Source organism: Nocardia sp. NPDC057227 (genome assembly GCF_042669725.1).
In the GTDB taxonomy this organism is placed as follows: domain Bacteria; phylum Actinomycetota; class Actinomycetes; order Mycobacteriales; family Mycobacteriaceae; genus Nocardia; species Nocardia asteroides_A.
Genome location: NZ_JBHUXA010000031.1, coordinates 1 through 55,604, shown reverse-complemented (window position 1 = coordinate 55,604; position 55,604 = coordinate 1). Strand labels below are relative to the sequence as shown.

At 71.5% G+C, this 55,604-nt stretch carries 55 protein-coding genes and 2 tRNA genes (1 of these 57 running past the window's edge); 42 read left to right on the top strand and 15 right to left on the bottom strand.

Annotation, left to right across the window (positions count from 1 at the left end):
• Positions 1-555: the 3' portion of an AraC family transcriptional regulator gene (locus ACFUJ1_RS30300; RefSeq protein WP_378650729.1), read on the top strand. Its footprint begins 399 nt before the window's first position; only the last 555 of its 954 coding nucleotides appear in the window; its start codon lies off the left edge, out of view; its stop codon occupies positions 553-555.
• 26 nt (positions 556-581) lie between these two features.
• Entirely contained in the window at positions 582-986 is a 405-nt protein-coding gene (locus ACFUJ1_RS30295; protein ID WP_378650757.1) for an acyl-CoA thioesterase, read from the top strand.
• Here the strand turns inward: ACFUJ1_RS30295 and ACFUJ1_RS30290 are convergent.
• Both ACFUJ1_RS30290 and ACFUJ1_RS30285 read right to left on the bottom strand, forming a co-directional pair.
• The gene (locus ACFUJ1_RS30290) at positions 975-1,775 is read right to left on the bottom strand and encodes an SDR family oxidoreductase (RefSeq protein ID WP_378650728.1); all 801 of its coding nucleotides are present in this window, start codon (positions 1,773-1,775) and stop codon (positions 975-977) included. The two genes, ACFUJ1_RS30295 and ACFUJ1_RS30290, sit on opposite strands and share 12 nt — an antisense overlap.
• A 10-nt stretch (positions 1,776-1,785) precedes the next feature.
• Positions 1,786-2,274 (bottom strand): Lrp/AsnC family transcriptional regulator, encoded by a 489-nt coding sequence (locus ACFUJ1_RS30285; protein ID WP_378650727.1) that lies wholly within the window; start codon positions 2,272-2,274, stop codon positions 1,786-1,788.
• 136 nt (positions 2,275-2,410) lie between these two features.
• On the opposite strand from ACFUJ1_RS30285, the gene pdhA reads away from it, so the two are divergent.
• From pdhA to ACFUJ1_RS30270, 3 genes are read left to right on the top strand one after another with little or no spacing between them, the layout of a single operon-like run.
• Complete coding sequence (gene pdhA, locus ACFUJ1_RS30280) at positions 2,411-3,496, top strand: pyruvate dehydrogenase (acetyl-transferring) E1 component subunit alpha (RefSeq protein WP_378650726.1); 1,086 nt, start codon at positions 2,411-2,413, stop codon at positions 3,494-3,496.
• A complete protein-coding gene (locus ACFUJ1_RS30275; RefSeq protein WP_378650725.1) occupies positions 3,493-4,467 on the top strand; it encodes an alpha-ketoacid dehydrogenase subunit beta in 975 nt (324 codons plus the stop codon). Before pdhA ends, ACFUJ1_RS30275 begins: the two co-directional genes overlap by 4 nt.
• A gap of 24 nt (positions 4,468-4,491) precedes the next feature.
• Entirely contained in the window at positions 4,492-5,937 is a 1,446-nt protein-coding gene (locus tag ACFUJ1_RS30270; protein ID WP_378650724.1) for a dihydrolipoamide acetyltransferase family protein, read from the top strand.
• On the opposite strand, the gene ACFUJ1_RS30265 is transcribed toward ACFUJ1_RS30270, so the two are convergent.
• On the bottom strand, positions 5,924-7,126 hold the full coding sequence (locus ACFUJ1_RS30265) for a benzoate/H(+) symporter BenE family transporter (RefSeq protein ID WP_378650723.1): 1,203 nt from the start codon (positions 7,124-7,126) through the stop codon (positions 5,924-5,926). The two genes, ACFUJ1_RS30270 and ACFUJ1_RS30265, sit on opposite strands and share 14 nt — an antisense overlap.
• 141 nt (positions 7,127-7,267) lie before the next feature.
• Here ACFUJ1_RS30265 and ACFUJ1_RS30260 point away from each other — a divergent pair, with 141 nt between their 5' ends.
• Positions 7,268-8,071, top strand: a complete 804-nt coding sequence (locus ACFUJ1_RS30260; RefSeq protein WP_378650756.1) for a sulfurtransferase — start codon at positions 7,268-7,270, stop codon at positions 8,069-8,071.
• Position 8,072: 1 nt separating this feature from the next.
• Here ACFUJ1_RS30260 and ACFUJ1_RS30255 read toward each other — a convergent pair whose 3' ends face one another.
• On the bottom strand, positions 8,073-8,771 hold the full coding sequence (locus ACFUJ1_RS30255; protein WP_378650722.1) for a DUF1524 domain-containing protein: 699 nt from the start codon (positions 8,769-8,771) through the stop codon (positions 8,073-8,075).
• Between the two features lie 228 nt (positions 8,772-8,999).
• Here ACFUJ1_RS30255 and ACFUJ1_RS30250 point away from each other — a divergent pair, with 228 nt between their 5' ends.
• Entirely contained in the window at positions 9,000-11,762 is a 2,763-nt protein-coding gene (locus tag ACFUJ1_RS30250) for a DEAD/DEAH box helicase (RefSeq protein WP_378650721.1), read from the top strand.
• 58 nt (positions 11,763-11,820) lie between these two features.
• A complete protein-coding gene (locus ACFUJ1_RS30245; protein ID WP_378650720.1) occupies positions 11,821-12,531 on the top strand; it encodes an SWIM zinc finger family protein in 711 nt (236 codons plus the stop codon).
• 168 nt (positions 12,532-12,699) lie between these two features.
• On the opposite strand, the gene ACFUJ1_RS30240 is transcribed toward ACFUJ1_RS30245, so the two are convergent.
• A complete protein-coding gene (locus ACFUJ1_RS30240) occupies positions 12,700-14,187 on the bottom strand; it encodes a flavin-containing monooxygenase (protein ID WP_378650719.1) in 1,488 nt (495 codons plus the stop codon).
• Positions 14,184-15,020 carry an SDR family NAD(P)-dependent oxidoreductase gene (locus ACFUJ1_RS30235; RefSeq protein WP_378650718.1) on the bottom strand — a complete coding sequence of 279 codons (837 nt, stop codon included), beginning with the start codon at positions 15,018-15,020 and terminating at the stop codon, positions 14,184-14,186. Before ACFUJ1_RS30235 ends, ACFUJ1_RS30240 begins: the two co-directional genes overlap by 4 nt.
• Before the next feature lie 103 nt (positions 15,021-15,123).
• Here ACFUJ1_RS30235 and ACFUJ1_RS30230 point away from each other — a divergent pair, with 103 nt between their 5' ends.
• Entirely contained in the window at positions 15,124-15,756 is a 633-nt protein-coding gene (locus ACFUJ1_RS30230) for a TetR/AcrR family transcriptional regulator (RefSeq protein ID WP_378650717.1), read from the top strand.
• Positions 15,757-15,759: 3 nt separating this feature from the next.
• On the opposite strand, the gene ACFUJ1_RS30225 is transcribed toward ACFUJ1_RS30230, so the two are convergent.
• Entirely contained in the window at positions 15,760-16,848 is a 1,089-nt protein-coding gene (locus ACFUJ1_RS30225; protein ID WP_378650716.1) for an amidohydrolase family protein, read from the bottom strand.
• Positions 16,849-16,882: 34 nt separating this feature from the next.
• Entirely contained in the window at positions 16,883-17,533 is a 651-nt protein-coding gene (locus tag ACFUJ1_RS30220; RefSeq protein WP_378650715.1) for a TetR/AcrR family transcriptional regulator, read from the bottom strand.
• Positions 17,534-17,620: 87 nt separating this feature from the next.
• On the opposite strand from ACFUJ1_RS30220, the gene ACFUJ1_RS30215 reads away from it, so the two are divergent.
• From ACFUJ1_RS30215 to ACFUJ1_RS30180, 8 genes are all read left to right on the top strand, one after another.
• Positions 17,621-18,019, top strand: a complete 399-nt coding sequence (locus ACFUJ1_RS30215; protein ID WP_378650714.1) for a Dabb family protein — start codon at positions 17,621-17,623, stop codon at positions 18,017-18,019.
• A 114-nt stretch (positions 18,020-18,133) separates the two neighbouring features.
• Positions 18,134-18,313: a hypothetical protein gene (locus ACFUJ1_RS30210; protein WP_233016256.1), complete on the top strand. Its 180-nt coding sequence runs from the start codon at positions 18,134-18,136 to the stop codon at positions 18,311-18,313.
• 94 nt (positions 18,314-18,407) lie between these two features.
• Positions 18,408-19,262 (top strand): alpha/beta hydrolase fold domain-containing protein, encoded by an 855-nt coding sequence (locus tag ACFUJ1_RS30205; protein ID WP_378650713.1) that lies wholly within the window; start codon positions 18,408-18,410, stop codon positions 19,260-19,262.
• A 94-nt stretch (positions 19,263-19,356) separates the two neighbouring features.
• Entirely contained in the window at positions 19,357-20,856 is a 1,500-nt protein-coding gene (locus tag ACFUJ1_RS30200) for a CoA-acylating methylmalonate-semialdehyde dehydrogenase (protein WP_378650712.1), read from the top strand.
• Positions 20,857-20,858: 2 nt separating this feature from the next.
• Positions 20,859-21,998 carry an acyl-CoA dehydrogenase family protein gene (locus ACFUJ1_RS30195; RefSeq protein ID WP_378614583.1) on the top strand — a complete coding sequence of 380 codons (1,140 nt, stop codon included), beginning with the start codon at positions 20,859-20,861 and terminating at the stop codon, positions 21,996-21,998.
• A 37-nt stretch (positions 21,999-22,035) separates the two neighbouring features.
• Entirely contained in the window at positions 22,036-23,127 is a 1,092-nt protein-coding gene (locus tag ACFUJ1_RS30190; RefSeq protein WP_378650711.1) for an enoyl-CoA hydratase/isomerase family protein, read from the top strand.
• Positions 23,124-24,017, top strand: a complete 894-nt coding sequence (gene mmsB, locus ACFUJ1_RS30185; RefSeq protein ID WP_378650710.1) for a 3-hydroxyisobutyrate dehydrogenase — start codon at positions 23,124-23,126, stop codon at positions 24,015-24,017. Before ACFUJ1_RS30190 ends, mmsB begins: the two co-directional genes overlap by 4 nt.
• Positions 24,014-24,805 (top strand): enoyl-CoA hydratase, encoded by a 792-nt coding sequence (locus ACFUJ1_RS30180; protein WP_378650709.1) that lies wholly within the window; start codon positions 24,014-24,016, stop codon positions 24,803-24,805. The genes mmsB and ACFUJ1_RS30180 overlap by 4 nt, the downstream gene beginning before the upstream one ends.
• 212 nt (positions 24,806-25,017) lie before the next feature.
• Here ACFUJ1_RS30180 and ACFUJ1_RS30175 read toward each other — a convergent pair whose 3' ends face one another.
• Positions 25,018-26,109, bottom strand: coding sequence for an Hsp70 family protein (locus ACFUJ1_RS30175; RefSeq protein WP_378650708.1), 1,092 nt, complete (start codon positions 26,107-26,109; stop codon positions 25,018-25,020).
• 70 nt (positions 26,110-26,179) lie between these two features.
• On the bottom strand, positions 26,180-26,746 hold the full coding sequence (locus ACFUJ1_RS30170; RefSeq protein WP_378650707.1) for a MarR family winged helix-turn-helix transcriptional regulator: 567 nt from the start codon (positions 26,744-26,746) through the stop codon (positions 26,180-26,182).
• A 90-nt stretch (positions 26,747-26,836) separates the two neighbouring features.
• Here ACFUJ1_RS30170 and ACFUJ1_RS30165 point away from each other — a divergent pair.
• Together ACFUJ1_RS30165 and ACFUJ1_RS30160 are read left to right on the top strand one after the other, a co-directional pair.
• A tRNA-Cys gene (locus ACFUJ1_RS30165) sits at positions 26,837-26,911 on the top strand.
• 22 nt (positions 26,912-26,933) lie between these two features.
• Positions 26,934-27,332 carry an Imm7 family immunity protein gene (locus ACFUJ1_RS30160; protein ID WP_378650706.1) on the top strand — a complete coding sequence of 133 codons (399 nt, stop codon included), beginning with the start codon at positions 26,934-26,936 and terminating at the stop codon, positions 27,330-27,332.
• Between the two features lie 9 nt (positions 27,333-27,341).
• On the opposite strand, the gene ACFUJ1_RS30155 is transcribed toward ACFUJ1_RS30160, so the two are convergent.
• The 5 genes from ACFUJ1_RS30155 to ACFUJ1_RS30135 all read right to left on the bottom strand — a co-directional run bounded on the left by ACFUJ1_RS30155 (position 27,342) and on the right by ACFUJ1_RS30135 (position 30,907).
• The gene (locus tag ACFUJ1_RS30155) at positions 27,342-28,085 is read right to left on the bottom strand and encodes a hypothetical protein (RefSeq protein WP_378650705.1); all 744 of its coding nucleotides are present in this window, start codon (positions 28,083-28,085) and stop codon (positions 27,342-27,344) included.
• A gap of 74 nt (positions 28,086-28,159) precedes the next feature.
• Positions 28,160-28,672: a hypothetical protein gene (locus ACFUJ1_RS30150; RefSeq protein ID WP_378650704.1), complete on the bottom strand. Its 513-nt coding sequence runs from the start codon at positions 28,670-28,672 to the stop codon at positions 28,160-28,162.
• Positions 28,673-29,175: 503 nt separating this feature from the next.
• Positions 29,176-29,248 (bottom strand) — tRNA-Arg (locus ACFUJ1_RS30145).
• A gap of 49 nt (positions 29,249-29,297) precedes the next feature.
• Positions 29,298-29,993 carry a DUF305 domain-containing protein gene (locus tag ACFUJ1_RS30140; RefSeq protein WP_378650755.1) on the bottom strand — a complete coding sequence of 232 codons (696 nt, stop codon included), beginning with the start codon at positions 29,991-29,993 and terminating at the stop codon, positions 29,298-29,300.
• A 2-nt stretch (positions 29,994-29,995) separates the two neighbouring features.
• Positions 29,996-30,907 carry a DUF3105 domain-containing protein gene (locus tag ACFUJ1_RS30135; protein WP_378650703.1) on the bottom strand — a complete coding sequence of 304 codons (912 nt, stop codon included), beginning with the start codon at positions 30,905-30,907 and terminating at the stop codon, positions 29,996-29,998.
• Positions 30,908-31,001: 94 nt separating this feature from the next.
• Between ACFUJ1_RS30135 and argS the strand changes: the two genes are divergently transcribed.
• From argS to murA, 23 genes are all read left to right on the top strand, one after another.
• Positions 31,002-32,660 carry an arginine--tRNA ligase gene (argS, locus tag ACFUJ1_RS30130; RefSeq protein ID WP_378650702.1) on the top strand — a complete coding sequence of 553 codons (1,659 nt, stop codon included), beginning with the start codon at positions 31,002-31,004 and terminating at the stop codon, positions 32,658-32,660.
• 46 nt (positions 32,661-32,706) lie between these two features.
• Positions 32,707-34,125, top strand: a complete 1,419-nt coding sequence (gene lysA, locus ACFUJ1_RS30125) for a diaminopimelate decarboxylase (protein ID WP_378650701.1) — start codon at positions 32,707-32,709, stop codon at positions 34,123-34,125.
• Between the two features lie 73 nt (positions 34,126-34,198).
• The gene (locus ACFUJ1_RS30120; protein ID WP_378650700.1) at positions 34,199-35,548 is read left to right on the top strand and encodes a homoserine dehydrogenase; all 1,350 of its coding nucleotides are present in this window, start codon (positions 34,199-34,201) and stop codon (positions 35,546-35,548) included.
• Positions 35,545-36,639 (top strand): threonine synthase, encoded by a 1,095-nt coding sequence (gene thrC, locus ACFUJ1_RS30115; protein ID WP_378650699.1) that lies wholly within the window; start codon positions 35,545-35,547, stop codon positions 36,637-36,639. Before ACFUJ1_RS30120 ends, thrC begins: the two co-directional genes overlap by 4 nt.
• Before the next feature lie 26 nt (positions 36,640-36,665).
• Entirely contained in the window at positions 36,666-37,595 is a 930-nt protein-coding gene (thrB, locus tag ACFUJ1_RS30110; RefSeq protein ID WP_378650754.1) for a homoserine kinase, read from the top strand.
• 321 nt (positions 37,596-37,916) lie between these two features.
• Positions 37,917-40,241 (top strand): transcription termination factor Rho, encoded by a 2,325-nt coding sequence (gene rho / locus ACFUJ1_RS30105; protein ID WP_378650698.1) that lies wholly within the window; start codon positions 37,917-37,919, stop codon positions 40,239-40,241.
• Between the two features lie 532 nt (positions 40,242-40,773).
• Positions 40,774-41,016 (top strand): 50S ribosomal protein L31, encoded by a 243-nt coding sequence (gene rpmE / locus ACFUJ1_RS30100; RefSeq protein WP_233016276.1) that lies wholly within the window; start codon positions 40,774-40,776, stop codon positions 41,014-41,016.
• Positions 41,017-41,097: 81 nt separating this feature from the next.
• Positions 41,098-42,168 carry a peptide chain release factor 1 gene (gene prfA, locus ACFUJ1_RS30095; RefSeq protein ID WP_378650697.1) on the top strand — a complete coding sequence of 357 codons (1,071 nt, stop codon included), beginning with the start codon at positions 41,098-41,100 and terminating at the stop codon, positions 42,166-42,168.
• A 4-nt stretch (positions 42,169-42,172) separates the two neighbouring features.
• Complete coding sequence (gene prmC / locus ACFUJ1_RS30090) at positions 42,173-43,033, top strand: peptide chain release factor N(5)-glutamine methyltransferase (protein WP_378650696.1); 861 nt, start codon at positions 42,173-42,175, stop codon at positions 43,031-43,033.
• A 33-nt stretch (positions 43,034-43,066) separates the two neighbouring features.
• Positions 43,067-43,732, top strand: coding sequence for an L-threonylcarbamoyladenylate synthase (locus ACFUJ1_RS30085; protein ID WP_233016279.1), 666 nt, complete (start codon positions 43,067-43,069; stop codon positions 43,730-43,732).
• Between the two features lie 20 nt (positions 43,733-43,752).
• The gene (locus ACFUJ1_RS30080; protein ID WP_233016280.1) at positions 43,753-44,892 is read left to right on the top strand and encodes an MraY family glycosyltransferase; all 1,140 of its coding nucleotides are present in this window, start codon (positions 43,753-43,755) and stop codon (positions 44,890-44,892) included.
• A 66-nt stretch (positions 44,893-44,958) separates the two neighbouring features.
• Entirely contained in the window at positions 44,959-45,375 is a 417-nt protein-coding gene (locus ACFUJ1_RS30075) for a hypothetical protein (protein ID WP_233021167.1), read from the top strand.
• Positions 45,376-45,612: 237 nt separating this feature from the next.
• Positions 45,613-46,461 carry a F0F1 ATP synthase subunit A gene (gene atpB, locus ACFUJ1_RS30070; RefSeq protein WP_378650695.1) on the top strand — a complete coding sequence of 283 codons (849 nt, stop codon included), beginning with the start codon at positions 45,613-45,615 and terminating at the stop codon, positions 46,459-46,461.
• Positions 46,462-46,536: 75 nt separating this feature from the next.
• On the top strand, positions 46,537-46,785 hold the full coding sequence (locus tag ACFUJ1_RS30065; protein ID WP_233016282.1) for an ATP synthase F0 subunit C: 249 nt from the start codon (positions 46,537-46,539) through the stop codon (positions 46,783-46,785).
• A gap of 5 nt (positions 46,786-46,790) precedes the next feature.
• Positions 46,791-47,351, top strand: a complete 561-nt coding sequence (locus ACFUJ1_RS30060; protein WP_233016283.1) for a F0F1 ATP synthase subunit B — start codon at positions 46,791-46,793, stop codon at positions 47,349-47,351.
• Between the two features lie 19 nt (positions 47,352-47,370).
• Positions 47,371-48,180 carry a F0F1 ATP synthase subunit delta gene (locus ACFUJ1_RS30055; RefSeq protein WP_233016284.1) on the top strand — a complete coding sequence of 270 codons (810 nt, stop codon included), beginning with the start codon at positions 47,371-47,373 and terminating at the stop codon, positions 48,178-48,180.
• Between the two features lie 50 nt (positions 48,181-48,230).
• Positions 48,231-49,868 carry a F0F1 ATP synthase subunit alpha gene (gene atpA, locus ACFUJ1_RS30050; RefSeq protein WP_378650694.1) on the top strand — a complete coding sequence of 546 codons (1,638 nt, stop codon included), beginning with the start codon at positions 48,231-48,233 and terminating at the stop codon, positions 49,866-49,868.
• Between the two features lie 41 nt (positions 49,869-49,909).
• Positions 49,910-50,884 carry a F0F1 ATP synthase subunit gamma gene (locus ACFUJ1_RS30045; RefSeq protein ID WP_378650693.1) on the top strand — a complete coding sequence of 325 codons (975 nt, stop codon included), beginning with the start codon at positions 49,910-49,912 and terminating at the stop codon, positions 50,882-50,884.
• Positions 50,885-50,914: 30 nt separating this feature from the next.
• Positions 50,915-52,363: a F0F1 ATP synthase subunit beta gene (gene atpD / locus ACFUJ1_RS30040; protein WP_233016287.1), complete on the top strand. Its 1,449-nt coding sequence runs from the start codon at positions 50,915-50,917 to the stop codon at positions 52,361-52,363.
• Between the two features lie 6 nt (positions 52,364-52,369).
• Entirely contained in the window at positions 52,370-52,747 is a 378-nt protein-coding gene (locus ACFUJ1_RS30035) for a F0F1 ATP synthase subunit epsilon (protein ID WP_378650692.1), read from the top strand.
• A gap of 197 nt (positions 52,748-52,944) precedes the next feature.
• Positions 52,945-53,367, top strand: coding sequence for a DUF2550 domain-containing protein (locus ACFUJ1_RS30030; RefSeq protein WP_233016289.1), 423 nt, complete (start codon positions 52,945-52,947; stop codon positions 53,365-53,367).
• A 1-nt stretch (position 53,368) separates the two neighbouring features.
• Complete coding sequence (locus tag ACFUJ1_RS30025; protein ID WP_378650691.1) at positions 53,369-53,965, top strand: cob(I)yrinic acid a,c-diamide adenosyltransferase; 597 nt, start codon at positions 53,369-53,371, stop codon at positions 53,963-53,965.
• Positions 53,966-54,078: 113 nt separating this feature from the next.
• Complete coding sequence (gene murA / locus ACFUJ1_RS30020; protein WP_378650690.1) at positions 54,079-55,344, top strand: UDP-N-acetylglucosamine 1-carboxyvinyltransferase; 1,266 nt, start codon at positions 54,079-54,081, stop codon at positions 55,342-55,344.
• Positions 55,345-55,604: the final 260 nt, after the last annotated feature.

The window sequence follows — 55,604 nt, the reverse complement described above, 5'->3', positions numbered from 1 at the left end:
AGCCGCAGGCTGCTGCGCGCGCTGCCGCCGACCGTCGTGCTCGGCGCCGGCGAGGTGGACGGCAGACTGCTCGCGCTGCTGGTGGACGAGGTCACCGAGGACCGCCCGGCCCAGGGCGCGGTGCTCGATCGCGTGCTCGACCTGGTCCTCATCGCCGCGCTGCGCGCCTGGTTCGCCAGGGCCGAGGCCCCCGCCTGGTACCACGCCTACAGCGACCCGCTGGTCGGCAAGGCGCTGCGGCTGCTGCAGCACAACCCCGCGCACGGCTGGACGGTGGCCGGCCTGGCCGAGGCGGTCGGCGCTTCGCGAGCGGCACTCGCTCGCCGCTTCACCGAGCTGGTCGGCGAGCCGCCGATGGCCTTCCTCACCGAGTGGCGGCTGGCCCTCGCCGCCGACCTGCTGCAGGAGAGCGACGCCACCATCGAGGCGATCGCCAGGCAGGTCGGGTACGGCAGCGCCTTCGCGCTGAGCACCGCGTTCAAGCGCCACTTCGGGGTCAGCCCGCGCGACCACCGGCAGGGCGCGGCGCCCGCTGAGCTATCGTCGGCCGGGTGACGCAGCAGTATCCCGTGCTCTGGCCGATGCCGACCCGGTGGGCGGACAACGACCACTACGGCCACGTGAACAACGTGACGTACTACTCGTACTTCGACACCGCGGTGAACGCCTGGCTGATGGCGGCCACCGGCACCGACATCAGGGAGCTGCCCGAGCTCGGCGTCGTCGCGCAGACCTCCTGCCGCTTCCACGGCTCGGTGAGCTTCCCGGACATGCTGCGGGTCGGCATCCGGGTCGCCCGGCTCGGCAACTCCAGCATCACCTACGACCTCGCCATCTTCCGGGAGACCGACACCGAACCGGAGCTCGCCGCCACCGGCAGCTTCACGCACGTCTACGTGAACGAGGAGACGCGAAGGCCGGTGCCGATCCCGGAGGTCGTCCGGGCCGCGGCAGCGACCATCGTGGCGGCGGAGCTACCCGCGTAGCGCCGCCTGGTAGCGGCGCATGCCGCCGATCCAGCGGTCGTAGTCGGCGCCCTTGTGCCGGTACATCTCCAGCACCTCGGGGTGCGGCAGGATCAGGAACCGCTCGGCCGCGACACCGGCGATGATGTCGTCGGCGACCTGCTCGGGGGAGAGCACCGCGCCCGCCGTCGTCACCGCCTTGATCGCGAGCTGCCCGTCGGCCTCGGAGCCATCGGGGACCATGCCGGTGTGCAGCAGCTGGGTGTCGACGCCCATCGGGCAGACGCAGCTCACCCTGATGCCCTGGTCGCCGTAGGTCACCGAGAGCCACTCCGCGAAGCCGACCGCGGCGTGCTTGGTGACGGCGTACGGCGCCGAGCCGAGCTGGGTGAGCAGCCCGGCCGCCGAGGCGGTGGTCACGAAGTAGCCGGTGCCGCGCTCGACCCAGCCGGGGACCAGCAGCTTCGCCGCGCGGACGTGCGCGAGCACATTGACGTCGAGCGCGGCCGCCCACTGCGCCTCGGTGGCGTCCAGCCCGCCGCCGCCTCCGATCCCGGCATTGGCGAAGTACAGCTCGACCGGGCCGAACTCGCGCTCGGCGGTCTCGATCGCGGCGCGGATGACGGCCTCGTCGGCGACGTCGCCCGCCACCGCGGCGGCACCGGCCCGCTCGGCCACCGCGCGCACCGCGGCCCCGTCCAGGTCGACGGCGACCACCCGCGCACCGCCCGCGACCAGCCGCTGCGTGAGCGCCGCGCCGATGCCAGCGCCGGCTCCGGTGACGACCGCGACCCTGCCCGAAATCTCCATGCCCCGCACCCTAGCCCGGCGGGCGGCCGCTCCGGGCCAGCCGCCGCAGCAGCGGGGTGCTGCGCGGGCCGACCAGCTCGCGCATGACCAGCGCCATATTGGTCCGCTCGACGCCGGGGATCTTCAGGATCTGCCCGGCGATGCGGTAGAGGTCGTCGGCGTCGGTGGCGACCACCCGGACGGTCAGGTCGGTCTCGCCGGTCATCCCGCACACCTCGGTGACCTCGGGCACCTCGGCCAGCTCGGCCACGACGGGGTCGAGCCGGTGCTGATCCACCACCACCGCGACGAAGGCGGCGAGCGGGTAGCCGAGGGCGCGCGGCTCGACCCGGCGCTCCACGCTGCCGAGCACGCCGCTCGCCTCCCAGCGGTTCAGCCTGGCCTGCACGGTGTTGCGGGAGAGGCCGAGCCGGGTGGCGAGCTCGACCCCGGTGGCGCGCGGGTTGTGCACGAGTTCGAGCAGCAGCCTGGCGTCGGTGGCATCGAGCGAACTGGACATGCGACGCAGTATGACACCGCTCGACCCCGCTGGATTGCGCATTGTGCGCAGTCGTGTCGCCATCGGTTGCGCGGATGGCGTGATCGTGGATGCTGAGTGATATGGCTCACAAGGCCGGCACGACAGGAGGCGGTACATGTCCGAGAAACCGCGCGAGCGCGCGTACCCCGTGCAACTGGTCCAACCTGACGGCAGGCGCGTGCTCGACCCCGAGTACGCCGCGCTCGTCGCCGACATCGGTACCGCCGAACTCCGCGAGCTCTACGCCGACCTGGTGATCGCGCGCCGGATCGACACCGAGGGCACCGCGCTGCAGCGGCAGGGGCAGCTCGGGCTGTGGGCGCCGCTGTACGGCCAGGAGGCCGCGCAGATCGGCTCGGCCCGCGCGCTGCGCCGGGACGACTACGTGTTCTGCAGCTACCGCGAGGCCGGGGTGGCCTGGTGCCGCGGCGTCGACCCGGCGGAGATGACCCGGCTGTGGCGCGGCGTCGCGCACCACTGCTGGGATCCGGACGCCGTCGGCATGACCAACCCGGCCATCGTGGTCGGGGCGCAGGGGCTGCACGCCACCGGCTACGCCTACGCCGCGCACCTGGACGGCGCCGAACTCGCCACCGTCGCCTACTTCGGCGACGGCGCGACCAGCCAGGGCGACATCGCCGAGGCGCTCGGCTTCGCCGCGAGCTGGGCCGCGCCGGTCGTCTTCTTCTGCCAGAACAACCACTGGGCGATCAGCGCGCCGGTCCGGGTGCAGAGCGCGGTGCCGCTGGTCCGCCGGGCCTACGGCTACGGCATGCCCGGCATCCGGGTGGACGGCAACGACGTGCTCGCCGTGCTCGCGGTGACCAGGCAGGCGCTCGCGCGGGCGCGTTCGGGCGGCGGCCCCTCCTTCATCGAGGCGCTCACCTACCGGATGGGGCCGCACACCACCGCCGACGACCCCACCCGCTACCGCGCGGCCGCCGAGGCCGACGAATGGCGCGGCCGCGACCCGATCGACCGGGTGCGCAGGCTCCTGGAGCGGGAGTCCGGCTGGGACGGGGAGTTCGAGCGCGAGGTCGGCGCGCGGGCCGACGCGGTGGCGCACCGCCTGCGGAGCGCGACGCTCGAGATGCCGGACCCGGCGCCAGAGACGCTGTTCGACCACGTCTACGCGACCCCGCACGCCGAGCTGGAGCGCCAGCGGGCGGAGTTCGCCGCCGCGGAAGGAGCACTCGCGTGATCACCACCTTCGCCGCCGCGCTGAACGCCGGACTGCGCGCCGCGCTCGACGACGACCCGAAGGTCGTGCTCATGGGCGAGGACGTCGGCAGGCTCGGCGGCGTCTTCCGGGTCACCGACACGCTGCAGAAGGACTTCGGCGAGCACCGGGTGATCGACACCCCGCTGGCCGAATCCGGCATCATCGGAACGGCTTTCGGCATGGCGCTGCGCGGCTACCGGCCGGTCTGCGAGATCCAGTTCGACGGCTTCGTCTACCCGGCCTTCGACCAGATCGTCTCGCAGGTCGCCAAGATCCACTACCGCACGCAGGGCAAGGTGCGCGCCCCGCTCACCATCCGGATCCCGTTCGGCGGCGGCATCGGCTCGGTGGAGCACCACTCGGAGTCGCCGGAGGCGTACTTCGCGCACACCGCCGGGCTGCGGGTGGTCGCGCCGAGCACACCCGATGACGCGTTCCACATGATCAGGCAGGCTGTCGCGCTGGACGACCCGGTGATCTTCTTCGAGCCCAAGCGGCGGTACTGGGACCGCGGCGAGGTCGATGTGGACGCCCCGCCCACGCTCCCGCTGGACCGCGCGCGGGTCTGCGTTCAGGGCGACGACATCACGATCGCCGGGTACGGCGGCACCGTCGCCACGGCCCTGAAAGCGGCTGAAATCGCAGCGGCCGAGGGACATTCGGTGGAGGTGATCGATCTGCGCAGCCTGAGCCCGCTCGACCTGGACACGGTGGCGGAGTCGGTGACGAAGACCGGGCGGCTGGTGGTGGTGCACGAGGCCCAGGTCTCCGGCGGAATCGGCGCCGAACTCGCCGCGCGGATCTCCGAGCGCTGCTTCTACCAGCTGGAGTCCCCGGTGCTGAGAGTCGGCGGCTTCGACATCCCCTACCCCCCGGCTAAGCTCGAGAAACACCACCTGCCCGACGCCGACCGCATTCTGGCCGCGGTCGACCGCTCCCTCGCCGCTTGAATCGCTCCGTGAGAGGTGTCCCCCGTGCACGATGCCGCCGTTCGAGACCCCGCCACCCCCGGTCCGGTGCTGGAATTCCGGCTACCCGACCTGGGCGAGGGGCTCGCCGACGCCGAGCTCGTCTCCTGGGCCGTCGCGGTGGGCGACGAGGTGGAGCTGAACCAGGTGATCGCCGAGGTGGAGACGGCGAAGGCGGTGGTGGCGCTGCCATCCCCGTTCGCCGGGGTGGTCGCGGAGCTGCTCGCGCAGCCGGGCGAGACGGTGCCCGTCGGGTCGCCGCTGATCCGGGTGCGCGGGCGGGGTGACACCGCCGCCCCGGTGAGATACTCGGCGCCGGAGCCGATTTCGGTCGCGCCGGAGGGCGGGGTGCTGGTCGGCTACGGGCCGTCCGGGGACGCGGAGTCGCGGCGCGGGCCGCGTGGTGCCGCCGATCCGGTCGGCGGCCGTCCGTCGGCGGTTGCCGGTGATATCGCGAATTCCACTGCGGCGCAGCGGAATCAGGCTGCGAACGGGCGGTCGCGCTCGCCGCTCGGCGGTGACCCGAAGGTGCGAAGGGCCGCGGCGACGCCAGCGGCCCGCAAGCTCGCCAAGGAGCTCGGGATCGACCTGTGGTTCCTGGCCGGCTCCGGCCCGGAGGGCGCGGTCACCGTCGACGACGTGCGCGCCGCCGTCCCCATCTCGCAACCCCGCCGTGCGTCCGGCGCCGAACCCGCCGCGGCCGAACCGCACGTCGCCTCGGACGCGCGCACCGGCGTCATCCGCCCGGTCTCCAGGGAGACCCGCACCCCGATCGCCGGGGTGCGCAAGCGCACCGCCGCCGCCATGGTGGTGAGCGCGCGGACGATCCCGCAGGCGGGCGCCTCGACCACGGTCGATTTCACCGCCGCCATGGAGCTGCTCGACCACCTCCGCAACACCGCCTCGTTCGAGGGGCTCCCGCTCACCCCGCTCACCCTGGTGGCCAAGGCGACGCTGGTCGCGCTCGGCGACTTCCCTGACCTGAACGCCTTCTGGGACGACGCGAACCAGCACATCGTCACCAAGCACTACGTGCACCTCGGCATCGCGGTGGCGACCGAGCGCGGCCTGCTCGTCCCGAATCTCAAGGAGGCGCACACCCTGTCGCTGCGCGAGCTCTGCCGCGAGCTCGGCTGGCTGGTCGAGACCGCGCGGGCGGGCAACGCCGCCCCCGCCGACCTGCGCGGCGGCACCTTCACCATCACCAATATCGGGGTGTTCGGGGTGGACAGCGGGGTGCCGCTGGTGAACCCGGGCGAGGGCGGCATCCTCTGCCTCGGCGCGGTCCGCAAGCGGCCCTGGGTGGTGCGCGACGAACTGGCCGTGCGCTGGGTGACCACGCTCGGCGTCTCCTTCGACCACCGGATGATCGACGGCGACACCGGCGCCCGCTTCCTCGCCGACATCGCGCACCTGCTGGAGGATCCGCTCACCCTGCTCAGCCGGGGCTGACCGGGCGGGGCCGGGACAGCGCGGCGCGCACGAGCAGCCCGGCCAGCAAGGCCCAGAACGCGGCGCCTACGCCGAGGAAGGCGACCCCGGAGGCCGCGATCAGGAAGGTCACCACCCCGGCCGTCCGATGCTCCTCGTCGGCGAGCGCACCGGTCAGCGAGGTGGCCAGGGTGGCGAGCAGCGCCAGCCCGGCGACCGTCTCCAGCACCCCCGCCGGTGCGGCCGCGACCAGCGTCACCAGCGCGGCCGATGCCGGGGCGAGCACCAGGTAGCAGCCGCCCGCGGTGAATGCCGCGACCCAGCGGCGCGCGGGGTCCGGGTGCGCGGACGGCCCCGCGGCCAGCGCCGCGCTGATCGCGGCCAGGTTGATGGCGTGCCCGCCCGCCGGGGCGCCGAGCACGGTGCCGATGCCGGTGACGGTCATGGCCGCCCGCCACGGCGTCCGGTACCCGAACGAGCCGAGCACCGCCGTCCCCGGAATGTTCTGCGACGCCATGGTGACGATGTAGAGCGGCACCGCGAGCCCGATCACGGCCTGCCAGCTCCAGTGCGGCCAGGTCAGCTGCAGCGCCGGAATCATCGAGCCCGCGTCCAGCGGGGTGTCGCGCACCGCGATGGCGATCCCGGCGCCGACCGCCGCCGTGCCGAACGCCGCGAGCACCGCCCAGCGCGGCGCGAACCGGGTCAGCACCAGCCACACCGCGATCACCGGGAGCACCACCGCCGGCGAGCTGCGCACCGCCTCGACCGGCGCCAGGCACAGCGGGACGAGCACCCCGGCCAGCATGGCCTGCGCGATCGGCACCGGGATCGCGGCAACCAGCGCGCCGAGCCGCCCCCACAGCCCGGTCAGCACGATCAGCGCCCCCGTCAGCGCGAACGCCCCGACCGCGGCGGGCCAGCCGCCCGCCACCGCGCCGGTGCTCGCCAGCAGCGCCGCGCCCGGCGTCGACCAGGCCAGCGTGATCGGCATCCGGTACCAGCGGCTCAGCAGCAGCATGCCGACCGCCTGCGTCACGCAGAGCGCGGCCAGCCCGGAGGCGGCCTGCGCCTGCGTCGCGCCGACCGCGGTGATCCCGGCGAGGACCACCGCGAACGAGCTGGTGAAGCCGACCAGCGCGGTCACCACGCCCGCGCCGACGGGTTGCGCCGGGTTCGCCTGTAGTTCGGGACCGTTCACCTCCGGCATCCTGCACCCCGGCGCCCCCGATGTCCGTAGCCGGTCCCGCTGAACTGGCCCGATTCTCGTAACCTCCGCGCGCTAGGGTGGTCCGATCCGCACGCGACGACGCGTGACCGGCGACTACGAGGAGCTGTGGTGAGCGGGGTACTGATCTCGCCGTCCGATCTGCGCGCGAGGGTGGCGGAAGGCCGGCTCCGGCTATTGGATGTGCGCTGGGCCCTCGGGGATCCCGAAGGCGCGCAACATTATTCGGACGGTCACATTCCGGGTGCGGTCTTCGTCGACCTGGATATCGAGCTCGCCGCGCCGCCCTCGCCCGCCCGCGGCAGGCACCCGTTGCCCGACCTCGCCGCGCTGCAGCAGTGCGCCCGGAGCTGGGGGATCGATCAGGGCGATGCCGTCGTCGTCTACGACGCCACCGGTGGCCTCGCCGCGGCCCGCGCCTGGTGGTTGCTGCGCTGGGGCGGGATCGCCGACGTGCGGATCCTGGACGGCGGGCTGCCCGCCTGGGTCGCCGCCGGTGCGCCGGTCGCGACCGGCGCCGAGGCCGAGACGCCGCTCGGCGACGTCGTGCTGACCCCGGGCAACCTCCCGGTCATCGATGCCGACGCCGCCGCCCGCTGGCCCGGCGCGCTGCTCGACGCCCGCGCCGCCGAGCGGTTCCGCGGCGAGACCGAGCCGGTCGACCCGCGCGCCGGGCACATCCCCGGCGCGGTGAGCGCCCCCACCGCCGAGAACCTGGACGGCGACGGCCGCTTCCGGCCCCTCGACGACCTGCGCGAACGCTTCGCCGGACTGGACGGGCCGGTCGCGGTGTACTGCGGGTCGGGGGTCACGGCGACGCACCAGATCGCGGCGCTCGCCGTGGTCGGGATCGAGGCGGCGCTCTACCCGGGCTCCTGGTCGCAGTGGGCGCACGACCCCAAGCGGCCGGTGGCGACCGGGGCCTGAGCTACGGGCAGCGCGCGGCGATGTCGCGCAGCGCGGCGCTGTCGGCGGCGGTGAGCGGGAGGTCGTAGTCGGCCGCGACGGTCAGGTACTTGCCCGCGTAGAAGCAGTGGCCGGAGGTGGCGGGCGGGAGCCACTCGCCCGGTGTGCCGTCGCTCTTGGCCTGGTTGGTCGCGCCCGCGGTGGCGACCAGGTTGACGGTGACGTCGTTGGCGAAGCGAACCCGCCGGGCCTGTGGCCAGGCGGCGGCGCCCAGATCCCAGGCGGCGGCCAGCGGGAAGACGTGGTCGATCTGTACGGCCCTGGCGTCGGACTTGTCGAAGGTGATGTGGGTGCCGGTGTACGGGTCGTCCAGGCCGCCCGCCAGCACCACGCAGTTCCGCGTGCCCGGTCGGAACCGCACCGCGGTGAGCTGGGCGGCAAGCACGTTGTTCCGGGTGTCGCAGCCGTCGTGCCCGCCGGGGGCGTCGCTGGCGTCGGTCCAGGACTCGCCGAAGACGCAGCCCTTGCCGTCCTTGCACCCCCGTTCGTAGCCGCCGGGACGCGGGCGCTCCGGCACCACCCGCACCTGCCCCAGCAATTGCTCGAGCTCGGCCCGGGTCGGGCTGCCGGGGGCAGGGGCCGTAGCCGGGCCGAGCACCGAACAACCGGCTGTGAGGACGACGGTGAGAGCGACGAGCAGGCGGAGCAGCGGCGCGGTCATGGCTCACCTGTACCGCGCGGCACCGACAGGCCGCTGTCCCCGTCCCCGGGGCCTGGGGATGAAGCGGATCGTTCCGCCGGTCGAGTTTCCGCCGCGGTTGTGCGCGGCGAGCGGCGGCACCGGCGGCTTGTCCGGAAGCGGTCGCGGCGTCGCCGCCGGCCGGCCCCGGAGCCGGCGGTGCACGCGGGCAGCGGGTGTGGTGTCGGGGGCTGGTGCTTGGATGGGTGGATGCTGCACGCTCTGTGGTCGCCCGGCGCGGGCCTGCTGCTGTGGCGTGACGAGCGGCCCGGCGCCGAGCCGCCGGAGCCGCTCGGCGGGCTCCTCGCCCGCGCCCGCTTCCGGCACCGCGCCGAGGCGCTGCACCCGACCGGCGCCGTCGCCGAGGTCTCCGCGCACGCGCTGGCACCGGCGGCCGCCGCCGAGGTGCTGCGGCAGCGGCTCCCCCCCGAGACCGCCGCGGGCGACCTGCGCTTCCTGGCGCACGTGGCGCACGGCATCGAGCGCTGGGTGCGCGCGGGCCGGGTGGTGCCGCAGCTGCGCCGCGCCGACGGGCAGTGGTGGGCCCGCTGGGAACTCGTCGGCGGCGCCAGGCAGCGCGCCTGGAGCGCCGAACTCGCCGCGCTCATGCCGCCCGCCCTGCGCGTGCCGGGCAGGCCGACCGCGGTCCTGGAGGACCTCCTCGCCGAGCTCACCGACCCGATCGCCCGCTCCCTGCTCGGCGGCGCCCCGCGCTCGGCACACCCGCTGATCGCGGGGCTGCGCGACGACGAACCGGTCGAGCCCGGCGGCTACCGCCCCGCCGAGGTGCTGGAGCGCTGGCGCGCAGGCCTGGAGACCGAGGAGTACGAGCTGGTCCTCCGCCTCGGCGAACCCGACGGCGACGGCGGCGAATTCACCCTCTGGCGCCTCGAGGTCTGCATTCGCGCCGCCGACGAGGCACCGGAGCCCGTCGCCCTGCACGGCGACCCGGTGCGGCTGCGCACCGGCATGACGAAGCTGGAGCAGGCCAGAGCCGCCTACCCCCGGCTGCGCGACCTGCCCGGCGACGACACCACCCTCGACCTGCTGCTGCCCACCGAGGTCGTTGCCGACCTGGTCGAACACGGCGCCGCCGCGCTGCACGCCGCAGGCATCCGGCTGCTGCTGCCCCGCCCGTGGACCGTCACCGCCCCCACGCTGAAACTGCGGGTGAGCAGCCCGCCCGCCGCGGAGAGCGCCGTCGGACTGCCCGGCATCCTCTCCTACCGCTGGGAACTCGCGCTCGGCGACACCGAGCTCACCGAGGCCGAGATGCGCGGGCTGATCACCGCCGAATCGGATCTGGTCCGGCTGCGCGGGGAATGGGTGCAGGCGGATCGCACGGCGCTCAGCGCGGCCGCGCGGTACGTGGCCGCGCAGCGCGGCGACGAGGCGACGCTGGCCGCGCTCTTCGCCGAACTCGCCCGCGAGCGGGTCGACGGGGTGCCGATCACCGAGGTCACCGCCACCGGCTGGGCCGCCGAGCTCTTCGACCGGCACACCGAGACCGTCGAGGTGCCCGACCCGCCCGGGTTCGGCGCCACCCTGCGCCCGTACCAGCGCCGCGGCCTGGCCTGGCTGGCCACCATGAGCAGGCTCGGGCTCGGCGCGATCCTCGCCGACGACATGGGGCTCGGCAAGACCGTGCAGGTGCTGGCGCTGCTGCTGCACGAGCGCGCCGCCGCGCCGACACTGCTGGTCTGCCCCATGTCGGTGGTCGGCAACTGGCAGCGCGAGACCGCGCGGTTCGCGCCCGAGTTGCGGGTGCTGGTGCACCACGGCCCCGCGCGGCTCTCCGGCGCCGCGCTCGCGACCGCGGCGGCCGGGGCCGACCTGGTGATCACCACCTACGCCCTGCTCGCCCGCGACGTCGCCGATCTCGCCGAATGCCGCTGGGAGCGACTGGTTCTGGACGAGGCGCAGCACGTGAAGAACGCCGCGACCAGGCAGGCGCGCGCCGCCCGCGCGGTGCCGGCCCGGCACCGGCTCGCGCTCACCGGCACCCCCATGGAGAACCGGCTGGAGGAGCTGCGCGCGCTGCTCGACGTCGTCGTGCCCGGGCTGCTCGGCAGCGCCCAGGCGTTCCGGTCCCGGTTCGCGGTGCCGATCGAGCGCGAGGCCGATCAGAACGCGGTCACCCGGTTGCGTGCCATCACCGGCCCCTTCGTGCTGCGCCGGGTGAAGACCGACCCCACCGTCATCGACGACCTCCCGAAGAAGCTGGAGATGACGGTCCGCGCCAACCTCACCGCCGAGCAGGCCGCGCTCTACCAGGCGGTCCTGGACGACATGGTGGAGAAGCTGCGCTCCGCGGAGGGTATGGCACGGCGCGGCGCCGTGCTGGCCGCGCTCACCCGGCTGGCCCAGGTCTGCAACCATCCCGCGCACTTCCTCGGCGACGGCTCGCCGGTGCTGCGCCGGGGGCAGCACCGCTCCGGGAAGCTGGCGCTGCTGGAGGACATCGTGGACGGCGTGCTCGGGGACGGCGAGAAGGCGCTGCTCTTCACCCGGTTCCGCGAGTTCGGCGAGCTGGTGGTGCCGTTCCTGGCCGAGCGGTTCGGCACCCAGGTGCCGTTCCTGCACGGCGGGGTCGCGCGCGGGGCGCGGGACGCCATGGTCGAGCGGTTCCAGAGCGCGGACGGGCCGCCGCTCATGGTGCTCTCGCTGGCCGCGGGCGGCACCGGGCTCAATCTCACCGCCGCGAACCACGTGGTGCACATGGACCGCTGGTGGAATCCCGCGGTGGAGAACCAGGCCACCGACCGGGCCTACCGGATCGGCCAGCGCCGCGCGGTCCAGGTGCGCAAGCTGGTCTGCGTCGACACGCTGGAGGAGCGGATCGACGAGATGATCGCGCACAAGCGCAAACTCGCGGATCTCACCGTCGGGGTCGGCGAGAACTGGGTCACCGAACTCGGCACCGACGAACTCCGCGACCTCTTCGCCCTCGGCGCCGAGGCGGTGGGGGAGTGAGCCCCGCTCCCCGCCGCAGGGTTTGCGGGGTGCCGCCTGGAGCGCGGAGGCGTACTCGATGAGCGGGCGCCGCGGCGGCACAGTGCGAGCCGCCCCGCGCTGGGGGCGGGCGCTGCTGGCCGGCATCGACCGCGTGGGTGAGACCGGCAGACTGGCGCGGGGGCGGGCGGTTGTCCGCGGTGGACAAGTATTGAGCTGGCGGGCGGAGCCGGGGGTGGTGGTCGGGGAGGTGCAGGGCAGCCAGCCGCGGCCGTTCACCGCGGCGCTGGTGGTGCGCCGCATGCGCCCGGAGGAGCTGGAGCTGCTGGTCGAGGAGATCCGCGCGAGCCCGGGCACGCTCGCCGAGGTGGTCGCCGGCCTTCCGCCCGCGAGCCTGGAGCCCCTGCTCCTCCCGGACACCGCCGCCGACCTCGACTTCGACTGCACCTGCCCGGATTCCGCCCGCCCGTGCAAACACGTCGCCGCCATCTGCCACGTCTTCGCGGACCGCCTGGACGAGCACCCGCGCGACCTGCTCACCGTGCGCGGCGTCGACCCGGAGGCCCTGATCGGCGCGGTCGAGCGGGAAAGCGACACCGCCGACCCGGCCGACCCCTACGGCGAGGCACTGGAACTCCCCGCGCTCCCGCGCCCTGCTCCGCGCCCGGCCCTGGACGATCTGGACCCGGTCCTGCTCCGCCAGGCCCTGCGCAGCACCGCACCGGACGAGGCGATCGCCGCCATGGGCTGGAAGGATCTGGCCGCGCTGTACCGCGCGCTGGAGGAGTGATGAACACCCGGCGCCGGGGCCGAAGACACACCGGGGCTCGTGGGCGGGGCCATCGGGTGTCGAGTGGGGGCCGGAACTTCCCGGCGTCGGGTGCCGTTCTCCAGTGTGATCCGGCCGACGGTCAGCCGGAAGGTAGCGGCGCTGCCCGCCCACTGCCCTACACCCGCCTCAGGCGGCGGCGTCGAACCGGTAGTCGCCCAGATCGAAGTGCCCGGCCCGCCACGCCGCCTCCAGCGTGGTCGACGGCCGCAGCGGCACGTCGCCGTGTTTGTCGAAGTAGTAGCTGTTCGCCGTCGCGCAGCTCTCCTGCCAGAACACCTGACCGCCGCGGCGCGAGAGCATCTCCCGGAAGTACCTGTCGTTGGCCGCCTCGGTGATCTCCACCCGGCTGGCGCCGCGCTCCCGCGCGTGCTCGAGGCAGCGCAGGATGTGCTTCGTCTGGTTCTCGATCAGGGTGAAGTACGAGGCGCCGTTGTACCCGTACGGCCCGATCACGCAGAAGAAGTTGGGGAAGCCGGGGATGCTCACGCCCTCGTACGCCTGCAGCCGGTTCTCGTCCCACCACTGCTCCAGGTCGCGCCCGCCGACCCCGCGCAGGTCGAAGGTCGGCATGCTGCCCGCCTCCATCACCCGGAACCCGGTGGCCAGGATCAGCACGTCCACCTCGTGCTCGACCCCGGAGGCGGTCCGCACCCCGGTCGGCGTGACGGCGGCGATCGGGTCGGTCTCCAGCGCGACGTTCGCCCGGTTGAACGTGCTCAGGTAGTTGTTGGAGAAGCTGGGCCGCTTGCAGCCGAGCGCGTAGCGCGGGGTGAGCTTCGCACGCAGCTCGGGGTCGCGCACCGAGCGGCGCAGGTGCGCGTGGCCGATCCGCTCCGCGGCCGCCGCGGTGGGCAGCGTGGTGTAGTAGTGCGCGGCCACCGGGAAGGTGAGCTCCACGTAGGTCTGGCTGGCCAGCCGGGTGAGCAGTTTGCCGCCTGGCAGTTTCAGCGCCAGCCGCAGCGGGCCTGGCAGCGGCGCGTCCGGCCGGGGCAGGCACCAGATCGGGGTGCGCTGGAAGACGGTGAGCTGCTCCACCTCCGGCGCCACGGCCGGGATGATCTGCACCGCCGAGGCCCCGGTGCCGATGATCGCCACCCGCTTGCCGCGCAGCTCCTGCTCGTGATCCCAGCGCGCGGTGTGCATGGTGATCCCGGCGAACTCGTCGATGCCGGGGATCTCCGGCGGCTTCGGCCTGGTCAGCGCGCCGGTGGCGCCGACGAGGAAGCGGGCGGTGAGCTCCGCGCCGTCGCCGGTGTGCAGCCGCCAGCGGTGCGCGCCCTCGTCGAACTCGGCCCGCTCGATGGTGGTGCCGAAGCGGATGTGCCCGCGCAGCTCGTACTTGTCGACACAGGACTCGGCGTACGCCTTCAGCTCCCGGCCCGGCGCGTACACCCGGGACCACTCGTCCCGCTGCTCGAAGGAGAACTGGTAGCTGAAGGACGGGATGTCCACCGCGACACCGGGGTAGGTGTTCCAGTGCCAGGTGCCGCCGACGCCGTCCGCCTCGTCGACGATCAGGAAGTCGTCGAACCCGGCCCGGCGCAGCTGGATTCCGGCGCCGATTCCGGAGAAGCCGGCGCCGACCACGATGATCTCGTGGTCGGCCGCGCTCATCGGACCAGCCGGTTCATCAGCCCGGCGGCGCGGGTGTACGCGGTCGGGGCGAGCCGTTTGGTCGACCAGGCCAGCTTCGCCTCGACCTGCGGCACCACGTACAGCTCGCCGCCGTCGACCGCGTCCAGCGTGGTCGTGGCGATCGACTCCGGCGGCCGCCCGGTCCAGCGCAGCAGCGGCCCGCCGACCTTCTCGGCGAAGCCGTCCAGCGGCGCCTCCGGGGTGAGGATATTGGTCTTGACCGCGGTCGGGCAGAGCACCGTGACGCTCACGCCGCTGCCGGAGAGCTCGGCCGCCAGCGTCTCCGACAGCGCGAGCACCCCCGCCTTGCTGACGTTGTACGCCGACATCCGGGGCGCCGTGCCGAAGGCCGCCGCCGAGGCGACGTTGACGATCGCGCCGCGCCCGGCCGCGCGCAGGCGAGGGGCGAAGACGTGGCAGCCGTAGATCACGCCCCAGAGGTTCACATCCAGGGTGCGCTTCCAGTCCGCCAGGCTCACCTCGCCGATCAGCGGGCCGCCCTGGCCGATACCGGCGTTGTTGATCACCAGCGTCGGGGGGCCGCCGAAGAACTCGTCGGCGATCCCGGCCAGCAACGCCACCTCGTCGGCGGATCGCACGTCGCACCGGGTCTCCAGCGCCTTGCCGCCGGCCTGCACGACCAGGTCGACGGTCTCCGCGGCGCGCTCCTGATCGATGTCGGCGACGAGCACCCGCCCGCCGCGCCTGCCGATCTCGACGGCGAAGGCCCGGCCGATGCCGCTGCCCGCACCGGTGACCACCGCGTCGGCGTTCGCGGTCCGCCGGGGGCCGCCGAAGGGATTGAGCCGCATGCACACTCCTCGGGAGTCGTGGGAGGGGCCCAAACTGGTGTCAGGTGACCCCATTGTCCGCACCTGCCACCAATAACACGCGGCCGGTGATACTTTGTCAACCGTGGCCGTACCTGTTCCCGCGCGCACCTGGGGTGGCCGCACGGCGGCCGAGCGCAGCGCCGAGCGGCGTGGCCGGCTGATCGATGCGGCGCTCGCGCTGTGGGCGGAGAGCGGCTGGGCCGCGGTGACCATGCGTCAGGTCTGTACCCGCACCGGGCTGAACGATCGCTATTTCTACGAGCACTTCGCCGACCGCGACGAGCTGCTCGGCGCGGCCTGGGACGACGTCTGCGCCGAGGTCTTCGCGCACTTGGCGAGCGCGGTGACGGCGGAGCAGCCGCCGCTGGAGATCCTGCGCGAAGCGGTGCGGCGCGCAGTGGGCTTCCAAGTCGACGACCAGAGCAGGGCCCGCATCCTGCTCGCCGACCACGCGGGCAGCGCCGTGCTCGAGCAGCGCCGCAAGCGAATGATCGGCGACGCCACCGACCTCATGATCGAGCTCTCCCGCCCCTACCTGCGCCCCGGCGTCGACGAGACCGACTTCCGGATCAGCACGCTGATCGGCATCGGCGGCTTCGTCGAGCTGCTCACCGCCTGGCGCACCGGCACCATCGAGATCGACGCCGACCGGATCGCCGAGCACATCCACCAGGTGGGCGCGGTGCTCGGCGCCCGCTTCCTCCCGGTGCCCTGAGGCTCAGCCCTCGATCCGGTAGAACCGGCGCGCGTTCGTCCCGAACACCGCGCGCAGCTGCTCCGCGCCGTACCCGGATTCGGCAAGGACCAGCGCGACCGCCTCGGCGCTACCCGGGATCGTCGTGATCGGCTTGTCCACCGGGAAGTTGGAGCCCCAGATCAGCCGCTCCGCGCCGAAGACGCTGTGCGCGTGCGTGAGCAGCGGGCCGAACCGGTCCACCAGCGCATCCACCGGCGTCGTGGTGCCGCGCTTCGGGACCGGGTGGCCGAGCACCGGCATGCCGAGCCCGCTCACCTTGGCCACGACGCTCGGGTGCGCGGCGAGCGCGGCGGTGTCGTCGCGCCAGCGCAGCAGCAGATCGCGGCGGGCGTTGGCGTCCGCGCCGGTGCGGCTGCCGAGTCTCCCGAAGAGTCCCGCCGGGGTGCCCAGATGGTTCAGCACGATCGGCACCTCGGGGTACCGCTGCGCCAGCGCGGTGACCTGCGGGATCTGGTGCGAGTAGACCCACGCCTCGAAGCTCAGCCCGCGCTTCGCCAACTCGGCGAAGCCGTCGAGGAAGGCCGGGTTCTCCAGCGCGTCCGGGGCCGGGGTGAAGGAGCGGACGTCGGGGTCCGGGTGGTTGGCGACCATGGTGCGGATGCCGCGCAGCACCGGCGAGGCCGAGCCGTGCGCGTCGAGCAGGTCGGCGAAGGCGGGGGCGGCGGGGTCGGCCGAGGCGATCAGCGCGGCCAGGGCCGGGGTGTCGACGCCGAACGGCAGGCTCTGCACCCAGCGGGTCTCGTCCGCCTTGCCGAGCGGGGCGCTCGCGTGCCAGTCCACCTCGATGTGCACGATGCCTGCCACCGGGAGCGGGCCCGCGTCGGCGCGGTAGTCGGCGGGCAGGTACGGCTTGGTGTAGGCGGTCGGGTCGCCGACGAACTCGCGATCCCGCTTCTTCGCCACCCGCACCGCGAGATCGATCGGCACCGGCAGGTACTTGAAGAGCTTGGCCAGCGAGCTGAAGTCGCGCGGGGTGCCGAGCGGGTCCCACTGGTGGATGTGCGCGTCCAGGACGCGGAAATCGCCGAGCTCGGTACCGGCCAGCCGCATCCTGATCTCCTGTCGTCGCGGTGCGGAGCGATTGTCACACGGGCCCGGCCGCCGACCGGGCTGTTTCGCCTGGTGTGCCGAACGCGGACAGGAACGTGCGCACGGCGGCCGTCGCGATGGTGTCGAGCTCGGCCGCGGGCACCTCCCGCCTTCCCATTCGGGAGCGGGATTCCAGTGGCCCGGTGAGCAGCGCGATGAGCTGCTCGGCGGCGATGTCGGGGTCCGGGGTGCGCAGCCGTCCGGCGAGCGTGAGCCGGGCCAGCCGATCGGCCAGCGCGGCGCGCAGCCGCAGCGCGGTGGCCTCCTGGATCTCGTCGAGCAGGTCGGGGAAGGCGGTGCTCTCGGCGAGGGCCAGTTTGCGTAGCGCGCGGGAGCGCTCGTCCGAGCAGGCGGCGAGCAGCAGCGCGGCCGTCTCGGCCAGCGCGGCGGGTACGTCGGCGGCGTCGCGCAGCGGCTCCACCGCCGCGGCACACAGCGCGGTGACCTCTTCGGCGGCGGCCCGGAGCGCGCTGTGGAAGAGCGTCGCCTTGTCCGAGAGGTGGTTGTAGACCGTCGGTTTCGCGACCCCGGCGGCGCTCGCGATCTCCTGCACGCAGGCCTGGTCGTAGCCGCGGAGGGCGAAGACCGAGAAGGCCGCGTCGAGGATCGCCCGCCGCTTGTCGATTCGCCCCCTGGTCACCGTCATCCGGCCATCGTACTTTCGTGTCCACCCTTGTGGACTGACTGGGTAGTTCTCTAGATTGAACTCATCGGTTCAAAAAGGAGGACTTCCATGATCGTGCACACCCTGCGGTTCAGCTTCCGGCCGGAGACCACCGACGAGCAGCGGGAGCGGGTGCTCGAGCTCATGCGCCGCACCGCCTCGGTGGAGTCGGTCTCGTTCGGCACGGTCGGGCAAGGTCTCGGCGATGCCGACGGATATACGCACGGCTACGTCGTCGGGATCGCGGATCTGGCCGCGCTGGAGCGGTATCTGCACGATCCCGTGCACCTGGCGGGCGATCCGGAGATCGTGCCGCACTTCGCCCGGCTCGCGGTCGGCCCCGACGTCAGCGACGACCCGGATCCCGCGCTGCAGGCGAAGATCGAGGCGCTGAGCGCGGCCAAGATCGCGAAGTACCCGGAGTGGGGCGCGCTGATGGGAACCATTCCGGAGGTGCGTATCTACTGACCCGCGTCGAGCCCGGTTTCGGCTCGGCTCGAGCACAACCCGCGACTTCCGCGCCCAAAATCGCTGCAATGGCAACGACGACCGCGATCCCCGGACCCCCGCGAGGTGTGCACCGTGCCGACCCGAACCCGCACCGGCGAACTTCCCGCCCTCGGCGTGGCCGACCCGGCCGGCCTGATCGACCCGCGCGGCACCCGCTTCGCCTTCCGCCCCGAGCCCGAGCAGCCGCGCCCGCAGTTCGCCGGAGCGCCGCTGTTCGGGCTGGAGTGGCTGGCGCTCGGCGGACTCGGCTGAGCCGGCCCGCCGGCGGAAGGCTCCGCGCGGCGAGCCGTGCCTGCCCCCTGGTCGGGGCATGCCGAACCCGTGCCCCATCCCGCAGAATGCGGGCATGTCCTGGCAGATGCACCTCCTGGCCGGCGTGGTCCGGCTCACCCGGCACCGCCGCTACGCCACCGCCGCCAACGCCCGCGCCTACCTCGCCGAACCCAAGCGCCCGGCGCGACCGCCGGCCCGGCTCCGGGAGCGGCTGAGCACCCGTGAGGTCGATGGCTTCCCGGTGCACACCGTCGAGCCGGAAACCGTGAAAGGTCCGGGCAGCACCGTCTACCTGCACGGCGGCGGTTACGTCGGCGCCATCGCCACCCAGCACTGGGACCTGGTGGCCGATATCGCCACCGCCACCGGCCGCCCGGTGCACGTCCCCCGCTACGGCCTCGCCCCGCAGCACACCGCCCGCGACGCGCACGCCCTGCTCGCAACGCTGCTCGCCGAACTCGGGGGCCCGATCCACTTGGCGGGCGATTCGGCGGGCGCGGGCCTCGCCCTCGCGGCCGCCCTGAACGCCGCACCCACCGGCCTCACCCTGGTCGCCCCCTGGCTCGACATCGCGCTCACCAACCCGGAGATCCCGGCCCTCGAACGCCGCGACCCGTGGCTCTCCGCGGCCGGCCTGAAACTCTGCGGCGAGGTGTGGCGCGGCGACCTGGCCCCGGACGACCCGCTGGTCAGCCCACTCTTCGGCGACCTGACCCAGCTCCCGCCGATCGACCTGTACATCGGCGGCCGCGACATCGGGCTCGCCGACTGCCGCCTGCTGCGCGACCGCGCCCCGGCCGTCACGCTGCACGAGGAGCCGGACGCCATCCACGACTACCCGCTGCTTCCGTTCGCGCCGGAATCCCGCGCCGCCCGCCGCACCTTGCTCACCAAGATCGGCGCCAGCTTCGGCCGAATCGGAGGATAATCGTGCCGTGGGTCACATTCGGTGACCTACCGGTAATTACTTGGACGTCCAACTATAGGATGCCCGTAGAACTCCCCGAGAGAACAGGACGAACATGGTTCGCGAACTCACTCACTTCGTCGGAGGCCAGCACGTCGCCGGTACCTCCGGCAACTTCGCCGACGTCTTCGATCCGAACCTGGGGCAGGTGCAGGCCAGGGTTCCGCTGGCCAGCAAGTCCGAGGTCGAGGCGGTCATCGCCAATGCAGAGGCGGCGCAGGCGGCCTGGGCGGCCACCAACCCGCAGCGCCGCGCGCGCGTGCTGATGAAGTTCCTCACCCTGGTGCAGGACGAGATCGAGAGCCTGGCCGCGCTGCTCAGCTCCGAGCACGGCAAGACCATCCCGGACGCCAAGGGCGACATCCAGCGCGGCCTCGAGGTGATCGAGTTCGCCGTCGGCATCCCGCACCTGCTCAAGGGCGAGTACACCGACAGCGCGGGCACCGGCATCGACGTCTACTCCATGCGCCAGCCGCTCGGCGTCGTCGCCGGCATCACGCCGTTCAACTTCCCGGCCATGATCCCGCTGTGGAAGGCGGGCCCGGCGATCGCCTGCGGCAACGCCTTCGTGCTCAAGCCCTCCGAGCGCGACCCCTCGGTGCCGCTGCGCCTCGCCGAGCTGTTCCTGGAGGCCGGGCTGCCGCCGGGCATCTTCAACGTGGTCAACGGCGACAAGACGGCCGTCGACACACTGCTGCACGACCCGCGGATCAAGGCGGTCGGCTTCGTCGGCTCCACCCCGATCGCGCAGTACATCTACGAGACCGCGACCGCCAACGGCAAGCGCGCGCAGTGCTTCGGCGGCGCCAAGAACCACGCGATCATCCTGCCCGACGCCGACCTCGACGATGTCGCCGATCAGCTGATCGGCGCGGGCTACGGCTCCGCGGGCGAGCGCTGCATGGCCATCTCGGTGGCGGTGCCGGTCGGCGAGGAGACCGCGGAACGCCTGCTGGAGAAGCTCACCGAGCGGGTGCACAAGCTCAATGTCGGCAGGTCCGACGATCCGGGCGCCGACTACGGGCCGCTGGTCGGCAAGGACGGCGTCGACCGGGTGAAGAAGTACATCGACATCGGCATCGAGGAGGGCGCCGAGCTGGTGGTCGACGGCCGCGGGCTGGTCGTCGACGGCGCCGAGGACGGCTACTTCGTCGGCGCGACGCTCTTCGACAAGGTGACCTCCGAGATGCGCATCTACAAGGAGGAGATCTTCGGCCCGGTCCTCACCGTCGTCCGCGCCAAGGACTACGAGGAGGGGCTGCGCCTCGCCAACGAGCACGAGTACGGCAACGGCGTCGCCATCTTCACCCGCGACGGCGACACCGCCCGCGACTTCGCCTCCCGGGTGCAGGTCGGCATGGTCGGTATCAACGTGCCGATCCCGGTGCCGATCGCCTACTACACCTTCGGCGGCTGGAAGCGCTCCGGCTTCGGCGACCTGAACCAGCACGGCCCGGACTCGATCCGCTTCTACACCAAGACCAAGACCGTCACCCAGCGCTGGCCCTCCGGCCTCAAGGAGAGCAACGCGTTCGTGATTCCGACAATGGAATGACGATCTTCGACCTGGACGAGGACGAGCGCGCGATCCGGGACACGGCTCGCGAGTTCGCCGACGAATTCCTCGCGCCGAACGCGCTGGACTGGGACGAGCGCAAGCACTTCCCGGTCGACATCCTGCGCAAGGCCGGGCCGCTCGGGCTCGGCGGCATCTACGTGCGGGAGGAGGTGGGCGGCTCGGGGCTGCGCAGGCTGGACGCGGTGCGGATCTTCGAGCAGCTCGCCACCGGCTGTCCCGCCATCGCCGCGTACATCTCCATCCACAACATGGCGACCTGGATGGTGGACCGCTACGGCAACCCCGAGCAGCACGAACGCTGGCTGCCCGGGCTGACCTCGATGCAGCTGCTGGCCAGCTATGCCCTGACCGAGCCCGGTGTCGGCTCGGACGCGGCGGCGCTGAGCACCAAGGCCGTGCGCGACGGCGACGACTACGTCTTCAACGGCGCCAAGCAGTTCATCTCCGGCGCGGGCGCCACCGACGTCTACGTGGTGATGGCCCGCACCGGCGCCCCCGGCGCGGGCGGCATCTCGGCCTTCATCGTGCCGGGCGACACGCCAGGCATCTCCTTCGGCGCCAACGAGAAGAAGATGGGCTGGAACGCCCAGCCCACCAGGCAGGTCATCTTCGACAACGCCAGGGTGCCCGCCGCCAATCTGCTCGGCAACGAGGGCGACGGCTTCCGGATCGCGATGAACGGGCTGAACGGCGGGCGGATCAATATCGCCGCCTGCTCGGTCGGCGGGGCCCAGGCCGCGCTCGACAAGACCGTGCCCTACCTGGCCGAGCGCCAGGCATTCGGCAAGGCGCTGCTCAAGAACCAGGCGCTGCAGTTCGACCTCGCCGACATGCGCACCGACCTGGAGGCCGCCCGCACCCTGCTCTGGCGGGCCGCGGCCGCACTGGACGCGGACGCCCCCGACAAGGTGGAGTTGTGCGCGATGGCGAAGCGATTCGCCACCGATGCCGGGTTCGAGGTTGCGAACAAGGCGCTGCAGCTGCACGGTGGCTACGGCTACCTGGCCGAGTACGGAGTCGAGAAGATCGTGCGCGACCTGCGCGTGCACCAGATTCTCGAGGGCACCAACGAGATCATGCGGGTGGTCGTCGCCCGCGCGGTGGTAGGAGCGGCATGAGCGAAGGCTGGGCCGCTCGTGCCGGGAAGGGCGGAGCATGAGCGGAACGACCGATCCGGAGGTCCTGATCGAGCAGCGGGACGGCCTCGGGCTGATCACGCTGAACCGGCCCAAGGCCATCAACGCGCTGAACCATGAGATGGCGCTCGCCATCACGGACGCGCTGCGGGCCTGGGCCACCGACGACGCGGTGCGCACCGTCGTCGTCACCGGCGCGGGGGAGCGCGGGCTCTGCGCCGGCGGCGACATCGTCGCCATCCACCGCGATGCGCGGGAGCTGGGCGGCGCCACCGGCGCGGCGGCTGCGGACTCGGCCACCGGGAAGTTCTGGCGCGACGAGTACATCCTCAACGCGCTGATCGGCCGCTACCCCAAGCCGTACGTCGTGGTCATGGACGGCATCGTGATGGGCGGCGGCGTCGGGCTCTCCGGCCACGGCAGCCACCGCATCGTCACCGAGCGCTCCAAGATCGGCATGCCCGAGGTCGGGATCGGCTTCATCCCCGACGTCGGCGGCACGTATCTGCTCAGCCGCGCACCCGGTGAGATCGGCGCGCACGTCGCGCTCACCACCGCCCGGATGACCGCGGGCGACGCCATCGCCACCGGCTTCGCCGACTACTACGTGCCATCGGAGCAGATCCCGGCCCTGCTGGACACCCTGCGCACCGAGAGCGCCGACGACGCCATCGCCAAGCACGCGGCGGCGGCACCGGAATCGGCGCTGGCCGGACAGCGCTCCTGGATCGACGCCGCCTACAGCGCGGACACCGTCGAGGAGATCGTCGCCCGGCTGGAGTCGAACGATGCGCCGGAGGCGAAGGCCGCCGCGGCGGACATCCTCGGCAAGTCGCCAGTGGCGCTCAAGGTCACGCTGCGCTCCCTGCGGCACGCGCGCGAGCTCTCCACCCTGGAGGCGGTGCTGAACGAGGAGTACCGCGTCTCCATCGCCTCGCTCGCCTCGCACGACCTGGTCGAGGGCATCCGGGCGCAGGTCGTCGACAAGGACCGCAACCCGCAATGGCAGCCCGCCACCCTGGCCGAGGTCACCGACGGGCTGGTGGGGGAGTACTTCGCCGAGCTCGGCGATCGGGAGCTCGGGCTCACCACATCGGAGGACGAACAGTGAAGATCGGATTCCTCGGTCTCGGCCACATGGGTGCGCCGATGGCCGCCAACCTGGTGAAGGCAGGGCACGACGTGCTCGCCTTCGATCCGGTGCCCGCCGCCCAGGAGCAGGCCCGCACCGACGGCGCCACCGTGGTGCCGACCGCCGTCGAGGCGGTGGCCGGGCGCGAGGTGGTGATCACCATGCTGCCCAACGGCAAGCTGGTGCTCGACGTCTACGGCGACATCCTGCCCGCCGCCGAGCCGGACACTCTCTTCATCGACTGCTCCACCATCGACGTCGCGGACGCCAAGACCGCGGCCGAGCGCGCGGTGGCGGCCGGGCACCGAGCGCTGGACGCCCCGGTCTCCGGTGGCGTCGCCGGCGCCGCAGCGGGCACGCTGACCTTCATGGTCGGCGGCGCGGAGGCCGACTTCGCGGCCGGGCTCCCGGTCCTCGAGGTCATGGGCGGCAAAGTGGTGCACTGCGGCGGCGCGGGCGTCGGCCAGGCCGCCAAGATCTGCAACAACATGCTGCTCGGGGTCTCCATGGTCGCGCTCTCCGAGGCGCTCGTCCTCGGCGAGAAGCTGGGGCTGAGCCACCAGTCCTTCTACGACGTGGTCTCCACCGCGTCCGGCCAGAGCTGGTCGCTCACCACCTACTGTCCGGTGCCGGGCCCGGTGCCGACCAGCCCCGCGAACAACGACTACAAGCCCGGCTTCGCCACCGCGCTCATGACCAAGGATCTCGGCCTGGCCGCGAACGCGCTGCAGGCCAACGGGGTCGACGGGCAGCTCGGGGCCCTGGCCGCGGAGATCTACACCCGCTTCAACCAGACCGATGCGGCGCGGGACTTCTCGGCTATCGTCACCGATATCCGTGACCGCTCGAACCAGGAGGCCTCCGAGTGACCGATTTCGAGACGATCCTGCTGGAGCGCAAGGGCACCGCGGAGACCGGTGTCGTCGGCTGGATCACGCTGAATCGGCCCAAGGCGCTGAACGCGCTGAACGCGCAGGTGCTGGACGACATCCTCGCCGCGCTGGACGAGCTGGAGCGCGACGACGAGGTCGGCGCCATCGTGATCACCGGGTCGGAGAAGGCCTTCGCGGCGGGTGCCGACATCAAGGAGATGCAGCCCAAGTCGTACATGGACATGTTCCTGGACGACTACTTCGCCAAGTGGGAGCGGCTCGCGCAGTTCCGCAAGCCGACCATCGCCGCGGTCGCCGGGTACGCGCTCGGTGGCGGCTGCGAGCTCGCCATGATCTGCGACATCCTGCTCGCCGCCGACACCGCCAAGTTCGGGCAGCCGGAGATCAAGCTCGGCGTCATCCCCGGCATCGGCGGGTCGCAGCGGTTGACCAGGGCCATCGGTAAGGCCAAGGCGATGGATCTGGTGCTCACCGGGCGCAATATGGGTGCCGAGGAGGCCGAGCGGGCCGGGCTGGTCGCCCGGGTTGTTCCGGCTGCCGAGTTGCTCGATACCGCGCTGGAGGCTGCGCAGACGATCGCGTCCATGTCGCTGCCGGTCGCCATGATCGCCAAGGAGTCGGTGAATCGGTCGTTCGAGACGACGCTGGCCGAGGGGCTGCGCTTCGAGCGGCGGGTGTTCCATTCGCTGTTCGCGCTGGAGGATCAGAAAGAGGGCATGAGTGCCTTCGCCGAGAAGCGGAAGCCGAAGTTCGTGAACCGCTGAGCTTTTCGCTTCGCGTGCCCCGGTCCGGGTTCGGACCGGGGCACGTCGCTTTTCGCGGTGCCGTGGCCCGCGCCTGGCGGGGTTCGAGCCAGGTGTTGCGGCCGGACGAGCGGGGTTGCCGGACGGTGCCAGGCAGCGCGAGCGACATCCAGCCCGGTGCGAGGGCGGGGCGAGCGGCCCATAGCCCTGTGTCGGGGCCGGGGCGAGCGCGATCAGCCGGGGGTGGTGGTGGGGAGGTCTGCCACCTCGACGGTGGCGGGCGGCGCGGCCGGGGCGGGGTCGTCCCGGTCGAAGATGAGCAGCCCCGCGACGGTGGCGCCGAGTACTGCGGTGACCCCGGCGGCGGCAAGTACCGCGCGCCGGTCGCCGCGGTGCTCGTGCCCGACCTGCCTGGCCGCCTCCCTTGCAGCCGCCGCCTTGGCGGGCAACGCGGCCAGCGCCGCCCCGACCCGGCGGCGCCGCATCCGCACCTCACCGCCCCGATGCCCGGCCGCGACCAGCACCGCCCCGCGCGCCGAGACGTACTCCGGCTCCGGGTCGTAGATCAGCGGCAGATCGACGAGCCCCGCCAGCTCCGCCCGCATCTCCGGATTGCGGGCACAACCGCCGAGCAGCACCAGCGCGTACGGCGGCTCCTCGGCGTCGTCCACCAGCCTGCGCACCAGCGTCGCCGAGCGCCGCACGCTCTGCGAGCAGAGCTCGGCAAGGTCGCTGCGGGTGATGACGGCCCGCCCGCCGGTGTCCGGGTCGCTGGCGGTGATCACCCTGGCCCGGCTCAGCGCCTCCCGATGCTGCCGGACGGCGTCCTCCTCGGGCTGCACGCCGTCCTGCGCGAGCCGCTGCCGGAGCAGCGTGTCGTAGCGGTCACCGCTCACCGCGGCGCTGTGCAGGCTCTCCAGCACCGTCTCGGTGCCCGTGTCGGCGTGCGTGAGGGTGAGCCCCGAGCTGCCCAGGTCGTAGAGCAGCACCGGCGCGTCGTCGCTCACCTGCCCGGAGAAGCGCAGGTAGCGCAGCTGCGCCAGCGGCTCGTCCACGATGGTGACCCGCTCGATCCCCGCCGCCGCGCGCACGGTGTCGGCGTGCGGCGCGCAGCGACAGGTGACAGCGGTCCCGGTGATCAACTCGTCGCGCGCGCTCGCCGCCGCGCGCATCAACCGCACCGCCTCGAAAACGGCGGCATCGACATTGTCCGGCGTGCCGGGAACGTGGCAGCGATCGATCGGCGGCAGGTGCGGCTGATCCGAATGCGTCAGTACCGCGCGGGCGCCGCCGGCACCCGCCGATACCCCCAGCACCAGCACCATGCCGTTCATGGTGGACCCTTTCCGGCACGGTGCCAAGCTCGGGCCGGTAAAGGTTCGCTCAGCGCGGGCGTCAGTCCGGGCTGCGAACCCGATCGCGGGCCGGAGCCCAGTGCGCCGGGTCTTCCCCCGCGTCGAAGTCACCGGCCGCCCGGCGGAACTCCGCGAGCAGTTCGAGCAGCGTCTGCAGCCGGTCCGGCGCCAGCCCGGGCAGCGCGAAGACATTGCTGTTCAGCGCCTCGGTGGCCGCCGCGACCAGCGCCCGCCCCGCCTCGGTGATCTCGATCAGGATGGCCCTGCGATCGCTCGGATGCGGCACCCGCAGCACCAGCCCCGCCGCCTCCAGCCGGTCGACGGTATTGGTGACGCTGGTCGGATGCACCTGCAACCGCTCGCTCGCCTTTGCCATCGGCACGGCCCCCGTGCGGCTGAAGCTCAGCAGCTGCAGCAGCTCGTACCTGGAGAACGTGAGGCCACTCGGTTTGAGTGCCTCGTCCACCCGCGCCATCACGATCTGCTGCGCCCTGACCAGCGACGTCACCGCCGCCATCCCGTCCGCGACCTCGCCCCAGCCGTGCGCCGACCACTGGCGGTGCGCCTCCGCGATCGGATCCTGCGGCAGCGGGCGTGGGCGGGACATGGGAGTGATCATATCGGCGCTCCCTTCGAATCACCCTGAGTGCAACCGTGTTCCCGGATCCGGTGATCGCGCAGGATCTACTCCTGTCACGCGGGCGTGGCTGAGTGGTTGAGGCGACGGTCTGCAAAGCCGTCTACGCGGGTTCGATTCCCGCCGCTCGCTCCATGCTCGGACATAGGGTTTTCCCGTGTTCGAGTATCACGGATGGATTTCCCTGCGGTCGACGGCCGCGGCGGTGGACGACGAGCCGCCGCTCCGGCTGCGGGAGATCGAGGCTTCGGTGGCCGAGTTCGCCGGATACGCGCTGATGGATCTGCGGCCCATGAACGTGGGCTACTACCTGCACCTGGGCGGGCAGCCGAATCGCTCCGGTACCTGGGGGCCCGCGCTGGTCGGGCTCTTCCGGCGGATCGGTGAACTCGCACCCGGTTCCTATGGGCTGCTGTACGTCCACGACGACGAAGACCCGGAGTACGCGGGGGTCTTCCGGGTGTACCGGATGGTCCGGGGAGCGGTCACGGTCGGCACCGACGAGCTGCTGTCGCCGGTGATCCCCATGCTGGAGGACCCGTATCCGGCCACCTGATCGGTCGCCTCAGGCCTGGTCGTCCGCCGAGCAGACCTTCCAGGTGCCGTCTTCCTTCTTCACGTGCTCCTCGGTGTCGGTATCGGTGTCCGGGTCCTCGCCGGGCAGGGTCAGCGTCATCCGCCCGGTGATGGTCGCGGTCGCCCGATCGCCGGTGATGACGATGTTCGTGATCTCGTTGATCACCACCGAGACCTGCGTCTGGTCGAACTCCCGCTTCTGCTCCTCGCTCAGCGCCTCGAACTCGTCCCGATCGCCCGCGCACGCCGTCGCAGCGGCCGCCGCGAACCCGTCCTCGCCGAGGGTCTCGTAGAAATCCCGGATCGCCACCTCGATCTTCTTCTCGTCCGAGGCGAGCGGCGTTTTCCCCTGTGCGGTGAGCACGATGCCCGCGGTGATGCCGCCCGCGATGACGAGAAACAGGACTATCAGGCCGATGATCAGCCCGGTCCGGCTCTTCCGTGGCCGAGGCTGCCCCTGGCCCGGAGGTGGGTACCCCGGCTGCTGCCCGTAGTTCGGCTGCCCCCACTGCTGGCCGTAACCAGGCTGCGCGTTCCCGGGCGGCGGTCCATAACCGGGCTGCGAAGCACCGGGATAGCCGGGCTGCTGGTACCCGGGGTTCTGGCCGTAACCAGGCTGCCCCTGCCCGAAGCCCGGGTCGTACCCCGGCTGCTGCCCGTACCCCCCGCCGGGCGGCTGAGCACCCCACCCCTGATTCGGATCCGGCTGCGACCCATACGGCGGATAGCTCATAGCGTCCTCCAACCCGGCTGTCCCCGCAGCCTACGGCAGCCCCACCCGTTCCGCCTGCCACCGCGGGCCGCCCATCAGGCGCGGCGGGGCGCCGGTTCGGCGACCCGTGTCACCGCCAGAAAAGCCTCCCGTGCGCGCTCGAACACCTCCGGATTCCGCTCCGATATCGCCCATGCCGACCGGGTCGCCCCGGCCGCCTCCTCGGTCGCGAGCTGCCCCACCCGCTGGAACGTGGTACCGACCAGGTAGGCGATCTCGCGCAGCGGCACTCCCTCGGCTGTGAGCTCAGTCGTGAGCGCCCGCGTCTCACGCTGCACATCGGTCTCCAATTGCTCGATGAGTCTGCGCGCCGCGCGAATCCAGGCAGAACGCTCCTGGACGTCGTACACCTGCGCGAAGTCGTCGACGATCACCTGGACGTGGACCGAGGAAGGCACCACATCGAGCGTCACCGAGATGTAGTCCCGCGCCTCGCCTTCCACCTCGGCCAGCCGCCGCGCCTGCGTCTGCGCGTTCTCGCCCAGTTCCGGAATCTCCACCGCCCACCAGCGGCCTTCTCGCCCAGTGACGTGCGCTTCGTACTTCACGGCTCCTCCTCGCGCTCACAGCGACAACCGTCGACGGCCTTCCGTATCGCTCGCACCACCCCTGGCCGCACCACTCCGTGCCCGGTCGGGATGGTGACGCCGGGCGCACCGCTCCGACACTTCCACACCGAGTGACTCCCTTTCCCTTCTCGTTCGAAGCGCCATCCCGAGCCGGCGAGCTCCTTCAGGACGAGCCGAACCGGCTGCTCGCTGATCACAGCGTAAGTCTATTGAGTAGACGATTTCAAGTAAAATCGCTAGACGAATCAATCGAAGATTTACGTTGGAAGACGAAACGCAAGAGTTCGCAAGGATTTACGGTGTGAGGTGGTGGCGGTCCCGACCGACCTGCTGCGGCGGTTCGAACTGATCACCCGGTGGCGCCGCGAACTACCGATGCAACGATGCGATCGTGTCCATCGGCACGAGTCGGTCCTGCGTGAAGTGGCGGACCGGTGACATGCCAAAGGCCCCGATCATGAACGATCGGGGCCTTCGGCTTGTGCCCTCGGCAGGAATCGAACCTGCGGCCTTCTGCTCCGGAGGCAGACGCTCTATCCCCTGAGCTACGAGGGCGGGATAGCGGGATGAAGCGTAACGCATGGCTCGCCAGCGCACCAAAACGTCAGTTGAGGGGCAGGGGTTTCGCGCCGCGGGCGGCGAGCATGCCGCTCATGAGCTGGGATTCGCCCTCCTGGGTCTGCACCATGGTGCCTGCCAGGCTGCGGACGGGTGTGGTCTCGGCGTGGTCGGCGGCGTAGCGGATCATTTCCAGCCCGCCTTGGTGGTGCCGGAGCATGAGCTGCAGGAAGAGGGTGTCGAGGCCGGGGCCCATGGCTTGGCGCAGGCTGGCGAGTTCTTCCTGCGAGGCCATGCCGGGCATCACCTGCACCGGGGAAACGGGAGAGGACGAGCCGCCGTGCGCGTGGCCGCCTTCCGTAGCGGTCATCCAGGCCATATGGCCGTCGGTGCTCTGGGCGGGTTCACCCCAGAGCTGCAGCCAGCCCTGCATGCGACCGACCTGGTTCTGCTGGGTGGTGAGGATGTCGTAGGCGAGCCGGCGCACGTCGGTGTCGGTGCTGCGGACGAGCAGGACGCCCGCCATCTCCACCGCCTGCGCGTGGTGCGCCGACATGTCCTGGAGGAAGCCGACGTCGACCGGGCCGGGGTCGGGCTGGCGGGGGCCGTCGAGGGGGAGCCGGGCCAGCGCGCCCAGCGCGAAGCCGATGAGCATCGCGCCGAGCACGCCGAACACCAGCAGCGCGGTGCGCTGGCGGCGGAACTGGCCCGCCAGCGAGTCCTGAGGTGTGTCGGTTTCCACGCTCACTGCGGCACGCCGGGCGTACCCGGCACGGGGAACTCGTTGCCCGGCATACCGGGCAGCCCGGGGATGCCACCGGGCAGCCCGCCGCCGAGCTCACCCTGGTCCGGGGTCAGCCCGGCGCCGTCCATGGGCACCGCGTCCGGCCCGGGCGGGGTGGCGTCGAAGGGCGGCGGGTTGTCGGTGTCGAAGGCGATGGTGGAGCAGTCGGCGCCGACCTCGGGGTAGGTGTAGTTGTTCAGCCGCAGCGCGGTGATGAACTGGCCGACCCGCTTGTCGTCGGCGCTGTCCAGCTTGAGCTGGTGGCCCCAGGACTGCAGCGAGACCGCGGAGTCGAGGCCGGGGAAGGGCGACATCAGCGTGTACGGCTTGCCCTCGACCTTGGCAGCGAGGGTCTCGATGCCGTCGCTGTCCACCTTGTCGGGGTTGTAGGCGATCCAGACCGCGCCGTGCTCCAGCGAGTGCACCGCGTTCTCGGTGCGCAGCGCCTTGTCGTAGACGACGCCGGTGCAGGTGGCCCAGGACGAGTCGTGCGGGCCGCCGAAGGCGGGCGTCTTGTCGTAGGCGACGCGCTGGGTGGGGCCGATGTGCAGCCCGGCGGGGTACTCCTGCTTGACGACGCCGTCGATCTGGTCGGACGGGTCCTGCCGCTCGGCGCTGGGGGTGAATCGGTCGAGCTCGGCCTGCTCCTGGTACTTGGGGACCAGGTTGTAGGCGAGTGCGCCGACGAGTGCGACAATGACCGCGGCCGCGCCGATCGTCATCCAGGGGATCTGCCGCTTCTGCAGGCCGCCGGGTCCACCGCCGCCTCTGCGGTCACCACCCTTACCGGACGGTGCGACCTTCCCGGCGGCGCGGACGGCTTTCGCCGACTTGGAGGCACCGGACGACCTCGGGGCGTTACTACTCGGCATCGCTCGCTGTGCTTCTTTCGACGTGACGGAATGGGCGTGGCCGGGCGGTGCCCACCTGCGGTGCACACCCGCCGAGACCATAGGATAGAGACTCGTGACTCCAGCTGACCTTGCAGATCTCCTTCGCGGTACCGCGGCGAAGGTGCTCGTCGAACGCGGGCTCGATCCCGCTGTGCTGCCCGACGAGGTCACCGTGGAGCGTCCCCGTAATCCCGAACACGGCGACTATGCCACGAATCTGGCGATGCGCGTCGGGAAGCCCGCGGGGGTGGCCCCGCGCGACCTGGCATCGTGGCTGGCCGAGGCGCTTTCCGCGACCGACGGCGTGGCCTCGGCCGAGGTCGCCGGGCCGGGCTTCCTGAACATCCGGCTGGCCGCTTCGGCGCAGGGTGCGATCCTCGAGCAGGTGCTCGCCGCGGGCACCGGCTACGGCACCGCGCAGGCCCTCGCCGGCACCAGGATCAACCTGGAGTTCGTCTCCGCGAACCCGACCGGCCCGGTCCATCTCGGCGGCACCCGCTGGGCCGCGGTCGGCGACGCGCTGGGCCGGATCCTGGCCGCGCAGGGCGCCGACGTCACCCGCGAGTACTACTTCAACGACAACGGCGCGCAGATCGACCGCTTCGCGCAGTCCCTGGTCGCCGCCGCCACCGGCGCCCCGACGCCGGAGAACGGCTACGCCGGCGCCTACATCGGCGAGATCGCCGCGCAGATCACCACCGCGCACCCCGGCGCGGCCGAGCTGCCCGAGCAGGAGCGGCTTGAGCTGTTCAGGCGCGAGGGCGTCGAGCTGATGTTCGCGCAGATCAGGCAGGCCCTGCACGACTTCGGCACCGACTTCGACGTCTACTTCAACGAGTCCTCGCTCTTCGCCTCCGGCGCGGTGGAGCGCGCGGTGAACACGCTCAAGGACTCCGGCGACCTGTACGAGAAGGACGGCGCCTGGTGGATCGCCAGCTCCGCCTACGGCGACGACCAGGACCGCGTCGTCATCAAGAGCGACGGCAACTCCGCCTACATCGCCGGTGACATCGCCTACTTCCAGGACAAGCGGGCCCGCGGCTTCGACCTGTGCATCTACATGCTCGGCGCGGACCACCACGGCTACATCGGCAGGCTCAAGGCGGCCGCGGCGGCGTTCGGCGACGACCCGGCCACCGTCGAGGTGCTGATCGGCCAGATGGTGAACCTGGTCCGCGACGGCCAGGCCGTGAAGATGAGCAAGCGCGCGGGCACCGTCGTCACCCTGGACGACCTGGTCGAGGCGATCGGCGTCGACGCCGCCAGGTACTCGCTGGTGCGCAGCTCGGTGAACTCGAGCATCGACATCGACCTGAACCTGTGGACCAGCCAGAGCGCCGAGAACCCGGTGTACTACGTGCAGTACGCACACGCCCGCACCGCCTCGATCGGGCGCAACGCGGCGGAGTTCGGCTTCGCCGAGGTGACCCCCGATCTCGCGCTGCTCGCCGCCGACGAGGAGGGTGAGCTGATCCGCACCCTCGGCGAGTACCCGCGGGTGCTCGGCACCGCGGCCGGGCTGCGCGAGCCGCACCGCGTCGCCCGCTACCTGGAGGAGCTGGCAGGCGCCTACCACCGGTTCCAGACCAACAAGAACCTGCGGGTGCTCCCGCTCGGCGACGAGCCGGTCTCGCCGACCAACGCCGCCCGCCTGGTCCTGGTGAACGCGACGCGGCAGGTGCTCGCCAACGGCCTCGGGCTGCTCGGCGTCACCGCCCCGGAGCGGATGTGACCACCCCCGTCGACGGCGCGCACCGCGCGGCCTGGAAGGAAGCACGATGAGCGCCCATCCCGCCGGACCCCGGCACGCCTCCGAGATCCCGAACTCGCCGAACCTGCCGCAGCGCCCGGCCGACCCGAGCGTCATGATCGACCTGCCCGCGCACGTCTGGCCGCGCAACGCCGAGCGCGGCGCGGACGGTGTCGTCACCCTGGCCGGGGTCAGGGTGGACGAGCTGGCGAGCGAGTTCGGCACCCCGCTCTTCGTGGTGGACGAGGACGACTTCCGCTCCCGCTGCCGCGACATGGTGCGCGCCTTCGGCCCGGACGCCAGGGTGCACTACGCCTCGAAGGCCTTCCTCTGCGGTGAGATCGCGCGCTGGATCCGGGACGAGGGGCTCTCGCTCGACGTCTGCTCCGGCGGCGAGCTCGCCGTCGCGCTGAACGCAGGCTTCCCCGCGCACCGGATCGCGCTGCACGGCAACAACAAGTCGGTCGCGGAGCTGGAGTCGGCGGTGGCCGCCGGGGTCGGGCACGTCGTGGTCGACTCGCTGATCGAGATCGAGCGGCTGGAGACGGTCGCCGGCCGGGCGGGCACCGTGCAGGACGTGCTGGTCCGGGTCACCGTCGGCGTCGAGGCGCACACGCACGAGTACATCTCGACCGCGCACGAGGACCAGAAGTTCGGCTTCTCGATCGCGGGCGGCGACGCCATGGAGGCGCTGGCCAGGGTCTTCGAGGCGGACAACCTGCGGCTGGTCGGGCTGCACAGCCACATCGGCTCGCAGATCTTCGAGATCGACGGCTTCGAGATCGCCGCGCGGCGGATGCTCGGGCTGCTCAGGGACGCCGTGGACAAGTTCGGCGCCGAGCGCACCGCGCGGATCGCGACGCTCGACCTCGGCGGCGGCCTCGGCATCTCCTACCTGCCGACGGACAACCCGCCGCCGCTGGACGAGTTCGCGGCCAAGCTGCGCGAGCTGGTGGTGGCCGAGGCTGCCCGCGCCGGGCTCGCGGTGCCGACCATCGCGGTCGAGCCGGGCCGCGCCATCGCCGGGCCCGGTACCGTCACGCTCTACGAGGTCGGCACGATCAAGGACGTCTCGCTGGAGGGCGGGCAGCGCAGGCGCTACGTGAGCGTCGACGGCGGCATGAGCGACAATATCCGCCCCGCGCTCTACCAGGCCGATTACGACTGCAGGCTGGTCTCGCGCTCGTCCGACGCGCCCGCGGTGGTCGCCCGGGTGGTCGGAAAGCACTGCGAGAGCGGCGATATCGTGATCCGCGATACCTGGATGCCTGCCGACGCGGGCCCGGGCGACCTGGTGGCCGTCGCCGCCACCGGCGCCTACTGCTACTCGATGTCCAGCCGCTACAACCAGCTGACCAGGCCCGCCGTCGTCGCCGTTCGCGACGGGGAGGCGCGGCTCGTGCTGCGCCGCGAGACGATCGCGGACCTGCTCTCGCTGGAGGTCTGATGACGCGCGTCCGCGCGCCCCGCGCCACAGTCCAGGCGCGGGGTGCCCGGCGCATCGATACGGAGGTGGAACCATGACCGGAGTACCGCAGGCCGGGTGGGGGCCCGATCGGCCGATCGGGGTGGCCGTGCTCGGCATGGGCAATGTCGGCACCGAGGTGGTGCGCATCCTGCGCGACCACGCCGACGACCTGCGCGCCAGGGTCGGCGCGCCGGTGGTGCTGCGCGGCGTCGCGGTGCGCAGCATCAAGGATCGCGGGATCCCCGCGGAGCTGCTCACCACCGACCCCGACGCGCTGGTCGCGCGGGACGACGTCGACGTGGTGGTCGAGGTGATCGGCGGCATCGACCCGCCGCGCCGGCTCATCCTGGCCGCGCTGAACGCGGGCAAGTCGGTGGTCACCGCGAACAAGGCGCTGCTCGCCGACTACACCGGCGAGCTCGCCGCGGCGGCCGAGCGCAGCCGCGCCGACCTGTACTTCGAGGCGGCGGTGGCGGGCGCCATCCCGGTGGTGCGCCCGCTCATCCAGTCGCTCGCGGGCGACCGGGTGAACCGCGTGGTCGGCATCGTGAACGGCACCACCAACTTCATCCTCTCCGCCATGGACGAGACCGGCGCCGACTACTCGGCGACGCTCGCCGAGGCGACCAGGCTCGGCTACGCCGAGGCCGATCCCACCGCGGACGTCGAGGGGTACGACGCCGCCGCCAAGGCCGCCATCCTGGCCACGCTCGCCTTCCACACCAGGGTCACCGCCGCGGACGTGTACCGCGAGGGGATCGCCAAGATCACGTCCGAGGACCTGGAGACGGCGTCCGCGGTCAACTGCACCGTCAAACTGCTCGCCATCTGCGAGCGGGTGCCGGAGGCTCCCGGTGAGCCCGCGCCCGCGGACGGCGGCAAGGAGCGGGTGTCGGTGCGGGTGTACCCGGCGCTCATCCCGCGCAAGCACCCGCTGGCCACCGTGAGCGGCGCCTTCAACGCGGTGGTCGTCGAGGCCGAGGCCGCGGGGCGGCTGATGTTCTACGGCCAGGGTGCGGGCGGCGCGCCGACCGCCTCCGCCGTGCTCGGCGACCTCGTCATGGCGGCCAGGAACAAGTTCTACGGCGGTCGCGCGCCCGGCGAATCGGTTTATGCTGAGCTACCGATCGCGCCGATCGGCGACACACCCACCCGATACCACGTGAACCTGCAGGTCGAAGACCGGCCGGGGGTGCTGGAGAAGGTCGCGGGCGAATTCGCCGCACACGGGGTGAGCATCTCGACGGTCCGTCAGGGCGGGCACGGCGAGCTTGCGCGCCTGGTGGTCGTCACCCACCACGCGCTGGAGTCGGCGCTGGCGGACACCGTCGCCGCACTGGCGGAGATGGATTCCGTCACATCGGTCACCAGCGTCCTGAGATTGGAAGGCACCGAGGAATGAGTACGACTGGCGTCGCACCGCAGGCAGGGGTGCACTCCCGCTGGCCCGGCCTGATCGCGGCCTACCGCGACCGGCTCGCCGGTGCGGCCGACTGGGAGCCGGTCACGCTGCTGGAGGGCGGCACCCCGCTGGTGCCCGCTCCGCACCTCTCCGAGCTCACCGGGTGCGAGGTGTACCTGAAGGTCGAGGGCGCCAACCCGACCGGCTCGTTCAAGGACCGCGGCATGACCATGGCCATGACCGATGCCAAGTACCGCGGGCAGCGGGCGGTGCTCTGCGCCTCCACCGGCAACACCTCCGCCTCGGCCGCGGCCTACGCGAGCAGGGCCGGGCTGAGCTGCGCGGTGCTGATCCCGCAGGGCAAGATCGCCATGGGCAAGCTGGCCCAGGCCGTCATGCTCGGCGCGAAGATCATCCAGGTGCAGGGCAACTTCGACGACTGCCTGGAGCTGGCCCGCAAGGTGACCTCCGACTTCCCCGAGGTCGGGCTGGTGAACTCAGTGAACCCGGCGCGGATCGAGGGGCAGAAGACCGCCGCCTTCGAGATCTGCGACGTGCTCGGCCGCGCCCCCGACGTGCACGCGCTCCCGGTCGGCAACGCGGGCAATATCACCGCCTACTGGCGCGGGTACCGGGAGTACTACGCCGACGGCGTCACCGCCGGGCTGCCGCGCATGCTCGGCGTGCAGGCCGCGGGCGCGGCGCCGCTGGTCAACGGCGCGCCGGTGAAGGATCCGGAGACCATCGCCACCGCCATCCGGATCGGCGCCCCCGCCTCCTGGAACAGCGCGGTTGAGGCCAAGGAGCAGTCCGGCGGCGCCTTCCGGGCGGCCACCGACGACGAGATCCTGGCGGCGTACCGGCTGGTGGCGGCGCGCGAGGGCGTCTTCGTCGAGCCGGCGTCGGCGGCCAGCGTGGCCGGGCTGCTCGCGGCGCGCGCCGAGGGCTGGCTGGAGCCGGGGCTCACCGTGGTCTGCACGGTCACCGGCAACGGCCTCAAGGACCCGGACACCGCGCTGTCCGGCATGCCGGAGGTGCAGGCGATCGCGGTCGACCCGATCCGGGTCGCGGCCGAACTCGAGCTGGCCTGACGGTGACCCCGCGCGACAGCCAGGTGCTGACGAGGACGCTGCCTGCCGAGCTCACGGCGACCGCCCGCGTGCCTGCCTCCACCGCCAACCTCGGCCCCGGCTTCGACTCGCTCGGCATGGCGCTCGGCATCTACGACGAGATCGAGGTGCGCACAACGGCTACCGGCCTGAGTATCCGGGTCGAGGGCGAGGGCGCCGACGACGTGCCGTGGGGCCCTTCGCATCTCGTCGTCCGCGCGATCGAGCGTGGGCTGGAGGCGGCCGGGGTCTGGGCGGACGGCCTCGACGTGGTGTGCCGCAATGCCATTCCGCACTCCCGCGGGCTCGGCTCGTCGGCCTCCGCCGTGGTCGGCGGGCTGGCGGCCGGCTGCGCGCTGGCGGCTCGGTTCGACCCGGCGCTGGCGGTGCAGCCGGACCGGCTGGTGCAGCTGGCCTCGGAGTTCGAGGGCCACCCGGACAACGCCGCGGCCAGCGTGCTCGGCGGCATCGTGGTCTCCTGGACGGAATCGGCGCAGCCGGGGGAGGTGCGCTCGTACCGGGCCGTCCGGCTGGAGCCGCACGCGACGCTGCGCCCGGTGGTGCTGATCCCGCAGGAGCGCTCCTCCACCGCGCACACCCGCGGGCTGCTGCCGGAGACGGTGCCGCACGGCGACGCTGCCTTCAACGTGAGCCGGGCGGCGCTCGCCGTCGTCGCGCTCACCGAGCGCCCCGACCTGCTGCTGCCCGCCACCGCGGACCGGCTGCACCAGGGGCAGCGGGCGCCCGCGCTCCCGCTCACCACGGCCTGGATCGCGCGGTTGCGGGCGGCCGGGATCGCGGCCACCGTCTCCGGGGCGGGCCCGACCGTACTCGCCCTCACGACCAGCGGTTTCCCCGACGACCTCCGCGAGCAGGCGGCCGCCGACGGGCTCCGGGTGCTGGAGCCGGGGGTCGCCGATGGAGTGCTGGCCGGCTGACGGCGAGTCCGTCTTGCCGAGTTTCACACCGGCCAGCTATCCTGGTGACGTCCGTACATCGTGCGCATCAGACGCCGGTGCTTCATCAGGGCAATCGCTCCAGCGGGCTCCGGCCTCGAACCTCCACTCCATGGAGGTGCTGCGCAGCCGCTGCAACTGGAATGATCTCTCCCACCTTTCACCATCGGTGGCGCCCCTGGTGGTCGAGCCGCCGGTCCGGCGGGCAGGCGATACGGCACAATCCCGGCTCGGCACAGTGCCCGGGCTGCGGAACGAACCCTCGAATCAGCACACGGCACTCGAGGGAAGGAAAGGATTTCCGTGACAGATACGGACCTGCTCGCGACACCCGGGGTGGAATCCAACCCAAGTTCCCCGGGCGGCCGCGAAAGTGACTCCGGGCAGATTTCGACTCTGAGCGAGAATACCGACGTCGCACGATCGGGGCTGACTGGAATGTTGTTGCCGCAGTTGCGCGCACTGGCCGGAGAGCTCGGTATCCGAGGCACCTCCGGCATGCGCAAGGGAGATCTGATCGCCGCCATCAAGGCGAATCAGGCCGGTGGATCCGCTCCGGCGCCGAAGGTGGAGAAGCCCGCCCGCGCCGAGAAGCCCGCCAAGGCCGAGAAGACGCAGGCCGCCGACCCCGCGGCCGAGGCTCCCGCGGAGCCGCGCCGGGGCCGGGGGAAGGCCGTGCAGGCGACGCTCGACGTCGCCCCGGCCGAGGTCGCGGCGCCCGAGGCGGCCGTGCCCGCGGTGCAGGCGCCCCAGGGGGCCGCGCCGCAGGCGGAGACGCCCGCGGATGCCGGTCGGACGGACGCGCCCAAGAACGACGCGCCCAAGAACGACGCGCCGCAGGGCGATGCGCCGAAGGCCGATGCGGTCCGGAGCGATGCTCCGAAGAACGACACGCCGCGCAATGGCGACGCCTCCGACGGCAGGAACGCCGACGGTGCCGACTCCGGCGATGACTCCGGCCGGGACGGCTCGCAGCGCGGCCGCGGCAGGCAGCGGCGCGGCCGTGACCAGGCGCGCTCCGGTGGCGAGGCGCAGGGCGAGGCCCGTGCGGATTCGGACGGCGACCAGGGCGACCGCGGCCGTCGCGGCCAGAACGGCCGTGGCAGCGAGAACCGGGCCGGCGAAAGCCGCGGCGGGGACAGTCGTAACGACAACCGTGGCGGGGACAACCGGGGCGGTGAGAACCGCAGCGATAGCCGCGGCGGCGACAACCGCAGCGACAACCGCGGTGGCGACAGCCGCAACGACAGCCGCGGCGGCGACGCCCGTGGCGACAGCCGCAACGACAACCGCGGCGGCGACAACCGCGGCGGCGACGCTCGTGGCGATCGCGGCAACGACAACCGCGGTGGCGACGACGACGAGGGCCGCGGCGGCAGGCGGGGCAGGCGCTTCCGCGAGCGTCGGCGCGGCCGTGACCGCGACGGCGGCACCGGCGGCGGCCTCGGCGGCGAGACCCGCGAGCCGGAGTTGCGCGACGACGACGTGCTGCAGCCGGTCGCGGGCATCCTGGACGTGCTGGACAACTACGCCTTCGTCCGCACCTCCGGGTACCTGGCCGGGCAGAGCGACGTCTACGTCTCGATGAACCTGGTGCGCAAGAACGGGCTGCGCCGCGGCGACGCCATCACCGGCGCGGTCCGCGCGCCGCGCGACGGCGAGCAGGCCAACCAGCGGCAGAAGTTCGACCCGCTGGTCCGGCTGGACACCGTCAACGGCGGCGACGTCGAGGCGGCCAAGCGGCGCCCCGAGTTCGGCAAGCTGACCCCGCTCTACCCGAATCAGCGGCTCCGGCTGGAGACCCAGCCGAACAAGCTGACCACCCGGGTGATCGACATGATCATGCCGATCGGCAAGGGCCAGCGCGCGCTCATCGTGTCGCCGCCGAAGGCGGGCAAGACCACGATCCTGCAGGACATCGCCAACGCGATCGCGACCAACAACCCCGAGTGCTACCTCATGGTCGTGCTGGTCGACGAGCGTCCGGAAGAGGTCACCGACATGCAGCGCTCGGTGAAGGGCGAGGTCATCGCCTCGACCTTCGACCGGCCGCCGAGCGACCACACCTCGGTCGCCGAGCTCGCCATCGAGCGGGCCAAGCGCCTGGTGGAGATGGGCAAGGACGTGGTGGTGCTGCTCGACTCGATCACCCGCCTCGGCCGCGCCTACAACAACTCCTCGCCCGCCTCCGGCCGGATCCTCTCCGGTGGTGTCGACTCGACCGCGCTCTACCCGCCGAAGCGTTTCCTCGGCGCCGCGCGCAACATCGAGAACGGCGGCTCGCTGACGATCATCGCCACCGCGATGGTGGAGACCGGCTCGACCGGTGACACGGTGATCTTCGAGGAGTTCAAGGGCACCGGCAACGCCGAGCTCAAGCTGGACCGGAAGATCGCCGAGCGCCGGGTGTTCCCCGCGGTCGACGTCAACCCGTCCGGCACCCGCAAGGACGAGCTACTGCTGAGCCCCGACGAGGCGGCCGTGCTGCACAAGCTGCGCCGCGTGCTGTCCGGGCTGGACTCGCACCAGGCGATCGATCTGCTGATCGACCGCCTGAAGAAGTCGAGGAACAACCTGGAGTTCCTCATGCAGGTGAGCAAGACCGCGCCGGGCGCACTCGACGAGTGAGCTGACGTGTTCCCGGACGGGGGTTCCGCTGCGGCGGGGCCCCCGTTCGCGGTTTCCCGGCGGGGCGAAGAAGAGCGCGCCGATCCCGGCGGCGCCCGCGACCAGGAAGGCCGTGATCACCGCGGCGGGGCCGGGGTGTGGCTGGACCGCGGCGGCCTCGGCCACCCGCATCGCGGGGGCGGGCGCGGCTTCGTGCTCCGTCGCGGGCAGCGCGAGCGCGCCCGCGACGGCGAGGACGGCGAGCAGCGAGAGAACGAGGGCGGCACCACGGACGGTCACGGTCCCTCCTTCGGAGTTGGCGGCTGACGTCGCCGTTCGAATCTAGGGGCCGCAGCACCCGCGAGTCCCGAGTAGCGCACTACCCGACTGCCGGGAATGAACTGCCGGCCGGAGGCGTTTTGGGAGCGTAAGGGCTGCTCTGGCATACTGAGCGGCTGTTGCGCCTGCTCGCTCGAGCAGGGCTCCCGCCTAGTCGGTTCCGGTTCACGTCGACGCTCGTCGGCGACCCGGCGACCATTTCGAGAGGACACCCATGAAGGCAGGAATCCACCCCACCTACGTCGACACCACCGTCGTCTGCGGTTGCGGTAACACCTTCCAGACCAAGAGCACCAAGGAGTCGGGGCAGATCAACGTCGAGGTCTGCTCGCAGTGCCACCCCTTCTACACCGGCAAGCAGAAGATCCTGGACACCGGCGGCCGCGTGGCCCGCTTCGAGGCCCGCTACGGCAAGCGCGCGGGCAAGAAGGCGGATGCCGAAGCCGACGCCAACTAGCGATCACTCCGACGCCCGGCCCTGCGCGAGCAGGCCGGGCGTCGGTGTTTTGTCGGCACCCGATTCGATGAAGGAAGCACCGTGACGCAACCGTCCGCGATCGACGACATCCTGGCCGAGCACGCGGGGCTGGAGAGCCGGCTTTCCGATCCGGCGCTGCACAACGACCCGGGCGCCGCGCGCCGCGTGGGCAAGCGCTTCGCCGAGCTGGCGCCGGTCATGAGCACCTACCGCAAGCTGACGGCCGCCCGCGACGACCTGGAGGCCGCCGAGGAGCTGGCCGCCGACGACGCCTCCTTCGCCGCCGAGCTGCCCGAGCTGCGCGCGCAGGTGGAGGAGCTGGAGCGTGCGCTCGCCGACCTGCTCGCCCCGCGCGACCCGCACGACGGCGACGACGTGGTGCTCGAACTCAAGTCGGGGGAGGGCGGCGAGGAGTCCGCGCTCTTCGCCGCCGACCTGGCCCGGATGTACCTGCGCTACGCCGAGCGGCACGGCTGGCGGGTCGAGGTGCTCGACGCCACCCCGTCCGACCTGGGCGGCTACAAGGACGCGACGTTGTCGATCAAGAGCAGGGACCCGGCGCGCGACGGCGTGTGGTCGCGGCTCAAGTTCGAGGGCGGGGTGCACCGGGTGCAGCGGGTGCCGGTCACCGAATCGCAGGGCCGGATCCACACCTCGGCCGCCGGGGTGCTGATCTACCCGGAGCCGGACGAGGTCGAGCAGGTGCAGATCGACGAGACCGACCTGCGGGTCGACGTCTACCGCTCCTCCGGCAAGGGCGGCCAGGGAGTCAACACCACCGACTCCGCGGTTCGCCTCACCCACCTGCCCACCGGCATCGTGGTGACCTGCCAGAACGAGCGTTCGCAGCTGCAGAACAAGGCGCGCGCCATGCAGGTGCTCGCGGCTCGGCTGCAGGCGCTGGCCGAGGAGCAGGCGGAGCAGGAGTCGGCCGCAGGGCGGGCGGCGCAGATCCGCACGGTGGACCGCTCCGAGCGGATCCGCACCTACAACTTCCCGGAGAACCGGATCACCGATCACCGCATCGGCTTCAAGGCGCACAACCTGGACGCCGTCCTCGACGGTGAGCTGGACCCCGTCCTGGATGCCCTCGGCAAGGCGGATCGCGAAGCGCGCATGGCGGCGGAGTGACGGCGTGAGCCGCGTTCCCGTTCGTCCCGAGATCCAGGCCGCCGCTGGGCGCCTCGCCGAAGCCGGGGTCGCGAGTCCCCGGTTCGATGCCGAGGCGCTGGCCGCGCACGTGCTCGGGATCGAGCGCTCCCGGCTCGCGCTGGCCCCGCTGCTCGAACCCGAGCAGGCGACGCGCTACCGCGAGCTGGTCGAGCGGCGCGCGCGGCGCATTCCGCTGCAGCACCTCACCGGCACGGCCCCCATGGGCCGCATCGACCTCGCCGTCGGCCCCGGCGTCTTCGTCCCCCGCCCGGAGACCGAACTGCTCTTCGCCTGGGCCCTGGCCCAGCTGGAGGCCGTGCACGCCCCCACCATCGTCGACCTCTGCACCGGCTCCGGCGCCCTGGCCCTTGCCCTGGCCAACGCCCGCCCGGACGCCGCCGTGCACGCGGTCGAACTGGACCCCGCCGCGCTCACCTGGGCCCGGCGCAACGCCGATGCCACGGCCGCCGCGGGCGACACCCCGATCACGCTGTACGCGGGCGACGTCACCGCCGCCGACACCCTCGCCGAGCTGAACGGCCGGGTCGACCTGCTGGTCGCCAACCCGCCCTACGTCCCCGACGACGCCGAACTCGATCCCGAAGTGGTCGAACACGATCCGCCGCTCGCCCTGTTCGGTGGCGCGGACGGCCTCCGCGTCATCCGCGCCATGCTGCCCACGATCACCCGCCTGCTCCGCCCCGGCGCCGCGGCCGGCGTCGAGCACGACGATTCGCACGGCGCGCAGGTCGCGGCGCTGTTCACCGCCGCCGGTTACACCGCGACCACCGAGCACCGCGACCTCGCGGACCGCCCCCGCTTCGTCACCGCGACCCGTGGCTGAGCCGGGCGGAAGGCGCGTGACAGGATGGGGCCCGTGAGTACCGTCTACGACTGCGCGGATCCCGATTCGCGCGCGGCCGGACTGACCGCGGCGACCAGCGCGCTGAAATCCGGGCGCCTGGTCGTGCTGCCGACCGACACCCTCTACGGCCTCGCCGCCGACGCCTTCGACTCGTCGGCCGTCGCCGCCCTGCTCGCCGCCAAGCGGCGCGGGCGCGACATGCCGGTGCCGGTGCTCGTCGGCTCCTGGAACACCATCGACGGCCTCGTCTTCTCGGTCCGCCCGCAGGCACGCGAGCTGATCCAGGCGTTCTGGCCGGGCGGGCTCAGCCTGGTGGTGCAGCAGGCGCCGTCGCTGGCCTGGGATCTCGGCGACACCCGAGGCACCGTCATGCTGCGGATGCCGCTGCACCCGGTGGCGCTGGAGCTGCTGCGCGAGATCGGGCCGCTCGCGGTCTCCAGCGCGAACGTCTCGGGGCAGCCGCCGGCCACCACCGCCGCGCAGGCCCGCGAGCAGCTCGGCGAGCTGATCGGGGTGTACCTGGACGGCGGCCCCGCCGACCACGCGGTGGCCTCAACCATCGTCGACCTGACCGCCGACCAGCCGCGCGTGCTGCGCGAGGGCGCCGTCTCCGTGGCCGACATCGCCGAGGTGCTCGGCATGTCGCCGGAGGCGCTCGGCAGCCCCGTCTCCCGGTAGCCGGGGGTTCGAACTCACCGATGATCGGTTCGGGCGCTGTTGTCCCCCTGCGCGAGCTCGTGCTCGTGCTGCTCGTCTCCGCCACCGTCACCTTCCTCGCCACCGGTGGCATCCGGGTGCTGGCGATCGCCTTCGGTGCGGTCGCCGTCCCGCGCGACCGCGACGTGCACATCAAGCCGATCCCGCGGATGGGCGGGGTCGGCATGTACATCGGCGTGGTGGCCGCGGTGCTCTTCGCGCACCAGTTGCCCGCGCTCCGACGCGGTTTCGACTACGCACCGGATATTCCGGCGGTGCTGGCCGCGGCGACCATCATCGTCGCCGTCGGCATCGTCGACGACCGCTGGGGGCTGGACGCGCTGACCAAGTTCGCCGGCCAGGTCACCGCGGCCGGGGTGATGGCCGTGATGGGGCTCAGCTGGTACGTGGTCTACAACCCGTTCGGCAACACCACCGTCGTGCTGGACGCGCTGCAGGGCGGGCTGGTCACCGTCGCGGTCAGCGTCACCCTGATCAACGCGATGAACTTCGTCGACGGGCTGGACGGCCTCGCCGCCGGGCTCGGGCTGATCTGTGCCATCGCCGTCTTCGTCTTCTCCGTCGGGCTGCTCTACGAGCAGGGCGGCGACGTCAACACCTATCCGCCCGCACTGCTCGCGGCCGCGCTGGCGGGCGGCTGCCTCGGCTTCCTCCCGCACAATTTCCAGCCCGCCAAGATCTTCATGGGCGACTCCGGCTCCATGCTGATCGGGCTGATGCTGGCCGCCGTCTCCACCGGCGCCTCCGGCCGGATCCCGCTCACCGGGTACGGCCCGCGCGACTTCGTCGGCCTGCTCTCGCCGCTGCTGCTGGTCGGCGCGGTCATGTTCATCCCGGTGCTCGACCTGCTGCTCGCCATCCTGCGCCGGGTGCGCGCCGGGGTCAGCTTCTCCACCCCGGACAAGATGCACCTGCACCACCGGCTGCTGCAGATCGGGCACTCGCACCGGCGCGTCGTGCTGCTCATCTACTTATGGGTCGGCGTGCTCGCCTTCGGCGCCGTCGGTACCTCACTGATGGACCGCCGCCTCGTCGTGCTGCTGATGGCGGGCGGGCTGGTGTTCGCGCTGGTGGTGACGGCCGTGCCCGGCATAAGGCAGCGCCAGCGGGCCGAGCACTGAACCGCCTTCGGTAGAGTCGCCCCCGTGACTTCCGCGCCCCGCACCGAATCAGGTCCCGACGCGCCGATGCGCGCCGCGCTGCGGTACGGGGTGATCGGCCTCGCCGTGCTGCTGGTGCTGTCGGTGGCGCTGGCCACCGCGCTCGCCGGCACCGCGGGGCTCTGGGGCGCGCTGCTCGGCTCGGCCATCGGCGGCGGGTTCATCCTGGCCACCGCGATCATGGTGCTGTTCACCGGAAAGCTGGAGCCGAGCACCGCCCAGCTGGTGATCCTGGCGAGCTGGGCCGGGAAGCTGCTGCTGGCCCTTGTCGTGGTCGGCGTGCTGCGCCGCTTCGATTTCTTCGATCCGGTCGCGCTGTTCTTGACCGTGGTCGCCGCCTTGCTCATCGTGCTCGGCGCGGAGACCTACGGCGTCGTCAGCACGAAGGTTCCCGTCGTCGATCCGCCCGCTGGTAACACAGGCGAAACCGCAGGCCAGAGCTGAATACGCCCCACCTACACACTGTCGTAGACAACTTGGTAAAGTAAAGGTAAGCAAGCGACCGTGCGGGCGGATCCGAAAGGTCCCGATCCGGCCGCTATGCTTACTGCCGTACCGGGCCGGGAGGCTCCGGTTCTGCATGTCGACGAATGTCGCCGACACACGTACAGACGCCAACGCGGAATCCCGCTCAGCTGCTGACGACCTCGCGCCGACCTGAGTCGACCACCATGATCGTCAATGTCCGATCGAACCGCGGATACGAGAGAACCCGCGGCCCGAACACGGGAGAGAACGCTGAGCGTCACCACTTTGGCCGCGGAATTCCACGCGCCATCGCTAACCGACTTCTTCCCTCCGGCGCTGCTGTTCGAGGGAACCCCGTTCGAACTCGATCGTTTGATGCTCGTCCGCCTGCTGATGACGGCGGTGCTGGTCGCGTTCCTGCTGGTGGCCTTCCGCAATCCGCGGCTGGTGCCGCGCGGCCTGCAGAACATCGGCGAGACCGCGGTGGTCTTCGTCAAGGAGCAGATCGCCGAAGAAGTGCTCGGCAAGGAGAGCGGCCGCAAATTCCTGCCGCTCATCGCGACCATCTTCTTCACGGTTCTGTTCCTGAACTTCTCCGGCATCATCCCGGGCCTGAACATCTCCTCGAACGCGCGAATCGGTATGCCGATCGTGCTGGCCGCGATCGCGTACATCACGTTCAACTACGTGGGCATCAAGAAGTACGGCTTCCTGAAGTACATGCGCAGCAGCATCGTGGTGCCGAACGTCCCGCCCGCGCTGCACCTGCTGCTGATTCCGATCGAATTCGTCTCGACGTTCATCCTGCGGCCGTTCACGCTGACCGTCCGACTCATGGCCAACATGCTGGCCGGGCACATCATGCTGGTGCTGTTCTTCAGCGCCACCTGGTACTTCCTGTTCGACGCCACCTCCTGGATGAAGGTGTTCTCGCCCTTCTCGCTGCTCGCGGGAATCGGGTTCACCCTGTTCGAGCTGCTGGTCGTCTTCCTGCAGGCCTACGTGTTCGCTCTGCTGACCGCGGTGTACATCAGCCTCGCGCAGCACGCCGATTCTCACTGACCGCATACCGCATACCGCATACCTGCTGCACCCAGCCGACCGGCGGGTGAGCAACAGAAAGGGAATGGAAGACTCATGAGCCTCTCGTACCTGGCCCAGGAAGCTGCCAACACCGAGTCGACTTTCCGTGGCCTCGGCGCCGTGGGTTACGGCCTGGCCGCCATCGGCCCCGGCATCGGCGTCGGCATCGTGGTCGGTAAGGCGATCGAGGGCATCGCCCGCCAGCCCGAGCTGCAGGGCACCATCCGGACCAACATGTTCCTCGGCATCGCGTTCACCGAGGCGCTGGCCCTGATCGGCCTCGTGGCCGGCTTCATCTTCTGATTCCGATGAACGCCTACGCCGTATTCGCAGCGACCGAGGGCGAGGATGTGAATCCTCTCCTCCCCGCGACCTACGACATCGTCTGGTCGATCGTCTGCGTCGCCATCATCGGGTTCGTCTTCTACAAGTACGTGATCCCGCGCCTGACGAAGGTGCTCGACGAGCGCTCGGACAAGATCGAGGGCGGCATCGCACGGGCCGAGGCCGCGCAGGAAGAGGCCAAGCAGACGCTGCAGCAGTACCAGCAGCAGCTGACCGACGCCCGCACCGACGCCGCCCGCATCCGCGAGGAGGCGCGCACCCAGGGGCAGCAGATCCTCGCGCAGCTGCGCGCGGAAGCCCAGGCCGAGAGCGACCGCATCGTCGCCTCCGGCCACGCCCAGCTGGAAGCCCAGCGCCAGCAGATCCTGACCGAGCTGCGCTCCGAGGTCGGCCGGACCGCCGTCGACCTGGCCGAGAAGATCATCGGTCAGTCGGTGTCCGACGAGGCCAAGCAGGCCGCGTCGATCGACCGGTTCCTGAACGAGCTCGACCAGTCGGATGCCGGCATCGGGGTCGGAAGGTAGCGACGCGAAAGTGAGAAGCATGTACGCAGCGAGCCGAGAGGCCAGCTCCCGATCCAGGGAGGCGCTCCGGGCCGCTCTGACCGGAAGTGACAGCGCAGCCGCCACCACGGGGTCGGAACTGTTCGCCGTTGTCTCCGTGCTGGACGACCAGCGTCCGCTGCGTGTGGCGCTCGCGGACGCATCGGTACCCGGCTCGGCGCGAGCCGAGCTCAGTGAGCGGGTCTTCGGCGGCAAGGTCAGCCCCGCCACCCTGGCGGTGCTGACCACCGCGGTCGCCCAGCACTGGTCGCGCACCTCCGACCTGGTCGCCACCCTGGTCCTGCTCGGCCAGGAGGCGTTGCTCGCCTCCGCGTCGGACGGCGCCCGGCTGGACGCGGTCGAGGACGAGCTGTTCCGGCTCGGCCGGATCATCGCCGACAACCCGGAGCTGGACCAGGCGCTCTCCGACCGGAGCAAGCCGGTGCGGGCCAAGCGCGAACTGCTCGACCGGCTGCTCTCCGGCAAGACCGAGAGCATCACCCTGACCCTCGCGGAGCAGGTTGTCTCCCGGCAGCGCGGTTCGCTCGGCGCGGCCTTCGACGACCTGTCGTCGCTGGCGGCGGCGCGGCGCGAGCAGATCGTCGCCCATGTGCGCGCGGCGGTCGAGCTGACCGAGCAGCAGCGCGACCGGCTCGCCGGTTCGCTGCGGCGCATCTACGGCAAGCCGGTCACCGTGCACGTGCAGGTCGACGCGAGCTTGCTCAGCGGCCTCGTCGTGCACATCGGCGACGACGTGATCGACGGCAGTGCCACCGGCCGACTGGAGCGGCTGCGCCGGGCGCTGGCCTAGGCGCGCCCACCCCCCGACATTCGAGACCAGACAGCGAGAGCAGGAAGAACATGGCGGAGCTGACGATCTCCACCGACGAGATCCGTAGCGCGATCGAGAGCTACACCCAGAGCTACACCCCCGAGACCTCCATCGAAGAAGTGGGTGTCGTCACCGACACCAGCGACGGCATCGCGCATGTCAGCGGCCTGCCCTCGGCGATGTCGAACGAGCTGCTCGAGTTCCCCGGCGGCGTGCTCGGCGTGGCGCTGAACCTGGAGGACCGCGAGATCGGTGCGGTCATCCTCGGTGAGTACGCGAACATCGAGGAGGGCCAGGAGGTCCGGCGCACCGGCAACGTGCTCTCGGTCCCGGTCGGCGACAAGTTCCTCGGCCGCGTGGTGAACCCGCTCGGCCAGCCCATCGACGGCCTCGGCGAGATCGAGGCCGACGAGCAGCGCGTGCTGGAGCTGCAGGCCGCGTCCGTGCTGGAGCGCCAGCCGGTCGAGGAGCCGCTGGCCACCGGCCTCACCGCCATCGACGCCCTGACCGCCATCGGCCGCGGCCAGCGTCAGCTGATCATCGGCGACCGCAAGACCGGCAAGACCGCGGTCGCGATCGACGCGATCCTGAACCAGAAGGCGAACTGGGAGACCGGCGACCCGGCCAAGCAGGTCCGCTGCATCTATGTCGCGATCGGCCAGAAGGGCTCCACCATCGCCGGTGTGAAGACCGCTCTGGAGGAGCACGGCGCGCTGGAGTACACCACCATCGTGGCGGCCCCCGCCTCCGACTCGGCCGGCTTCAAGTGGCTCGCCCCGTACACCGGCTCGGCCATCGGCCAGCACTGGATGTACCAGGGCAAGCACGTCCTGATCGTGTTCGACGACCTGACCAAGCAGGCCGAGGCCTACCGCGCCATCTCGCTGCTGCTGCGTCGCCCGCCGGGCCGCGAGGCGTACCCGGGTGACGTCTTCTACCTGCACTCCCGGCTGCTGGAGCGCTGCGCCAAGCTCTCCGACGAGCTGGGCGCGGGCTCGATGACCGGGCTGCCGATCATCGAGACCAAGGCCAACGACATCTCGGCCTTCATCCCGACCAACGTCATCTCGATCACCGACGGCCAGGTCTTCCTTGAGTCCGACCTGTTCAACAAGGGCGTCCGCCCCGCGATCAACGTCGGCACCTCGGTCTCCCGCGTCGGTGGCGCGGCCCAGACCAAGGGCATGAAGAAGGTCGCGGGCTCGCTGCGCCTGGAGCTGGCCCAGTTCCGCGAGCTGGAGGCGTTCTCCGCCTTCGCCTCCGACCTGGACGCCGCCTCGCTGGCCCAGCTGGAGCGCGGCGCGCGCTGGACCGAGCTGCTCAAGCAGGACCAGTACACCCCGGTCGCGGTCGAGGACCAGATCGTCTCGATCTACCTGGTCGACGCCGGCTACTACGACACGGTGCCGGTGGGCGACGTCCGCCGCTTCACCCGGGACCTCCTCGCCGACCTGCACAGCAGCGCGCCCGAGGCGTTCGAGTCGATCGCGGGCGGCAAGGTGCTGCAGGGCGACGCCGCCGAGGCGATCAAGACCGCGACGGACAACTTCAAGCAGGGCTTCCTTGCCTCCGACGGCAGCCGCGTGGTGAACGAGGCCGACGCGGGCGAGCTGGGCAAAGAAGAGGTCGAGTCGCTGTCGGTCACCCGCAAGACGCTCGACAAGTGACCGGCAGCCCGACCACGGGAACGAAGGGAGTGTGATCAGCGATGCCCAGCTTGCGTGAACTGCGCTCCCGCATCCGTGGCGTGAACTCGATCAAGAAGATCACCAAGGCCCAGGAGCTGATCGCGACCTCGCGCATCTCCAAGGCCCAGGCGCGCGTCGCGGCAGCCAAGCCGTACGCCGAGGAGATCACCAAGGTGCTCGGCGAGCTGGCGAGCGCGTCGAAGAACCTGACGCACCCGCTGCTCAGCGAGCGGGAGAACCCGCGCCGCGCCGCCATCCTGGTCGTGACCAGCGACAGCGGCATGGCGGGCGGCTACAACTCGAACGTGCTCAAGCGCGCCGAGGAGCTGATCACCACGCTGCGCGGTGAGGGCAAGGAGCCGGTGCTCTACGTCATGGGCAACAAGGGCCTGACGTACTACACCTTCCGCAACCGTCCGGTGATCGCGTACTGGACCGGGTTCTCGCAGCAGCCGAATTACACCGATGCCTCGCCCGCGTGCAGGCACCTGGTGGATGCCTTCATGGCCGGTTCGGAGGGCACCGTCGCGGCGCCGGACGGCACCGGCGACATCGAGGGCGTCGACGAGCTGCACATCGTCTACACCCGGTTCGTCTCCATGCTGACGCAGGCCCCCGAGGTCCGCAGGCTGGCGCCGATCCAGGTGAGCTTCGTCGACGAGCGCATCGAAATGGGCGAGGACAGCCTCAGCGACTCGCCGAACGCCGCCGAGGTGACGGCGCAGTACGAGTTCGAGCCCGACGCCGACCTACTGCTGGCGGCGCTGCTGCCGAAGTACGTCAACACGCGTATCTACGCGTCGTTGCTCGACGCGGCGGCATCCGAGTCCGCGGCTCGGCGCACCGCGATGAAGGCCGCCACCGACAATGCCAACGAACTGGCGAGTGTCCTGTCCCGGCAGGCCAACTCGGTGCGTCAGGCCCAGATCACGCAGGAAATCAGCGAGATCGTCGGCGGCGTCAACGCCCTGGCGGCCAGCTCGGACCGCGACTGAGCACATCGACATCAGGAAGAGAACCAACCAATGACCGCAGCTGTCACCCAAGACAACACGAGCCGGACCGGTGGCGCGGCAGGCCGCGTCGTCCGGGTCATCGGCCCCGTCGTGGACGTGGAGTTCCCGCGCGGCGCGATCCCCGAGCTCTTCAATGCCCTGAACGCCGAGATCACCCTGACCGCGGTGGCCAAGACGCTCACGCTCGAGGTCGCCCAGCACCTCGGCGACAACATCGTGCGCACCATCTCGATGGAGCCGACCGACGGCCTGGTCCGCGGCACCACCGTCACCGATTCCGGCAAGCCGATCTCGGTGCCGGTCGGTGACATCGTCAAGGGCCACGTCTTCAACGCCCTCGGCGAGTGCCTGGACAGCCCCGGCCTCGGCCGCGACGGCGAGCAGTGGGGCATCCACCGCAAGCCGCCGAGCTTCGACCAGCTCGAGGGCAAGACCGAGATCCTGGAAACCGGCATCAAGGTCATCGACCTGCTGACCCCGTACGTGAAGGGCGGCAAGATCGGCCTCTTCGGCGGCGCGGGCGTCGGCAAGACCGTGCTGATCCAGGAGATGATCACCCGTATCGCGCGGGAGTTCTCCGGCACCTCGGTGTTCGCCGGCGTCGGCGAGCGCACCCGCGAGGGCACCGACCTCCGCCTGGAGATGGAGGAGATGGGCGTCCTCCAGGACACCGCGCTCGTCTTCGGCCAGATGGACGAGCCGCCGGGCACCCGCATGCGCGTCGCGCTCTCGGCGCTGACCATGGCGGAGTACTTCCGCGATGTGCAGCACCAGGACGTGCTGCTCTTCGTCGACAACATCTTCCGCTTCACCCAGGCCGGCTCCGAGGTCTCCACGCTGCTCGGCCGGATGCCGTCGGCCGTCGGCTACCAGCCGACCCTGGCGGACGAGATGGGCGAGCTGCAGGAGCGGATCACCTCGACCCGCGGCCGCTCGATCACCTCGCTGCAGGCGATCTACGTGCCCGCGGACGACTACACCGACCCGGCACCGGCCACCACCTTCGCCCACCTGGACGCGACGACCGAGCTCTCCCGCCCGATCTCGCAGAAGGGCATCTACCCCGCCGTCGACCCGCTGACCTCCACGTCGCGGATCCTGGAGGCGTCGATCCTGGGCGAGCGGCACTTCGCGGTGGCCAACGAGGTGAAGCGGATCCTGCAGAAGTACAAGGAGCTGCAGGACATCATCGCCATCCTCGGCATGGACGAGCTCTCCGAGGAGGACAAGGTCCTCGTCGGCCGGGCCCGCCGGCTGGAGAAGTTCCTCGGCCAGAACTTCATCGTGGCCGAGAAGTTCACCGGTCAGCCGGGTTCGGTGGTTCCGCTGGAGCAGACCATCGAGGACTTCGAGCGGGTCACCAAGGGCGAGTTCGACCACCTGCCGGAGCAGGCGTTCAACTCCTGCGGCGGGCTCGACGACGTCGAGGCGGCCGCCAAGCGGATCGCCGGGAAGTAGTCCACCATGGCTGAAATGTCGGTGGACCTGGTCGCCGTCGAGCGGCGGCTCTGGTCCGGCACGGCGTCCTTCGTCAGTGCGCAGACCACCGAGGGCCAGATCGGCATCATGCCGGGCCACGAGCCGCTCCTCGGCCAGCTGGTCGAGGGCGGCACCGTGAGCATCGTGCCCGTCGACGGCGAGCGCATCGTCGCGGCGGTGCACGGCGGCTTCTTCTCGGTGACCGCCAACACGGTCCGCGTGCTCGCCGAATCGGCGGAGCTGGCGGGCGAGGTCGACGTGGAGGCCGCCCGCGGCGTGCTCTCCGACTCGGCGGCCTCCGAGGACGAGCTGCGGATCGCACAGGGCCGGGTGCGCGCCTACGAGCGCAACGCCGAGTCCTGACTCCGCGCAGCGAACCCCCCACTGTCGGCGGCGAGAAATTCTCGCCGCCGACAGTGGCGTTTCGGCGGTTGTTCAGGGGATGTTCCACTCCGGCCTGGCGGCCAGGGACAGCGGGGCTTCCGGTCCGTGATTGAATGGCGACGAGGGACCCGCGAATCGGCGGTGCGAGCGAGAGGACCACAGCATTGGGAACCGGGATGATTCTGTTGATCATTCTGGTGTTGCTGCTCGTCTGTCTCGCCCTCGCTTCCAGCTATCGCCTGATCATGTTGCGGCGCGGCGGAACCGCCGCGATCCTGCGGGTGCTGCCTGCCCGCGGCGGGTCGGGCTGGCGGCACGGTCTGATCCGCTACGACGAGGATCGCCTCATCTTCTACAAACTCACCAGTCTCAGATTCGGGCCGGATTCGGTGATCACCCGGCTCGGTATCGAGATCGGCGACCGCCGCGGCCCGCGCGGCGACGAGTTCGACATCATGACCGACGACATCGTGGTGATCGCGGTGGCGGACAAGGAGGGCGAGTTCGAGCTGGCGCTCGACCGCAACTCGCTCACCGCCTTCCTCTCCTGGGTGGAGTCGCGCCCGTCGGACCGCTCCCGCCGCATGCAAGGCAGATGACATGAACGTGCACCTCACCCGGATCTACACCCGCACCGGCGACGACGGCAGCACCGGGCTGAGCGATTTCTCCCGGGTATCCAAGAACGACCCGCGGCTCGCCGCCTACGCCGACTGCGACGAGACCAATGCCGCGCTCGGGGTCGCGCTCGCGCTCGGGGCGCCGCCGCCCGCGATCGCCGAGGTGCTGCGCGGCATCCAGAACGACCTCTTCGACGCGGGCGCCGACCTCTCCACCCCGGTGGTCGCCGAGCCGAAGTACCCGCCGCTGCGGATCACCGAGCCCTACATCGAGCGGCTCGAAGGCTGGTGCGACGAGTTCAATGCCGAACTCGCGCCGCTGAATTCGTTCATCCTGCCCGGCGGCACCCCGCTGGCCGCGCTGCTGCACACCGCGCGCACCGTCGCCAGGCGGGCGGAGCGCTCGGCCTGGGCGGCGATCGAGGCGCACCCGGACGACACCTCGGTGCTGCCGGCCAAGTACCTGAACCGGCTGTCGGACCTGCTCTTCATCCTGTCCAGGGTCGCCAACCCGGGTGGCGACGTGCTCTGGCAGCCGGGCGGGGGGCGCGCCGCCGACGGCGGCCGGGAAGCATGAGCCGACGAACCGGGTGAGACCGGATACCGGCAACCTGCGCGGGCAGCCCACCGAGGGCCCGCGCCGCAACTATCCTTGCATCCAACGGTGCGCCGACAATGCGGAGAGGCGGCATGGAACGGTTTCTGGTCACGGGCGGTAATCGCCTGGTCGGCGAGGTCGAGGTGGGGGGCGCGAAGAACAGCGTCCTCAAGCTGATGGCAGCCGCCCTGCTCGCCGAGGGCACCACCACGATCACCAACATCCCGGACATCCTCGACGTTCCGCTGATGGCCGAGGTGCTCCGCGGCCTCGGCTGCGAGGTGACGATCGACGGCTCGGCGGTCAGCATCAACACCCCGGCCGAGCCCAAGTACCACGCCGACTTCCCTGCGGTCACCCAGTTCCGCGCCTCGGTGTGCGTGCTCGGCCCGCTCATGGCGCGGTGCAAGCGGGCGGTGGTCGCGCTGCCCGGCGGCGACGCCATCGGCTCCCGGCCGCTGGACATGCACCAGGCCGGGCTCCGGCTGCTCGGCGCGACCAGCGAGATCGAGCACGGCTGCGTGGTCGCCAGGGCCGACGAGCTGCAGGGCGCCCGGATCCGGCTCGACTTCCCCTCGGTCGGCGCCACCGAGAACATCCTGATGGCCGCGGTGCTCGCCGAGGGCGAGACGGTGCTCGACAACGCCGCCCGCGAACCGGACATCGTCGACCTCTGCACCATGCTCAGCCGGATGGGCGCCCAGATCAGCGGCGCGGGCACCTCGGTGCTCACCATCCAGGGCGTGAAGCGGCTCGCGCCGACCACGCACCGGGTGATCGGCGACCGGATCGTCGCGGCCACCTGGGGCATCGCCGCCGCCATGACGCAGGGCGACGTCCGGGTCACCGGGGTCAACCCCAAGCACCTCTCCCTGGTGCTGGACAAGCTGCGCTCGGCCGGCTCGCGGATCTCCTTCGAGCCCAACGGCTTCCGCGTGATCCAGCCGGAGCGGCCGCGCGCGGTGAACTTCTCCACGCTGCCGTTCCCCGGCTTCCCGACCGACCTGCAGCCCATGGCCATCGGCCTGGCCGCCGTCGCGGACGGCACCTCGATGATCACCGAGAACATCTTCGAGGCCAGGTTCCGCTTCGTGGAGGAGATGATCCGGCTCGGCGCCGACGCAAGGACCGACGGGCACCACGCCGTGGTGCGCGGCATCCCGCGGCTCTCCAGCGCTCCGGTGTGGTCCTCGGACATCAGGGCGGGCGCCGGTCTGGTGCTGGCCGGCCTGGTGGCCGACGGCACCACCGAGGTGCACGACGTCTTCCACATCGACCGCGGCTACCCCCGGTTCGTCGAGCAGTTGCAGGAGCTCGGTGGCGCAGTGGAGCGCGTAACCATTGAAAAACGTTCCTGACCAGGCGATTTGACATTGTGCAGCGAGCGACGTAACTTTTAACCCGTCAGAGCGACACGGACACCGACCCGGGGGACCGGGACACGAGGTTGGACGGTTGAGCGCCTGACGGATTTGGATACCTGCTCTTGATGAGCTAAGCTGGTCCAACAGCCGCACGGAAACTCCGGAGAATATCCGGTTCGGATGTGTGTGCGTGTGTTCTTTGAGAACTCAATAGTGTGTCGATGAATGTCAGTGCCAAATTTTTTGGTTCTCGA

Bases quoted from the DNA above. Each gene is read 5' to 3' on its own strand.
- atpD (WP_233016287.1), top strand. From the start codon at position 50,915: ATGACCGCAGCTGTCACCCAAGACAACACGAGCCGGACCGGTGGCGCG.
- ACFUJ1_RS30295 (WP_378650757.1), top strand. From the start codon at position 582: ATGCCGACCCGGTGGGCGGACAACGACCACTACGGCCACGTGAACAAC.
- ACFUJ1_RS30155 (WP_378650705.1), bottom strand. From the start codon at position 28,085: ATGAGCTATCCGCCGTATGGGTCGCAGCCGGATCCGAATCAGGGGTGG.
- ACFUJ1_RS30060 (WP_233016283.1), top strand. From the start codon at position 46,791: ATGAACGCCTACGCCGTATTCGCAGCGACCGAGGGCGAGGATGTGAAT.
- ACFUJ1_RS30290 (WP_378650728.1), bottom strand. From the start codon at position 1,775: ATGGAGATTTCGGGCAGGGTCGCGGTCGTCACCGGAGCCGGCGCTGGC.
- ACFUJ1_RS30055 (WP_233016284.1), top strand. From the start codon at position 47,371: ATGTACGCAGCGAGCCGAGAGGCCAGCTCCCGATCCAGGGAGGCGCTC.
- ACFUJ1_RS30075 (WP_233021167.1), top strand. From the start codon at position 44,959: ATGCGCGCCGCGCTGCGGTACGGGGTGATCGGCCTCGCCGTGCTGCTG.
- ACFUJ1_RS30205 (WP_378650713.1), top strand. From the start codon at position 18,408: ATGTCCTGGCAGATGCACCTCCTGGCCGGCGTGGTCCGGCTCACCCGG.
- ACFUJ1_RS30175 (WP_378650708.1), bottom strand. From the start codon at position 26,109: ATGGTGCTGGTGCTGGGGGTATCGGCGGGTGCCGGCGGCGCCCGCGCG.
- ACFUJ1_RS30255 (WP_378650722.1), bottom strand. From the start codon at position 8,771: ATGACCGCGCCGCTGCTCCGCCTGCTCGTCGCTCTCACCGTCGTCCTC.
- pdhA (WP_378650726.1), top strand. From the start codon at position 2,411: ATGTCCGAGAAACCGCGCGAGCGCGCGTACCCCGTGCAACTGGTCCAA.
- ACFUJ1_RS30225 (WP_378650716.1), bottom strand. From the start codon at position 16,848: ATGCGGCTGGCCGGTACCGAGCTCGGCGATTTCCGCGTCCTGGACGCG.
- ACFUJ1_RS30190 (WP_378650711.1), top strand. From the start codon at position 22,036: ATGAGCGGAACGACCGATCCGGAGGTCCTGATCGAGCAGCGGGACGGC.
- ACFUJ1_RS30025 (WP_378650691.1), top strand. From the start codon at position 53,369: ATGAACGTGCACCTCACCCGGATCTACACCCGCACCGGCGACGACGGC.
- ACFUJ1_RS30240 (WP_378650719.1), bottom strand. From the start codon at position 14,187: ATGAGCGCGGCCGACCACGAGATCATCGTGGTCGGCGCCGGCTTCTCC.
- ACFUJ1_RS30120 (WP_378650700.1), top strand. From the start codon at position 34,199: ATGACCGGAGTACCGCAGGCCGGGTGGGGGCCCGATCGGCCGATCGGG.
- ACFUJ1_RS30170 (WP_378650707.1), bottom strand. From the start codon at position 26,746: ATGTCCCGCCCACGCCCGCTGCCGCAGGATCCGATCGCGGAGGCGCAC.
- lysA (WP_378650701.1), top strand. From the start codon at position 32,707: ATGAGCGCCCATCCCGCCGGACCCCGGCACGCCTCCGAGATCCCGAAC.
- ACFUJ1_RS30250 (WP_378650721.1), top strand. From the start codon at position 9,000: ATGCTGCACGCTCTGTGGTCGCCCGGCGCGGGCCTGCTGCTGTGGCGT.
- ACFUJ1_RS30220 (WP_378650715.1), bottom strand. From the start codon at position 17,533: ATGACGGTGACCAGGGGGCGAATCGACAAGCGGCGGGCGATCCTCGAC.
- ACFUJ1_RS30265 (WP_378650723.1), bottom strand. From the start codon at position 7,126: ATGCCGGAGGTGAACGGTCCCGAACTACAGGCGAACCCGGCGCAACCC.
- ACFUJ1_RS30285 (WP_378650727.1), bottom strand. From the start codon at position 2,274: ATGTCCAGTTCGCTCGATGCCACCGACGCCAGGCTGCTGCTCGAACTC.
- ACFUJ1_RS30215 (WP_378650714.1), top strand. From the start codon at position 17,621: ATGATCGTGCACACCCTGCGGTTCAGCTTCCGGCCGGAGACCACCGAC.
- ACFUJ1_RS30030 (WP_233016289.1), top strand. From the start codon at position 52,945: ATGATTCTGTTGATCATTCTGGTGTTGCTGCTCGTCTGTCTCGCCCTC.
- atpB (WP_378650695.1), top strand. From the start codon at position 45,613: ATGTCCGATCGAACCGCGGATACGAGAGAACCCGCGGCCCGAACACGG.
- rpmE (WP_233016276.1), top strand. From the start codon at position 40,774: ATGAAGGCAGGAATCCACCCCACCTACGTCGACACCACCGTCGTCTGC.
- murA (WP_378650690.1), top strand. From the start codon at position 54,079: ATGGAACGGTTTCTGGTCACGGGCGGTAATCGCCTGGTCGGCGAGGTC.
- ACFUJ1_RS30045 (WP_378650693.1), top strand. From the start codon at position 49,910: ATGCCCAGCTTGCGTGAACTGCGCTCCCGCATCCGTGGCGTGAACTCG.
- ACFUJ1_RS30035 (WP_378650692.1), top strand. From the start codon at position 52,370: ATGGCTGAAATGTCGGTGGACCTGGTCGCCGTCGAGCGGCGGCTCTGG.
- ACFUJ1_RS30200 (WP_378650712.1), top strand. From the start codon at position 19,357: ATGGTTCGCGAACTCACTCACTTCGTCGGAGGCCAGCACGTCGCCGGT.
- ACFUJ1_RS30135 (WP_378650703.1), bottom strand. From the start codon at position 30,907: ATGCCGAGTAGTAACGCCCCGAGGTCGTCCGGTGCCTCCAAGTCGGCG.
- ACFUJ1_RS30235 (WP_378650718.1), bottom strand. From the start codon at position 15,020: ATGCGGCTCAATCCCTTCGGCGGCCCCCGGCGGACCGCGAACGCCGAC.
- thrC (WP_378650699.1), top strand. From the start codon at position 35,545: ATGAGTACGACTGGCGTCGCACCGCAGGCAGGGGTGCACTCCCGCTGG.
- ACFUJ1_RS30065 (WP_233016282.1), top strand. From the start codon at position 46,537: ATGAGCCTCTCGTACCTGGCCCAGGAAGCTGCCAACACCGAGTCGACT.
- atpA (WP_378650694.1), top strand. From the start codon at position 48,231: ATGGCGGAGCTGACGATCTCCACCGACGAGATCCGTAGCGCGATCGAG.
- ACFUJ1_RS30080 (WP_233016280.1), top strand. From the start codon at position 43,753: ATGATCGGTTCGGGCGCTGTTGTCCCCCTGCGCGAGCTCGTGCTCGTG.
- ACFUJ1_RS30245 (WP_378650720.1), top strand. From the start codon at position 11,821: ATGAGCGGGCGCCGCGGCGGCACAGTGCGAGCCGCCCCGCGCTGGGGG.